The following is a 55,369-nucleotide window of genomic DNA, read 5'->3' as shown; positions in this document are numbered from 1 at the left end:
GCGGTCCGTGCGGCGCGACGTCGATGAGCCAGTCTAGGAAGTCACCCCCCGTGGGCGCAGTGCGCTGGCGCACCGCCCACATGCTGCAAATTGTTTCGGCGCCGGGGACGCGGTCGAGGCTCAGGTCGAGGTGCGCACCGCTTCAATGCGCTCGGCCAGACGCGACAGGTCCTCGATCACCAGCGCGCCGTCCTCGCGCCCGACCAGGCCGGCGCGACCCAGCTCGGCCAGCTCGCGCGTGACCTGCTCGCGGTAGCTGCTGATGCGTCCGGCCAGCTCGCTGTGACTGGGCGCCGGGCGCAGCACGATGCGGTTGTCGGCGCTGCGGTCGTGCACCGCCGCATCGGCCAGCGCCAGCCGCAGCAGCTCGGCACACAGGCGCTGCTGCACATTGAGCGTGCTGAGTTCGTAGACCCGGTCGGTCAGCCGGCGGGCAATGCTGGCGAGGTGGCCGAGCATGCGCTCGGTGATGACCCAATGGCGTTGCAGCAGCCGGCGCAGGTCATCTGGGCTCAGGCGCGCCAGCAGGGTGTCCTGCAGCGCGACGACGGTGGCCGAACGCGGCGCACCGTCGATCGCAGCCATCTCGCCGATGGTTTCGCCGGCGCCCGAGTCGCGGAAGCTGACCTCGCGACCGCTCGGCGACAAGGCCACCACACGGACCCGGCCGGAGACGATGAAGTAGCAGTCGCGGTCGAGGTCGTCGCGCGAGATCACGCCCTGGCGGGCGCGGTAGAGGCGGAAACGGCAGGCGGCGGCGACCTCGGCGAGCACCGGCTCGGGCAGGTCCTTGAGCAGGTGGACGGCGCGCAGGCCGCTCAGTGCGGGGGCGTCGGGTTCGGGCATCTGGCCAGTCTGTCACACCGCTTGGGTATGGCAAGACGGGCCGGGCGGTCCGACCTGATCGAGCTCAGGCCAAGCTCAGACGATGTGGCTCAGCGCCCGGTCCAGATGCTCGACGGTGCGGGCCACGTTGCCCAGCTTGTCCAGGCCGAACAGGCCGATGCGGAAGGTGCGGAAGTCGGTGCCTTCGTCGCACTGCAGCGGCACGCCGGCGGCGATCTGCAGGCCCTGGGCCTTGAGCTTGGCACCGCTCTGGATCTGCGCGTCGTCGGTGTAGCTGACGATCACGCCGGGCGCGCCGTAACCATCGGCGGCGACGCTCGGGAAGCCCTTGGACGCCAGCAGCGCGCGGGCCTGGCGGCCCAGCTCGATCTGCGCGTCCTTGAGCTGCGCGAAGCCGATCGCGCGGGTCTCGACCATGACGTCGCGCAGCGTCGCCAGCGCGTCGGTCGGCATGGTGGCGTGGTAGGCGATGCCGCCGCCTTCATAGGTCTCGGCGATGGCCAGCCACTTGCGCAGGTCGCAGGCGAAGCTGGTGCTGGTGGTCGTCTCGATGGCGGCGCGGGCGCGCTCGCTGAGCATCACCAGACCGCAGCACGGCGGGCCGCTCCAGCCCTTTTGTGGCGCGCTGACCAGCACGTCGACGCCCGTGGCCGCCATGTCGACCCAGACCGTGCCCGAGGCGATGCAGTCCAGCACGAACAGGCCGCCAACCGCATGCGTGGCGTCGGCCACGGCGCGCAGGTAGTCGTCGGGCAGGATCATCCCGGCGGAGGTCTCGACGTGCGGCGCGAACACGACCGCCGGACGTTCGGCCGCGATGCGCGCGACCACCTCATCGATCGGGGCCGGCGCGAACGGCGCCTTCGGGCCGCCGTCACCGGTGCGGCGGGCCTTCAGCACCGTCGACGACTTCGGGATCGCGCCCATGTCCAGGATCTGGGTCCAGCGGTAGCTGAACCAGCCGTTGCGGATCACCAGCACATGCTGGCCGGTGGCGAACTGGCGCGCGACCGCTTCCATCCCGAAGGTGCCGCTGCCCGGCACGATGGCGACAGCGCGGGCCGCATAGACCTCCTTGAGCGTCGCGGTGATGTCGGTCAGCACCTTCTGGAAGCGGGCCGACATGTGGTTGAGCGCCCGGTCGGTGTAGACGACCGAATATTCGAGCAGGCCATCGGGATCGACATCGGGGCGCAGTGCAGGCATCGTGGACTCCAGCGCCGGCCGCAGCCGGACGGCGTGTTCAAGGTGGGAAAGCGGTGAAACAGGGGCGGAATAAGGCGGTCGGCCAGCTTACACCGCAGCCCCTTTCCGACAGCCCGCCGGGTTGTGGGGCGCTCACCGGGTCTTACCCTGATGCGGCGGTCCTGGGTCCGCGCCTTGCTTCTCGCCTGGACCTGCGGTCCTGCCCGGTGCAGTCCCTGCCGCGCGGCGAGCCGTGGGCAACCCACACGAATCCGTGCCCGAACGGATCTCCTGGAGACGCCACCATGGTCCTGCTCGACAACCTTCCCACCGACTCCGTGCTGCGGCGGCACGCCACCACCGAGCGGCTGCGCGCCCTTGGGCTGCCCCCGACGGACGTGGTGCTGCGCCGTCACCACGACCAGCTGGTCGACTCGCTGCAGGCCCGTGCCGCAGCGTCCGAGGCCGCCCGCCGGGCCGCCAGCACGGTGGCCCGGCCGGCGCCAGCGCGGGTGTCCGCACCGGTCGCCGCACCCCGGCCAGCACCGGCCGCCGCACCGGCTGCCACGCCGTCCGGCGGTGGCCTGTTCGGCTGGCTGCGGCGCCTGCTGGGCGCGCGCTGAGGCCGGCCCGCCCGATCGGCGACGACCGTTCACGGAACACTCTGCGCCAGGGCTGGTGCAGAGAGTCACGCCCCGTCACGGCCCGTCACGCCCCGTCGCGGCCGGCGGCCTTCAGCCGGTCCCGAGCAGCGCGCGTGCTGCCTCGATGCGCAGCGGCAGCGGGACCGAGCCGTCGTTCATCACCGCCAGCAGGAAGCTGCGCGGTTCGGTGTGGGCGGTGTGGCCGAGGTGCGCGGTGGCTGCGGCGAGTGCCGTGCCCGCCGTGCTCGACATGCCTGCAGGGCTGGCCTCAGGTGCCGGCGCCGTCATTGCCGATGCCGTCGGGGCCGATGCCGCTTGCAAGGCCTGCGTCAACAGGGTCGTCGCGGTCGCCAGCACACCCGGCTGGATGCTGGCGAGCGCGCCCAGCACGCCGGCCTGGGCCTCGTCACCCGGCGGGATGTCCAGCCATGGCGTGTCGGCAAACAGCGGCGCGAGGTCCGGTGCGACAAAGGCTGACCAGTTGCCGGTCGCCTCGTTGAGCACCGGCACCGGCCGCAGGTGCCGGGCGACGTCGACGGCGCTGGCGGGCTGCGGCCACAGCGTCACCCGCCCCGCCGGCAGGTCGACCAGCCAGCGCCGCCGCAGCGCGTCGACGAAGGCGTGTGCGCTGTCCACCGACAGCGGCTCGGCCAGCGAGAACCAGAGCTGCAGCGCATCCGTGCCCGAGGCCGCGATGCCCGGCGCCGGCAAGCCCAGCTCGGTCTGCACGCCACGCCAGACCTGCCCCAGCCGCTCCCAGTCGGCCGGCCGGCCGAGTTCCAGCACGGCGGCCCGCACGTGGCCATGAGCGTCGATCAGGGCGTCGCCGGATGCTGTCTCGGGACGCTGGTAGAGGCGGCGGAACGCTTGCTGCAGGCGGCTCATGGCGGTGTCTGGACGTGGCGGCGCGTGGGGGAGCGGCGACTTTAGCGGGGTGACGGGCGGACCCGCGTCCTGCCGATTGGTCGGCATCCAGGTCGCGCCCAACTTGTGGGGCGGACAGTCCAGGCGCCGCCCGGACAAGGACACCTGCAAGCACCCCTCAACCGCGCACGGCGCTTTCGCTCGTGTCCATGCGCAGCGGCTGCCACTGCGACAGCCAGCGCGTCCGCCAGGCGATCAGGTCGCCGGCGGGCATGGGGCGGGCGATGCCGTAGCCCTGGGCGAGGTGGCAGCCCATCGCGAGCAGGGCCTTGCCGTGGGCGAGGGTTTCTACGCCTTCGGCGATGACCTCACGGTCAAAGGCGCGGGCCAGGTCGATGACGCCGCGCACGATGGCGTGGTCCTCGGGGTCGTCGAGCAGGTCGCTGACGAAGCTGCGGTCGATCTTGAGCGTGCGGGCCGGCAGCTTGCGCAGGTAGGTCAGCGACGAGTAGCCGGTGCCGAAGTCGTCCAGCGCGAAGTCGATGCCCAGGGCCATGCAGCGCTGCAGGATGTCGGCGGCTTGCTGCATGTCGGCGATGGCGGCGGTCTCCAGGACCTCCAGTTGGAAGTCCCGGGCGTCGACGCAGGGGTGACGCGCCAGTGCGCTGGCCAGGCGCTCAGCGAAGGCCGGCTGGATCAGGTGTCGCGGGCTGATGTTGACGCTGACCGGCAGGTGCAGGCCCTGGGCCTTCCAGGTGACGATCTGGGACAGCGCGCAGTCGATCACCCATTCACCGACCGCCGCCTCCAGGTCGCTGCCTTGCAGCACCGGCAGGAACTCGCCCGGCGCGATCAGGCCGCGTTCCGGGTGCAACCAGCGGATCAGGCCCTCCGCGCCGGTGACGCTGCCGTCGCGCAGATCGACCTTGGGTTGGTAGTACAGCTCGAACTCGCCGACGCGCAGGGCCTCGCGCAGACGGGTCAGCTGGTCACGACGCTGCTGGGCCACGCGGTCGACCTCCGGATCGAACAGCTGATAGCGGTTCTTGCCGGCCTGCTTGGCCAGGTACATGGTCTGGTCGGCGTGGCGCAGCAGCGTGTCGGGGTCGTCGTCATCGTTGGGGAACAGGCTCACGCCGATGCTGGCCGACAGGCTCAGCAGGTGATCCTCCGCCGCCACCGGCTGACGTGCGGCGTGCAGCACGCGGTCGAGGATCTGGGTGGTCTCCTTGATCGAACCCAGCTCGGTGAGCAGCAGCACGAACTCGTCGCCCCCGAGCCGCGACAGCGTGTCTTCGGGCCGCAGCACGGCCTTGATGTGTTCGCCGATGCCGATCAGCAACTGGTCGCCGGTGGCGTGGCCGTGCGCGTCGTTGACGGCCTTGAAGCCGTCCAGGTCGATGAAGCAGATGGCACCGTGCCGGCCACTGCGCGAGGCGCGCAGCACCGCCTGCGCGAGCCGGTCGGTCAGCAGGCGGCGGTTGGGCAGGCCGGTCAGGGCGTCGAAGTGGGCGACCCGGTCGAGTTCGGCCTCGTGCGCCTTGAGCCGGCTGATGTCGGTGAACACGCTGACGTGGTGCTGCACCCGTCCGCCGGCATCACGGACCGTCGTGATCGACTGCAGCACGGGAAAGACGTCGCCACTCTTGCGCCGGTTCCAGATCTCGCCGTTCCAGAAGCCGCGCTGTTGCAGCGCGGACCAGAAGGCCTCGTAGAAGGCCGCGTCGTGGCGGCCGGAGGACAGCAGGCCGGGCGAGCGGCCAATGACCTCGTGCGCCTCGTAGCCGGTGATGCGCGTGAAGGCCGGGTTGACCTGCGTGATCAGCCCGTCGGCGTCCGCGACCATGATCCCCTCATCGCTGTTGTCGAACACCGCCGCCGACTGGCGCTGCGCCAGCTCGGCGTGTTTGCGTTCGGTGATGTCGGTGTGGGTGCCCGACATGGTCAGTGCCGTGCCATCGCTCGCCCGTTCGACCACCCGGCCGCGGGTCAGGATCCAGCGCCAGCCGCCCTGCCGGTGGTGCACGCGCAACTCGACCTCGTGCCGGGGCGTGGCGCCATCAAGGTGTTGCTGGATCGATTCGAGCGCGACCGGCAGGTCGGACGGATGGACCAGCGCATGCCAGTTGTCGGGCGCGACGTTCATCTCGCCAGGCGCGTACCCCAGCATGGTTTCCCAGCGGGCGCTGACCCGGAAGTCGTTGCTCGGCAGGTCCCAGGTCCAGTAGCCCTGGTCCGAGCCTTCGAGCACGCGGGACAGTTCCTGCTGCTTGGCCTGCAGCTGCCGGGTGCGCTCGGCCACGCGCCGTTCGAGCTGCACCTCGTTGTCGGCCAGGGCCTGCCGGCTGACTTCCGTCCTGCGCAGCTGGCGCCGGATGATGCTGTAGCTGCCGCCCAGCAGCAGCAGCAGCGCCAGGGCGGTCAGCGCGCCGACAGCGACGAGGCGCTGGCCGGCGGACACCGCCTGTTCGGTGCGCCGCCTGAGCCGTTCGGTCTCGTCGGCCTCCATGCGATCGAGCACGCGCTGGAATCGGGCCCGGGTCTCGCCCAGTGGCGCGCTGGCGGCATAGGCGGTCGCGGCGGCGAGGCCGTCTTCCTTGCGCAGCTGCTCGACCCGGCGCGAGATCGCGATGCGCTGGTCGATCACCTCCCGCAGGGCCTGCCACTGCGCGAGCTGTGCCGGGTTGTCGACCAGTGCGTCGCGCAGGTGCTGCATGTCCGACTCGCGCGCGGCCATCGCGACGTTGCGGTCCTGCAGGCGGGCCGGCTCACCGCTGATGCGGTAGGCCTGGGTGTGCAGCTCGATCAGGTGGGTGCCGCCCTGCACCCGCGCGAGGTCACGCAGCACGCCCTGGGTGTGCTGCACCCAGACCTGGGCGGCCATCGCCTGCCGCCCCATCTGCCAGGCGATCACGGTCAATCCGATCACCACCAGGGAGGCGGCGAGGAAGGCGGACAGGACCTGAGATTCGAAGCGGGACGTCAAGGGCATGGCTTCGAGGGTGTGGGGATGAACCCGGGTCGACCGATTCTGCCCAAGGTTTGTCGAAGGTCGGTGCAGCCGGTCGATCGATCAACGGGGTTGTTCCGGCCTTGTTGCCCGCCCGCCGGGGTTCTGACTGACCCTGTTTGCAGCCAGGTCTTTTGAGCGTTGCGTCCGGCCCGGCCCGGTGGCCGTAAGGGGTTGCAGGTCGGCAGCGATGCGCACGTCGGCCACCCAACCCCGTTCCTTGTGAACCGCACCGGAGACCCGGCATGACCCGCAGCATCTTGAACGTCCGTCCCCACGCCCTGGCCCTGGCGGCGCTGGCCGCCTTCGCGCTGGCGCCGTCCGCGCAGGCATCCAGCCACCGTGAAGCCCCCTTCCTCACGACCGCGCCCAAGGTCGACGCCACCGACTTCTACCTGTTCAACAGCTACGAGACCGGCCGCAGCGGCTACGTCACGCTGATCGCCAACTACCAGCCGCTGCAGGACGCCTATGGCGGCCCGAACTACTTCTCGCTCGACCCGAACGCGCTTTACGAGATCCACCTCGACAACAGCGGCGACGGGCGCGAGGACCTGACCTTCCAGTTCCGTTTCCGGAACCAGCTCAACAAGGTTGCGCTCGACATCGGCGGCACCCGCGTGCCGATCCCGCTGATCCAGGCCGGTGCGGTGGCTAATGTGCGCGACGCCAGCCTCAACCTGCAGGAGACCTACACCGTCGATCTGGTGCGGGGCGACCGTCGCAAGGGCAGCAAGTCCGCGCTGACGAACGTGGTGGGCACATCGGCGGTCTTCGACAAGCCGGTCGACCACATCGGCGTGAAGACGATCGCCGACTACCCGGCCTATGCCGCCAAGCACGTCCACACCGTCAACATCCCTGGCTGCGCGATGCCGGGCAAGGTCTTTGTCGGCCAGCGCAAGGACCCTTTCGCGGTCAACCTCGGCACGATCTTCGACCTCGTCAACGCCCCGGCCAGCGTGCTGACCAACCCGGCGCTGATCAATGCCGCGCCCAACCCCCTGGCCGACAAGAACGTCACCACGCTGGCGCTGGAGGTGCACAAGTCCTGCCTGCTGGCCGGTTCCGGCAACGACCCGGTGATCGGCGGCTGGACCACCGCCAGCCTGCGCCAGGGGCGTTTGCTCAACGGCACGCCGGGCGCCGGCCACCAGGTCAGCGAGAAAGCCGGCGGCGCCTGGACGCAGGTCTCGCGGCTGGGCAACCCGCTGGTCAACGAGGTCGTCATCGGCCTGCCGGACAAGGACCGCTTCAACGCCTCCAAGCCCAAGGACGACCTGCAGTTCGCGGCCTACGTGACCAACCCCACCCTGCCGCGCCTGCTGGAGATCGCGCTGGACACCCCCGCAGGCGGCCTGGCGCCGTCCAACCTGCCGCGCACCGACCTGCTCAACACCTTCCTGACCGGCATCGCGGGTGTCAACCGGCCGGCCGGCACGGTCACGCCGGCCGAGATGCTGCGGCTGAACACGGCCATCGCGGCGGTGCCGCTGGCGCAGCAGAACCGGCTGGGCGTGGCCGGCGAGGTGATCCGGGTCGGCGGTGCCGGCAACCTGGGCGCAGCCACCGACCTGGCGGGCTTCCCGAATGGCCGGCGGCCCAATGACGACGTCGTCGACATCGCGCTGGTAGCCGTTGCCGGCGGCCTGTGTGTGCTCAACAGCGAGGCCACGCTGGGCGCCATCACGGCCGGCAGCAATGCCAACGTGCTGGGCCTCAACACCTTCGCCATCCCCGGCTCGGCCACCTTGAGTTCGGAATGCCGCATCGGCAAGGTGCCGCTGGGCGCCACCTCGGCGGCGCTGCACGACGCGGTCGACCAGGCTTCGGACGCCAACAAGGCCAGCTATCTGGCCGGCTTCCCCTACCTCGCCACGCCCATCGGCGGCACCCGCAACTGAGCCGGAGCACACGATGAACACGCACATCCTTCGATCTTGCGCTGCCGCCGCGCTGGCCTCGGCCTGCCTGCTGCTGAGCGCCTGCGGCGACTCGTCGACGCTGCCTGACGTGCCGGTGGCCACGGCCGAGACGTCCCCGGCTGTCGCCATCAACCTCGTGCAGGACGTGGCCGCCACGTCCGACGCCCAGAGCGACAGCAGCGAGCCCTTGGCGGTGCCCGACACGCTGGCCGTTGACGACAGCGGCGAGCCGCGCGCCGTCAACTGAGCGCGCCCCGGGCTGGCGGCTCCGAGCGGGGTCGCCAGCCCCTGCCTGAATCGAGACACGTCCGATGAACACGATCTTCCCGTCGATCCAGCGGCTGGCCGGTGCTTGCACGCTGGGCCTCGCGCTGAGTCTGTGGACGACCGCGCCCGCCGCCGCCGCGCCCTTCGTGCCGGCCAGCGATGACGTGGTGGTTGAAACCCTGCGCGGCGGCCTTGCCGGTGCGGCCCGACAGGCCGAGCGCGCCCGGCGCGCCCAGTTGATGCGCGAGCCGCGCAACCTGCTGCTGGCGCTGGCGACGGCGCGCGCCGCGATCGAAGGCTTCCGCCGCAGCGGTGACCCGCGCGAGCTGGGCCAGGCCCAGGCCGCCCTGTCGGCTTGGTGGACCGAGCCGACGCCGCCCGCTGTGGTGCGGCTGCTGCGTGGCACCGTGCGCCAGAGCCTGCATGACTTCAGCGGCGCGCTCGCCGACCTCGACGGCGTTCTGGCCGATCCGGCTGCGACGCCGGCCCTGCAGGCCCAGGCCGAGCTGACCCGCGCCAGCGTGCTGCAGGTGCAAGGCAGGATCGCTGAGGCGGATGCCGGCTGCGCGCGCCTGCAGGCCTCGAACGTCGCCCGACGGGGTGCGGCGGCCGATGGCGCGGGGCTGGCCGCGCAGGTCTGCCGCGCCGAGCTTGCCAGCCTGAGCGGGCGAGCCGCCGAGGGCGAGGCCACGCTGGCCCGTCTGGCCACGCAGGCGCCGCCCGCGCTGGCCGGCTGGCTCGCGCTGGTGCGGGCCGAAGGGGCCGAGCGCCGTGGCCGCACACAGGCCGGCGCGTTTTACCGGCAGGCCCTGTCGGCCCAGCAGGCCGACGGCGGCGAGGCCGATGTCTACACGCTGGCCGCGCTGGCCGACTGGCTGCTCGACCACGGCCAGCCGCGCGAGGTGCTGAGCCTGCTGGCCGGACGCGAGGAGGCCGACGCGCTGCTGCTGCGACTGGCACTGGCCCAGCAGGCGGTGGCCGACCCGCGCACCGCCGGCTCGATCGCCACCTTGCAGGCCCGCTTCGAGGCCGCCGCCGCACGGGGCGACCTGACCCACCGCCGCGAGCAAGCCCGCTTCGAGCTGCACCTGAAGGACCGGGCGGCCGAGGCGCTGCGGCTGGCCCAGCAGAACTGGTCGATCCAGAAGGAGCCCGCCGACGCGCGCCTGCTGGTCGACGCGGCCCGCGCCGCCGGTCGGCCTGAAGCCGCACGGCCAGTGTTGGAGCATGTGCGGGCGACCGGGCTGGTGGATGTGCGCCTGCGGTTGTCGGCTGACCGCACGGCTGACCGCCCAGCCGACCGCTCCTCTCTGCGTCTCTCCGACCCCCGGGCCGCACGCCCGCTTGCTCAGGACCCCCGATGAACACGAGGCAGATCGCCGCCGGCCTGTGTGCGGCATGGGCCCTGTGCCTGGCCGCACCGGCCTTCGCCCACAAGGCCAGCGACGCCTACCTGCGCTGGCAGGTCGACGGCGCCGCCGGCCAGGTCGCCGAGCGCTTGGACATCGCGCTGCGCGACCTCGACCGCGAGCTGGACCTCGACGCCGATGCCGACGGCCGCCTGAGCTGGGGCGAGGTGCGCCGCCGCTGGCCGGACATCCAGGCGCTGGCCGACGCCAACGTGCGTCTGGCGGCCGACGGCCGCGCCTGCCAGGCGGTGTCACACGGGCCGGCGCAACTCGACCAGCACAGCGACGGCCGACATGCCGTGCTGACCCGGCAATGGCGTTGCAGCGGACCGATCCGCCAGCTCCAGGCCCGCTACGCGCTGTTCGAGCGCAGCGACCCGCAGCACCGCGGCGTCGCACAGGTGGGCTGGGGCGAAGGGGCGGCGCTTGGCACCGCGGTGTTCGTGCCCGGTCCGGTGCCACAGAACTTCGACGCGCCCGGCTTGCCGTCGACCGCTCAGGCGGCCACTGGCTGGATCGGCTTCGTGGTGCAGGGCCTGCACCACATCCTGATCGGCACTGACCATGTGCTGTTCCTGCTCGCCTTGCTGCTGCCGGCGGTGCTGGTGTGGCGGCCGGCGCAGGCGGGCTGGACGCCGTCGCAGGACCGGCGCGGCATGACGCTGGATGTGTTCAAGGTCGTCAGCGCCTTCACGGTGGCGCACTCGATCACCCTGGCGCTGGCGGCTTTCGACCTGCTCAACCCGCCGTCGCGCTGGATCGAATCGCTGATCGCAGCCAGCGTCGTGCTGGTCGCCCTGAACAACCTGCGCCCGGTGGTGGCGCTGCACCGCTGGCCGCTGACCTTCGCCTTCGGGCTGGTGCACGGTTTTGGCTTCGCCGCTGTGCTCAAGGACCTCGGCCTGCAGGGCGACGGCTTGCTCGCGCCGCTGCTGGGCTTCAACCTGGGGGTGGAACTGGGCCAGCTGCTGATCGTCGCGCTGGTCCTGCCGCTGGCCTGGCGCTGGCGGGCCCATGCGGCCTACCGCCGGGTCGTGCTGCAGGCAGGCTCGCTGCTGATCGCCGCGCTGGCGCTGGTCTGGCTGGTCGAGCGGGCGTTCGACGTCGCCTTGATCGCACCCTGATCCTCTCAGGGCCCGGCGAACCACCAGAGTCCGACCCCCAACGCCGCCAGCAGCCACAGCACGACGATCACCCCGGCGGCGATGCGGCTGCGCGGCCGGGCCTCGCCCCGTGCCAGCCACGCCTCGGCCTCGCGCCGGCCGTGATCGCGCACATGGGGCGGCAGCAGGCGCACGGTCAGGCCGATCAGGACGGGCAGCAGGATCACGTCATCCAGCCAGCCCAGCACCGGGATGACGTCCGGAATCAGGTCGATCGGGCTGAAGGCATAGGCCACCACCAGCGCGGCCAGCAGCCGGGCGGTCCAGGGCGTGTCGGGATGGGCACGCACGAACCACAGCGTCAGCACGTCGCGCTTGACGCCCCGGGCCCAGGTCCGGGACCCCAGCAGCAACTGGCGGGCTCGACGCAGGATGGGGGGCATGGCGTGAGGCAAACGTGTCGGCTCAGACGGGCCGGGCAGTGTCGCTGCTGGCGATGTACCGGACGATGTCACGGGCATCCACCCCGACCAGCAGGCCGCTCATGCTGACGAGGACGATGGCGAAGACGATGTCGATGAGCTTCATGGCGGGCTTTCCGGTGGGGTGGATCGGTCGGGAAGGGATGCATGGACTGTAGGAATCCGCAAACCCAGGCGAATGCCCTGTGCAAGTCAACTTGACTACTCGAATGTGTAGGCGCCCTACCGAAATGAAAAAAACTCCGCCCCCGAAGGTGAGGTGTCGACTGACTTGAATCGGCGAATCGCCGTCCCATCTGCCCAGCATGAGCGCTGACACCCCCTTCGGCCCCTGGCCCCTGCTGGCGCTGGCCACCGCCAGCCTGGCCGCCATCGCCGCATTGGTCAGCCAGACCTGGCGGCGCGAGCGGCGCCGAGCGCGCCTGCGGGCCACGCCCTTTCCGGCCGCGTGGCGGCGCATCCTGCGGCGGCGGGTGCCGCTGGTTGCCCGGCTGCCGGCGGACCTGCAACTGCGCCTGAAGGGCCACATCCAGGTCTTTCTGGCCGAGAAGCCCTTCCTGGGCTGCGCCGGCCAGCCGATCACCGACGAGGTCCGCGTCACCATCGCCGCCCAGGCCTGCCTGCTGCTGCTGGGCGATGCGCGGGCGCAGGTCTACCCGAAGCTGCATCAGGTGCTGGTCTACCCGGCCGCCTTCGCGGTCGAGCGCGAACAGTCGCCCGACGGCACGCTGGTTCGGCAGCAGCGGGTGACGATGTCGGGCGAGTCCTGGGCCCACGGCCAGGTCGTGCTGTCGTGGCCCGACGTGCTGGCTGGCGCGGCCGATCCGGGCGACGGTCGCAACGTCGCGCTGCACGAGTTCGCCCACCAGATCGACCAGGACAAGGGCCATGCCGACGGCCAGCCGTGGCGACCCGGCAAGCGCCGCCGCCTGGCCTGGGCGCAAGCGATGGCGGCTGGCCTGTCCCGGCTGCGCAGCCAGCCGACCGGGCTGATCGACCCCTACGGCGCCAGCGACCCGGCCGAGTTCTTCGCCTGCGTCACCGAGACCTTCTTCGAGCGCGCGCGTGACCTGGCCGCCGAGGAGCCCGCCGTCTACCGCGAACTGTGCGGCCTGTACGGCGTGGCGCCGGCCGCGTGGTGACCTCGCCGGCAGCGTTCGCCCGCGTGACGGCTGCAACACATGGCCGTCGCCCAGACGCTTGAAAAGCCCCGTCGCCACCGCATGTGCCGGAGATCGATCCCGGTCTGCCATCCGAACAGGAGCCCCCCATGTCCGCACCGTCCACCGAGTCCGTCCGCAGCCGCGCCCAGGCCCTGCTGGTGCTCGCCGGCCTGCTGGAACGGCTCGAACGCAGCTCGGTCCCGGTCGACGCGGCGCAGTACCGCACCGTCGTCATCCGGCTGTCGCAAGCCCTGTCCGAGGACTGGCCGCAAGACCTGATCGACGCGTTGCTCAAGGCCCATCCGTCGACCGCCGAGCTCTACGAGAACCTGCACTACGCCCACGCGGGCCTGTCGCGCGCACCGCTGGATCGTTCGGTCGAATCCGAACAGGCCGCGCGTGCGCTGCTGCAGCAGGTCGCCCGCACCACGCCCTGACGGCGCCCCGCCGACTGGCGGCATGCCCCGCCGTGGGCCGTGGCGGGCACCAGTTCGATGCGCTGGACGGACTCTGCGGCCGGCCCTGACCGAACGCTCCCTGTGAAGACACGCACGGCGGCCTCAGGCACGCCGCTTGCGTAGTCCTGCCCGTGTCCGGCGGTATCGCAGCCCCCGGACGGATCACAGCCTCCGCTAATGACGGCGGAACCAGACCTCGCAACGCGCCCTCGCGGGCCGGCTTGCGGCGGTCGTTCCAGACCCGAATACATCCGTCAACCGCGGAGGGCGCTCGTCGCGCCCCCGTCCGGGTGGGCCGAGGCGCAGTGACCTGCACCGATGTCGGCGTCCGCCCGAACCTCAGCAGGATCACCCATGAAGATCATCGTCGTCGGCCACGGCATGGTGGGCCACAAGTTCCTCGAAAGCCTCGTCGAGGTTGCCGCGCAGGACGTGCAGGTGACGGTGCTGTGCGAGGAGCCGCGCGCCGCCTACGACCGCGTCCACCTGTCCGAGTTCTTCGCCGGCAAGTCGGCCGATGACCTGTCGCTGGTCGAGCCCGGCTTCTTCGAGCGCAGCGGCCACACGCTGCGGCTGGCGACCCGTGCAGCCCACATCGACCGCGCCGCGCACACGGTCACCACGCTGGACGGCGAGGTGCTGGCCTACGACAAGCTGGTGCTGGCAACCGGCTCCTACCCCTTCGTGCCGCCGCTGCCGGGCCGCGAGCGGTCCGACTGCTTCGTCTACCGGACCATCGAGGACCTGGAGGCCATGCAGGCCTGCGGTGCGCGCAGCAAGACCGGCGTCGTCATCGGCGGCGGCCTGCTGGGCCTGGAGTGCGGCAAGGCGCTGCTCGACATGGGCCTGACCACGCACGTGGTCGAGTTCGCGCCGCGCCTGATGGCCGTGCAGGTCGACGAGGGCGGTGGCCGCATGCTGCGCCACAAGATCGAGGCCCTCGGCGTGCAGGTCCACACCCAGAAGAACACCCAGCGCATCGTCGACGGCGAGGCCGCCACGCACCGCATGGAGTTCGCCGACGGCAGCGTGCTGGAGGCCGACATGATCGTGTTCTCCGCCGGCATCCGCCCGCGTGACGAGCTGGCCCGCGCGGCCGGCCTGGACATCGGCCCGCGCGGCGGCGTGGCGATCGACAGCGCCTGCCGCAGCAGCGACCCGGACATCTACGCGATCGGCGAATGCGCGGCCTGGAACGGCCAGGTCTTCGGGCTCGTCGCCCCCGGCTACGAGATGGCCCGCGTCGCCGCCCGCCACCTGGTCGGTCAGGACGACGCCGCCTTCGTGGGCGCCGACATGAGCACCAAGCTCAAGCTGATGGGCGTGGACGTGGCCAGCATCGGCGATGCCCACGGCACCACGCCGGGCGCCCGGGCCTTGCACTACACCGATGAGCGCCGGCAGACCTACAAGAAGATCGTGGTCAGCGAGGACGGCCAGCGCCTGCTGGGCGCCGTGCTGGTCGGCGATGCCGCCGAATACAACACGCTGCTGCAGATGGCGCGGGGTGGCATCACCCTGCCGGCCGAGCCGGAGTTCCTGATCCTGCCCAGCAGCGACGGCAAGGCCAAGCCGGGCCTGGGGGTCGATGCCTTGCCCGACAGCGCGCAGATCTGTTCGTGCAACAACGTCAGCAAGGGCCGCCTGTGCGCGGCGGTCGGCGAGGGCGCCACCACCGTCGCCGCGCTGAAGGCCTGCACCCAGGCCGGCGCGACCTGCGGCGGCTGCGTGCCGCTGGTCACGCAGGTCATGAAGGCGGAGATGTCCAAGCGCGGCATGGCCGTCAACAACCACGTCTGCGAGCACTTCCCGCATTCGCGCCAGGAGCTCTACCACCTGGTGCGTGTGGGCGAGATCCGGACCTTCGACGAGCTGCTGGCCCGCCACGGGCAAGGCCTGGGCTGCGACGTCTGCAAGCCGGTGGCCGCGAGCATCCTGGCCTCGGTCTGGAACGAGTTCGTGCTGAAGAAGGAACTCGCCGGCCTGCAGGACAGCAACGACTACTACCTGGGCAACATCCAGAAGGACGGCAGCTACTCGGTGGTGCCGCGCATGCCCGGTGGCGAGGTCACGCCCGAGGGCCTGATCGCGGTCGGCCAGGTCGCCAGGAAGTACGGCCTCTACACCAAGGTGACCGGCGGCCAGCGGGTCGACCTGTTCGGCGCACGCGTCGAGCAGCTGCCGCTGATCTGGGAAGAGCTGATCGCCGCCGGCTTCGAGAGCGGCCATGCCTACGGCAAGGCGCTGCGCACGGTCAAGAGCTGCGTCGGGTCGACCTGGTGCCGCTATGGCGTGGGCGACAGCGTGGGCCTCGCGGTCGAGCTGGAGAACCGCTACAAGGGCCTGCGCGCGCCGCACAAGATCAAGTTCGGCGTCTCGGGCTGCACCCGCGAATGCGCCGAGGCCCAGGGCAAGGACGTCGGCATCATCGCCACCGAGAAGGGCTGGAACCTCTACGTCTGCGGCAACGGCGGCATGAAGCCGCGCCACGCCGAGCTGCTCGCCAGCGACCTCAGCCGCGACGAGATGGTCCGCCTGATCGACCGCTTCCTGATGTTCTACGTGCGCACCGCCGACCGGCTGCAGCGCACCAGCACCTGGCGCGACAACCTCGAAGGCGGGCTGGACTACCTCAAGGGCGTGATCGTCGACGACCGCCTGGGCCTGGCCGCCGAGCTGGAGGCGCAGATGGCCCACGTCGTCTCGACCTACCAGTGCGAATGGAAGACCGCCGTGACCGACCCGGCCGTGCGCGCGCGCTTCCGCAGCTTCGTCAACAGCGAACGGCCTGACGAACACATCGTGTTCATCGAGGAACGCGGCCAGATCCGCCCGGCCCGGCCGGAAGAACGGCAAGCGCAGGCCGCGTCGGCGTGAGCCATCCCCGCAACCCCAGCAAGGAGTCCGCAGCATGAACCCACCCGTTGAAGACGCCACCGCCGTGGTCCCCACATCGGCCTGGACCGCCGTCTGCCACGTCGACGAGATCCTGCCCGGCACGGGGGTCTGCGCCCGCGTCGACGGCCGCCATGTGGCCGTCTTCCGTCTTGGCGACGACCGCTGCTACGCGATCGACAACGTCGACCCGCGCTCGCAGGCCAGCGTGCTGTCGCGCGGCCTGGTCGGCAACCTGGGCGAGCGCCTCGTCGTCGCCTCGCCGCTCTACAAGAACCACTTCGACCTGTTGTCGGGCGAATGCCTGGAAGCGCCCGAGCAGTCGGTGCGCGCGCACCGCGTTCAGATCCACGAAGGGCGCGTGCTCGTCGCCTTGACCTGAGCCCTGGGCGCGGGCCCGGGTCGTGCATGGGTTTTTACGGAGAATCGGCCTCTGTCCGAGATCCTGGAGTACCCCATGCCTGCAGCGACCGAGCCCTTGTCGGTGTCCGCCCTGGTGTTGCGCGCCAAGCAGCGCGACATCGACACGCTGCACCTGCTGGCCGCCCGCGCCGAGCTGGTCGACCTGACCGGCCAGCTGATCCATGCGCTGCAGCGTGAACGCGGCGCATCCAGCGTCTACCTGGCCTCGCGCGGGCTGCGTTATGCCGACGTGCGCCAGCAGGCGGTGGCCGAGGCCCTGCCGATGCAGGCGCGCCTGCGCGCACTGGCCTCCAAACAGCTGGCGCCCGGGCAGGAGGCCTCCTCGCGGCTGCTGTCGCTGATGGCCTGGGTGCTGCTGGGCCTGGAGTCGCTCGACGAGTTGCGCGCCCAGGTCGAGCAGCACGCCCTGAGCGCGCATGACGCGGTGGTGGCCTACAGCCGCGTCGTCGCCGGCCTGGTTGAGCTGATCGTGCTGGTGGCCGACGCCAGCGCCCACCCGGCCATCGCGCGCCGGCTGGTCGCGCTGGTCCATCTGGTGCAGGGCAACGAGGCGGCCGGCCAGGAACGTGCGGTGGGCGGCGAGCTGTTTGCCGGCGGCGTCTGCCACGAGGCCCCGCAGCAGCGCCTGGTGCACCTGATCGAGGCCCAGGACCGCAACCTGCAGACCTGGTCCGAGTTCACCGACGACACCTTGCGCGCGCGCTGGGAACAGCAGCAGCTCTCGCCCGGCGTGGCGCGGCTGGAACGCTTGCGCCGCACGCTCTGCGCCGCCCGGCCCGGCGCGGCGCTGGACAGCCAGCTCAGCGAGACCTGGTTCTCGGTCTGCAGCGAACGCATCACCGAACTCTGGCATCTGCAGGTCGAGCTGCTGCACGGCTTGCGCGCGGACTGCCAGGCCCAGATCGAGGCGGCCCGTCAGGACCTGCAGGACTCCGAACGGCTGCTGCGCGAGCTGCGCGCCAACCCGCCGGCCCAGCGCCAGGCGGTCGAACGCGAACTGGACCTGTCGGCCAGCGCCGGCCGGGTGGCCGACGGGCCGACCGAGCCAACCCCCGATGAACACGGGCTTCTGGCCCTGGTGCAGGAACAGTCGATGCGGCTGGCGCGGATGGAATCCGAGCTCGAAGCGGCCCGCCGCGCGCTGCACGAACGCAAGATCATCGAGCGCGCCAAGGGCATGCTGATGGCCCGTCTGGGCATGACCGAGGACGTCGCCTTCCGCGCCCTGCAGAAGACCGCGATGGACCAGAACCGCCGCCTGCTGCAGGTCGCAGAGGCCACGCTGTCCTTGCCGGACTTCGTGTTCACGCGCGAAGCGGGCGACAACAAGGGCTGATCGCCCGGCGGTGACGGGGCGAGCGCGACCTCAGCCGCTCACCACGCCCGTCATCTGCACGACCTCGAAGTCATTGCCCGTGACCTGCCCGAGCTGCGCGACCAGCGTACCGGGCCAGCGCTCGTCGGGCGCGCCGCTCAGGTACCAGTTGCTGCCGTTGTCGGCCAGCAGCATCCCGTAGGTCTTCAGCGCGGTCAGGATGGCGCGGGCCTCGGTGCTGAACGTCGACGGGATCACGTAGCTGGCCTTGAGCCGCACCCGCAGGCCCATCGGCGGCAGGCTGGTCGACGTGTTGCTCGACGCCCAGTGTGTGGCCGGCGCGACATAGGCCTTGCGCGTGCGGGCCGCCGTGAAGCGCAGCGCATGGCGGATGCCGCCGGGCCCGCGCGCGGCTTCCTCATACCGCGCCAGCCCCGGAAAGATCGGCAATCCGGCCGCATCCGCGCTGGTCCAGCCCGCCTGCCCGCCCGGCCGCACCGTGTTGCTGTCGAGGTGGAAGACCGCGCCGCAGTCCGCATTCCAGCTGCCATCGCCCTGCTGGAAGGCCCGCGCGAGTTCGTAGAGCCGGTGGTTGTCGCGGTCGATCACCAGCACATGCCGGTCCCCGGTGCTGCCGCTGCCACCCTCGATGGGCGCATAGGCCGGCACCGGGTAGGGGCCGGGATCGCTCTCGCTGCCATAGGCCACGAAGTTCATCCGCACCCGCGTCTGGTTGCCCGCCACGACCACATAGGGAATGCCGATCGGCGCGCCCTGCCAGGTTCCCGCACCGAAGTCCGGCCGCAGGCTGGTCCCCAGCCCGATGCTCGCCAGGATCGCCGCCGAGTTCGCATCAACCGCCGCCGCCGACACATCGGTGTTCCACGCATGGCCCGCCGGAAACGCGACGGCCCCGTTCAAAGCCGCGTTCACGCCCGTGCCCGCACCGCTGAAGTTGCCGAACACCGTGCTGCCATTGCCCGACCCCGCCGTCGGCGCCGGTGCCGGCGCGGGCGCCACACCGGTCGCGCCCGCCGCATCCCCACCACCCCCACAAGCCGCCAGCCACAGCGCCGACAAGCCCGCCAGCCCCAGGCGCCGCCGCTCGGGCGACCCAGGTTCGAAACACGATTCGGCAGGGCGTGGTGCGGGAACGATGGACGGCATCCGCGCAGTCTGGCGGGAAGGCGGGTGACGTGCTGTGTGGGGGGGTGACGAGGTGTGAGGTGAGCGAGCGCTACTGCAGGCTTGCCCGGAATGTGGCTGGATCGAGGTGGAAGTGGCGTTCGACCGGACCACGGACCTCGAAGAAGCGCGGGCCCTGACGGAAGTCGAAGACCCGACACAGCGCGAACCGGTCTGGCTCGGTGCGGGCGAAGTCCAGTTCGTTGGCGGTGACGAAGAAGGGCGTCAACTCGCTGAAGGCGGTGGTCTTGACCTCGATGTAGCGCTCGCTGCCATCGGACTCGAAGGACAGCACGTCGTAGCCGAGGCCGTCACCTTCGCTCACCGACTTGTGTTCGACCCGGTCGGCCAACTGGCCCAGCCCGCTTTTCAGCAAGCGCCAGCGCTCGTGGTCGACGATGAATTTTTCGCCGGCCAGACCGAGCGATCGGTTGCGCGTCTCGCGCTCCAGGTAGTCACGCCGGATCGCACGGCGGTGATAGGTCGTCACCGGCTCGGCCGCACGGAACTGCCGTGCTGGTGCGGCGGCCTTGGCATGGGCGTGGTCGACGGCCTCGACCTCGACCGCCAGCCGCTCGACCGCTTCATCGGCCGCCGCCGCCAGTTGCGGCATCAGGTCCATCTGTTGCGACACAACGCTGATGAGCATCTCGGCCTGCGTGTTCTCGGCCGGTAGGTAGCCGCGCACGTAAGGCAAGCCCAGCTGGCCCATGACGGCGCTGACGTTGCGTCGCTTGAACTCAATCGATGCCTCCGATCGCCCCTCCAGCAAAGGCAGCAAGGCCCGGCGTCGCGCCGCCTTGTTGTAGGTCTGGCCGGCTAGTTCGAGCGTGAGCATTTGCAGGTAGTCGGCCACCAGCAGCTCGACTTCCTCGCGTGACCAGGCTCGCGCCAGGTTGGATGATCTGACCGCAGGCTCGCCGGCCGATGCGTTGCTCAACTCGAAGCCCAGGTCGCGCAGCAACTTCGCGACGGTTGCCACGCCACCCGAGAAGTCCTTGGGTCCCAGCGGCCCTCGATCCGGAAACTGGATGCCGTGGGCGACCCCAACGATGGCCTTCGAGTCGCATGCCAGGCCGCTCACCGGATGCAGAACGAAATAGTCCCTCGCCTCGCCGAATCCGTACGTCCTCAGGAAGGTGCTGCGACCCAGGCGCTGGAACTCATCGAGCGCGACGAGGACGGCGTGGCGGGTCAGGGTCGACAGGGCAGCGGGCATGGCGAAGACGGCGTGCGAGAAACAGGGATAGTTTCCATGCTGCGCCGTTGAAATCGGCGCGGCGGATCACCGGACGGAGCCGCTCCTGCGGACCTTGGCCTTTGGTGGCCCGGTCAAACGCCCTGTGATTGGCTGCTGTTTGGGCAAGGGGACGCCTGAGCGCTCACAGGCGATGACGGGCAGCGGTCCAGCGGTGCAACGCGGCGCCCAGGCCTTGGATGCCGGCCTCGATCGCCTCGACCGTCAAGCTGGCGTAGCCGAGGACCAGTCCTGCAGGGCGGTTCGATCCGTCCGGTGGCGGACTTGCGTACAGCGGCGACAGCGGATAGACGCTCACCCCCGCTTCCAGGGCCGCAGCGATGACGGCGCCTTCCTCGCGGGCCTGCAGGCCGGTCAGCCACAGCACCGCATGCAGTCCGGCCGATGTGCCCACGACCTGGGTGTCCGCTGGCATGTGGCGCGCGACCGCCTCCAGAAGCGCGGACCGTCGCCGCTCGTTCTCGCGCCGCAGGCGTCGGACATGGCGCTCGTAGGTGCCATCGTCCATCAGTGCGGCCAGCACGCGTTGTTCCATGACCGGTGCGTGCCGGTCCGTCAGGCGCTTGGCCTGGCGGAAGACCGGCACCAGCTCGGGCGGCAGCACGAGGTAGCCCAGCCGCATCTGCGGCGACAAGGCCTTGGAGAAGGTGCCGACGTAGATGACCCTGCCGTCCGCATCCAGCGCCTGCAGCGCATCAATCGGACGCTGGCCGTAGCGGAACTCGCCGTCGTAGTCGTCCTCGATGACCCAGGCCTCCTGGCGCTGCGCCCATTGCAACAGCTGCTGTCGACGGCCAAAGGGCAGCACGCCACCCAGCGGGAACTGGTGCGACGGCGTCACGTAGGCCAGACGGACGCGGGCGTCTCGCGGCAGCGCGTCCGTGACCAAGCCATGCTCGTCGACGGGCGCAGGCCAACGTTGCGCGCCGGTGGCTTCGAAGCTGCGACGAGCCATCAGGTAGCCCGGGTCTTCGAAGACGAAGGCGTCCGAGGGGTTCAGCAACAGCCGGGCGCACAAGTCAATGGCCTGCTGTGAGCCGTGGACCACGAGCACCTGTTCGGCGTCGCAGACGACACCGCGCGCCCGCCGCAGGTAGCCCTGGATGGCCCGGCGCAGATCGGCCAGGCCCTCGGGTGCGGCGTAATAGAGGCTATCCGCTGGCCGCTGGAGCGCCAGCAGGTACTGACGTCGCCAGGCCAGGATCGGGAAGTCGCTGGCCGCCAGGGCGCCGTAGCGGAAGTCGACCGGTGCCAGGCCCTCGGCGGGCATCACCGGCATCGGCGCGGCGCTGATGCGCTGGGCGAAATCGGACAGGTGCCGTGTCGCACGGGCCCGCCGTTCGGTGCGGGGCCGGGGCGCATCGACGGGTGCCCGGGTTGACGCCAGGGGCGCTGTGACACGGGCCACGCGCCCCAAGGCGGTGGTGATGAAACCCTCGGCCGCCAGCTGTTCGTAGGCGGCGGTGACCGTCGTCCTCGAGACGCCGAACTCGGCCGCCAGGGCGCGCGTCGAGGGCACCCGCGCGCCAGCCGCGAGCGTGCCGTCGGTCATCTGCGCGCGCAGCAGCAGGTAGATGCGGCGACCGGGCCTTGCAGGCGCTGCGCCGAGGTCGTCAGAGGATGGCAACTGGTCCATCAAGATTCGTCAAAACTGGAACTTCTCATTGTGCCGGTTTGACGCGAAAGTCCGGCCGTCGCGCTTGTCACCTTTGCCGCCGGACGCCCCATGTACATCCCCCAACACTTCGCCGAGAACCGCCCCGAAGTCCTCCAGCGCATCATGCGCGAGCACCCGCTGGGCATGTTGGTCACGTCCGGCACGGCGGGCCTCGACGCCGACCACATCCCCTTCGAATACGAGCCCGGCGTCGGGGGTGGTCAGGGCGTCTTGAGTGCCCATGTCGCGCGTGCCAACCCGTTCTTGCAGCACTGCCCGACGGGCAGCCCGGTGCTGGTGGTCTTCCGCGGGGCGCAGGCCTACATCTCGCCCAACTGGTACCCCAGCAAGCACGAGGCGCATCGCCAGGTGCCGACCTGGAACTACGAAGTGGTCCACGTGCAGGGCATCTTGAATGTCCACGACGACGAGCGCTTCGTGCGTCGCCTGGTCGCCAGGTTGACCCGCACGCACGAGGCCACCGAGCCCAAGCCGTGGAAGATGGGCGACGCGCCGCCGGACTACCTTGACGAGATGCTGCGGCACATCGTCGGCATCGAGGTGGCCGTCACGTCCATCGTCGGCAAGGTCAAGGCCAGCCAGAACAAGGACGCGCGCGACCGCCAAGGCGTCGTCGAGAACCTCGATGTCAGGGGCCATGCCGCGATGGCGAACGTCGTGCGCCAGGCTTGACCCGCCCCCGAAGTCACCACCATGTACACCGCCACCTTCACCTTCGCCAAGAAGGACTTCGACGACGCGTTCCACGCCATCGACGGGGTCATCGCGTCCATCGCAAAAGCGACACCCGGCTACCTGGGCGAGGAAGCGTGGGAGAACCCGTCCAGCGGGCTCATCTGCAACGTCTACTACTGGGACTCGCTGGAAGCGCTGACGGCGCTGATGAACCATCCTTACCACCTGGCCGCGAAGCGCCAGCAAGGTCGCTGGCTGGACGGCTACCAGGTGGTCATCGCCGAAGTCATTGGCAACTATGGCGACCGCGGCATCCCGCATCCGCTGGCCGACCGGCCAGTCCCGATGGTCGGCAGTGCCCGTCCGCAAGCTTGAACGGAAGACCTGCCCCGTCGTTCGCTGCTGTTCTGCTGGCTGCGGGGTTCCCGCGTGGCTGCTGCAGGGCGTGCGGCGAGCCTTGTTCAAAGGCAGCGTCGTCGAGGCGCTGACGCACCAGCAACGCGGCGCAAGCGGTCTTGCATCGACCGCCAGGCCGCTCACTCCGCCTCGAACACCACGCCCTTGGTCAGGATGAAGCACCCGTACGGCCGCGACTCGGTGTTCTGGACGACCGCGAAGCAGCGTTTGGCGGCGTCGTAGAAATCGGCGCGGGGGATCACCCGGTGGGCGATCTCGCGGCCTTCGGCGGCAAGGCAGACCGCCAGCACGTCGGCATGGACCGACAGGACCTTGCCGGGCTCGTCGACCGGGTCCATCCAGGCTAGCGGCTGGTCCACGAAGGTGTCCAGCGGCAGCAGTTCCAGCAGGCCGGCCACCGTGCGCGGCGCATCCATGCCGCCCAGCGTCACGAGCTTGCCGCTGCGGGTCTGCTGCGCGATGGCGTGGGCCGGGAAGTTGCGGTCCACCACCGCGAGCTGGTCGCCATGTCCCATGGCCGCGAGGATCCACAGCAGGTCGGCGTCGATGAAGTCGGGGATGCGCTTGAGCATGGTGGGGCTCCGGGGTCTGAACGGTTGCTGGTTCGGGGGACGGCCTACGGCTGCCGCAGGGCGCCAGATTAGTTGCTCTGGCGCGCCAGCGCCGACAAGCACTTGGCGAGTGCCGCACCGCAGCTTCGGTCGAAGGTGTCCACGAGTCGTTGCGGCTGGCCTACGTGCGCGCCAAGTCTGATCGCGAGTCCCGCTCAGGAGGCGAGGGCCCTCATCTCAGCATACAGATCAGCCTTGCCTTCGAAGCCGATGCCCGGCAGGTCGGGCAGGGTGACGTGGCCGTTCTCGACCCGCACGCCGTCGGGGAAGCCGCCATAGGGCTGGAACAGATCGGGGTAGCTTTCATTGCCGCCCAGGCCCAAACCGGCGGCGATCGCCAGGCTCATCTGGTGGCCGCCGTGGGGAATGCATCGCGATGGGCTCCAGCCATGGGCCTGGATCATCTCCAGCGTGCGCAGGTATTCGACCAGGCCGTAGCTCAGGGCGCAGTCGAACTGCAGCCAGTCGCGGTCAGGCCGCATGCCGCCGTGGCGGATGAGGTTGCGCGCGTCCTGCATCGAGAACAGGTTCTCGCCCGTGGCCATTGCGCCGTCGTAGTGGGGCGAGAGTTCGGCTTGAAGCTGATAGTCGAGCGGGTCCCCGGCTTCCTCGTACCAGAACAGGTTGTAGTCCTTCAGCGCCTTGGCGTACTCAATCGCGGTCTTCAAATCGAAGCGGCCGTTGGCATCCACCGCCAGGCGCTGGCCGGGCTGCAGCAGCTTCAGCACGGCCTCGATGCGCTTGCAGTCTTCGCTGAGCGAGGCCCCGCCGATCTTCTTCTTTACCACGCTGTAGCCGCGGTCAAGGTAACTCTGCATTTCGCGTGTCAGGCCTTCCAGGCCCTGGCCCGGCCAGTAGTAGCCACCGGCGGCGTAGACAAACACCTTGGGGTTGGCTGGCTTGCCCTGGCCGTAGCGTTCGGCCAGCAGGCGAGACAGTGGCTTGCGCTCGATCTTCGCCACAGCGTCCCACACCGCCATGTCGATGGTGCCCACGGCCACGGAACGTTCACCGTGTCCACCGGGCTTTTCGTTCGTCATCATCGTGGCCCAGATCTTGTGCGGATCGAGGTTGTCGCGCTGCGTGTCGCGCAGGCTGTCTGGCTCGGCTTCCAGCACCCGGGGAATGAAGCGCTCGCGCATCAGCGCGCCCTGGCCATAGCGGCCGTTGGAGTTGAAGCCGTAGCCGATGACCGGCTTGCCATCGACGATCACATCGGTGACCACCGCCACCAGGCTCAGCGTCATCTTGCTGAAGTCAATGTAGGCGTTGCGGATGTTCGAACTGATGGGCCGCGTGCTTTCGCGGATCTCGACGATTTTCATGATGCGTGGTGAAGAAATTAGCGCGGCAATGAACTGCCGCCGCACAGGGCGATGTCCTGCCCGGTGATGGCTGCAGCTTCGGGGGAAAGCAGGTAGGTCACCAGCGCGGCCACTTCCTGCGGCTGGATGAGCCGGCCGATGGGTGGCAGCTTCGGCGCGGTGGCGGCGCGTGCCGGGTCACGCAGCATGGCGGTGTCGGTGGCGGCGGGCGAGACGATGTTCACCGTCACGCCCAGCGCCACCACCTCGGCTGCCCAACTGCGCGCCAGCGCCACCAGGGCCGCCTTGCTGGCCGCATACAGGCTGCGCCCAGGCATGCCCTGCGCCACCCGGCTGCCGATGAGCACCAGGCGGCCGGTGCCGGCCTGGGCCATGCGCGGCAGAAGGGCATCGGCCAGGCGCGTGGCGGCCTGCGCATGCAGTTGCCACATCAGGGTGGCGTCTTCAGCCGTCAGGCTGCCCAGGCTGCCGGTGCGCAGCACGCCAGCGGCGTGAACCACCGCCTGCGGCGTGGGCAGGCTGGCGCAAAGGGCGTCGATGGCCGGTGCATCGGTGAGGTCGATCACCTCATGCGTGTAGGAGGCGTGGGCGAGCGCGGGGCCCTGGGCGTCCAGGCCGAGCACCTTCCAGCCGCCGGCCAGCAGGCGCTCGGCCACGGCGTAGCCGATGCCCGAGCTGCTGCCGGTGACCAGCGCTCGCCGTGCGCCTTCGGGCCCGTCACTGGGCACGAATGTTCCCTTCGGTGATGATCTTCTGGCTCTTGGCCATGTCCTCGCTCTGGAACTTCACGATGTCGGCCACGCTGCCGCCGTTGACGATCAGGCCCTGGTCGACGAGCTTCTGCTTCATGTCGCTGGCCAGGGCCTTGTTGGCTTCGGCATTCAGCTTGGCCACCACGTCGGGCGCGGTGCCGGCCGGAGCCCACAAGCCATACCAGCTGTAGAACTCGTAGCCGGCCACGGTGTCGCCCACGGTGGGCACTTCGGGCAGGTTGGGCACGCGGTTCTTGGAGGTCAGCGCAATGATGCGCAGCTTGCCAGTCTTGTGGAAGTTCATCGCGCCCAGCAGGGGGTCGATGAAGCCCTGGATCTGGCCGCCCACCAGGTCCTGCATGGCCGGTGCCGTTCCCTTGTAGGGCACGATGGTGATGTCCAAGCCGCCGGCCCGCTTGAGCAGTTCGGTGGAAAGGTGACCGGCCGAGCCGGTGGAGCCGATGGCGAAGTTCAACTTGCCCGGGTTGGCCTTGGCGTAAGCGATGAGCCCGGCCACGTCCTTCACCGGCAGGTCGTTGTTCACGCTCAGGGCCAGCGGGGCTTGCGCCACCAGCACCACGGGGCTGAAGTCCTTCTGCACGTCATACGGCGCCTTGGCCACCATGGGGCCGGTGGTGAAGGTGCTGGCGTTGAAGAGCAGGGTGTAGCCGTCGTTCGGCGCCTTGGCCACGGCGTCGGCACCGATGAAGCCGTTTCCGCCCGGGCGGTTCTCCACGACGAAGGTCTGGCCGGTGGATTCGCTCATCTTCTGCGCCAAGCTTCGTCCGATGAAGTCGAGCGTGCCGCCGGGCGGGAAGGGAATGATCACCTTCACCGGCTTGTTGGGGTAAGCCTGGGCCGAGGCACTGCCAATGCAGGCGAACAGGGCGGCCGCGGCGGCGGCGCGCAGGAAGTTTGAACGGTTCATGGTTGTCGTCTCCTTCGGGGTGTTATGGGTGCGGGTGGGGGTTTAACGCTTCAGCAGCCCGGCCTGCGTCACGGCGGCGCGCAGGGTGGCCATCTCGGCCTCGGTGGGGGCCTCGGTGGGCGGGCGTACGGTGGGGGAGTCGATGACACCGGCCAGCCACATGCCGGCTTTCATGCGGGCATGCGCTTCGCCAGTGGGCTCGCCGCCGCCGTACACGGCATCCTTCAGCGGGGTAATCACAGCCTGAATGGCCATGGCGCGCTTCAGGTCGCCAGCCTTCACGGCTTCCCACAGGTCGGCAATCAGGTTCGGGATGAAGGTGGCGAAGCCCACCAGGGCCCCATCCACGCCCTGCACCATGCTGGCCAGCAGGTATTCATCGTGGCAGGTGAGGATGGCCTTGGCCGGGTTGGCAGCACGCACGGCGGCAATGTCGGCGGCGTACTTGTTCATGTCGCGCTGGCCCACCTTGAAGGCGGCCACGGCGGGGTGGCGGGCCAGGTCGGCCATCACCGCGGTGCTGTAGCTGGCGCGCGTCCAGGCCGGGTACACGTGGGCTATGAGGTCCAGCCCGCTCTCGGCAATGGCGTCGAAGTAGTGGCGCACATGGTCTGGCCGGTAACCGAAGCGCAGCCAGTGGTGCGGCGGCATCACGTCCAGGCCGCTGGCGCCGGCTTCCTTGGCCATGCGGGCGTGAACCTTCGCGTCCTCTATGCCCTCGCAGACGATGGAGCTGATCACGGGGATCCGGCCCCTCAATTCGTCTGCCACGATGCGAGTGACCTCGGCGCGTTCGTGCGGCTGCAGCGAGAACACCTCGCCGGTGTGGCCGTTGGTCATCACCGCCACGATGCCGCGCTGCTCGGCCAGCCAGCCGGCGAGACGGCGCAACGCGGGTTCGTCGATCCGATGGTTCTCGGTGAACGGGCAGGCGATGGCGGGAATGATGCCGCGGTAGTTGGCGATGGTGGGCATGGCGCGTCGTAGGGGTTGGTCGGTGGAGTGCTGTGAGCTTAGAGATTCCAAAATCAAAGACAATCTGCCGCCACTGAGATTTACTGATGCCAAATCGTGGATAAACATCCCGACCTGGGCGACCTTCGCCTGTTTTGCTGTGTTGCTCGTCGCGCCAGCTTCGCCGCCGGCGCGCGCGAGGCTGGCGTGGCGCCCACGCTGATGAGCAAGCGCATCGCACAACTGGAGGCCACGCTCGGCGTCACGCTGCTCAAGCGCACCACGCGCCGGGTCGACTTGACCGACGAGGGACGCAAGGTTCTGGCTTGGTCCCAGCGCATCCTCGACGACGTGGACGACATGCGCGAGGACGTGGCGCGCATCGCGGTCGAGCCCGAGGGTCCGATCCGCATCTGCAGCAGCCCGCGCCTGGGCCGCGAGGTGGTGGCACCGGCACTTTCGGCACTGAAGTCACGCCACCCGGCGATCGACGTGTGGCTTGAACTTCTGGACCGGCGGGTCGACCTGATCGGCGAATCCTTCCACCTCGATGTGCGGGTCGGCTCGGTGGCCGAGCCGCACCTGATCGGTCACCTGGTAGCACCCAACCAGCGCATCCTGTGTGCGGCGCCGGCCTACTTGGCACGGCGCGGGACGCCTCAGGTACTGGGCGACGTGGCAGAGCACCAGTGCGTGTTGCTGCGCGACCGCGAAGACCCGTTCGGCGCCTGGCGGCTGACAGGGCCAGAAGGTCCTGCAAGCGTCAAGCCTGCCAGTACCCTGGCCTCGAACGACATCGACGTTGTCCTGCGCTGGGCCTGCGACGGCCACGGCATCGTCATGAGCTCGCAGTGGCTGCTGGCGCCCAGCCTGGCCCGCGGGGCGCTGGTGCAGGTGTTGCCGCAGTGGGCGCAAGAGGCACCGCTGTATGCGGTGTCGACCGTGCGCTCGGCGCAGTCGGCCAAGGTTCGGCTGTGCGTGGAAGCGTTGCGGCTCCAGATGGCGCAATAGATCGCTCTGTGCAAGCCGAGGTCGACGTCGAAGTTTGCACCGGGGACTTAGAGCTTGGCGCCCGGATATTCCAATGAACCAATGGGCGCTCAGGCGGAGCCCACTGCTTCTGGGCTCACAGACCGCCGCGAACGTCTGCTTTCCGACCTTGAGGTTCAGGCGGTGGATGTCCGCTCCGGGTCGGTAGCACGCCGAGGCCAAGGCCGTTGGCTTGCCGCAATGCTGTCGTCGCTCGCGGCGCAGCTTCACAAGCAGGCAAGCTGAGGTGACGTCGGTGGGGTCACGCCCCACCTGGTTGCAGCCGCGCCCTTGGACTCCACCGGCATGCGTGGCGAGGCCGGTCGCAGGAACTGCCGCCCGCTGGTCGAAATCTTGTGGCGCGAGTCGCCACTACTTTGGCGACCTACGGCTGCCCACCCCTCACGCGTCGATGTTCGCCGCCCTCAACGCATTGCTCTCGATGAACTCGCGGCGGGGTTCGACCTCGTCGCCCATCAGCATGGTGAAGACGCGGTCGGCCTCGATGGCGTCTTCGACCTGGACGCGCAACAGGCGGCGCACGGTCGGGTCCATCGTGGTTTCCCAGAGCTGGGAGGGGTTCATCTCGCCCAGGCCCTTGTAGCGCTGGCGGCCGACGCTGGATTCGGCCTGCTGCATCAGCCAGGCCATGGCGACGCGGAAGTCGCCGGCCTTGGCGGTCTTCTGGCGTTCGCCTTCGCCGCGCTTGACAGTGGCGTCCTCGGCCAGCAGGCCCTTGAAGGTGAGGCCGGCGCGGCTCAGGGCGTCGTAGTCGCCGCCGTGCACGAAGTCCTGCGTGATCACGCTGCTCTTGATGTTGCCGTGGTGGCGACGGCTGATGCGCAGGTGGTGCTTGTCGGTGCGGGCGTCGTATTCGGCAGCGACCTCGGCCTGATGCAGCGCGCCTTGCAGGGCGATGGCGCTGGTCTCGGCCTTGGCGGCGTCGTCGAGGTCGAGCACGAGGCCGTCGCTGATGGCGCGCAGGGCTTCGATGTCCATCCAGTTGCTCAGGCGGGCGATGACGTTGCTGGCCTGCACGTACTGGCGCGCCAGGTCTTCGAGCGCCGGGCCGTCGATCGGCGCGCGGCCGGCGCCGGGTTCGATCACGGCGCCGTCGAGGGCGACGCGCATCAGGTAGGCGTCCAGCTCGGTGCCGTCCTTGAGGTACTGCTCCTGCTTGCCGTGCTTGACCTTGTAGAGCGGCGGCTGGGCGATGTAGATGTTGCCGCGCTCGACCAGGTCGGGCATCTGGCGGAAGAAGAAGGTCAGCAGCAGGGTGCGGATGTGGGCGCCGTCGACGTCCGCGTCGGTCATGATGATGATGCGGTGGTAGCGCAGCTTGTCGGGGTTGAAGTCGTCCCCGCCCATGCCCTTGCCGATGCCGGTGCCGAGCGCGGTGATCAGCGTGAGGATCTCGTTGCTGGTCAGCAGCTTCTCGTAGCGGGCCTTCTCGACGTTGAGGATCTTGCCGCGCAGCGGCAGGATGGCCTGGAACTTCCGGTCGCGACCTTGCTTGGCGGAGCCGCCGGCGGAGTCGCCCTCCACCAGGTAGATCTCGCACATCGCCGGGTCCTTCTCCTGGCAGTCGGCCAGCTTGCCCGGCAGGCCCATGCCGTCGAGCACGCCCTTGCGGCGCGTCATCTCGCGGGCCTTGCGCGCGGCGTCGCGGGCGCGGGCGGCGTCGACGATCTTGCCGCAGATGGTCTTGGCGTCGATCGGGTTCTCGAGCAGCCAGTCGGTCAGCAGGCGGCTGACGATGTCCTCGACCGGCGCGCGGACCTCGCTGGAGACGAGCTTGTCCTTGGTCTGGCTGCTGAACTTGGGCTCGGGCACCTTGACGCTGACGACGCAGGCGAGGCCCTCGCGCATGTCGTCGCCGGTGATCTCGACCTTGGCCTTCTTGGCGATGTCGTTGTCGTCGATGTACTTGTTGATGACCCGGGTCATCGCCGCACGCAGGCCCGTCAGGTGGGTGCCGCCGTCACGCTGCGGGATGTTGTTGGTGAAGCAGAGCACGTTCTCGTTGTAGCTCTCGTTCCACTGCATCGCGACCTCGACACCGACGTTGGTGTTGTTGTCGCTGAGCTTGTCGCCACGGGCGTGGAAGATGTTCGCGTGCAGGACCTTCTTGCCCTTGTTGACGAACTCGACGAAGCCCTTGACGCCGCCGGCGTAGGCGAAGTTGTCTTCCTTCTGGTTGCGTTCGTCGACCAGCCGGATCTTGACGCCGTTGTTCAGGAAGCTCAGCTCGCGCAGGCGCTTGGCCAGCACGTCGTAGTGGAAGTCGACGCTGCTGAAGATGGTCGGATCGGGCAGGAAGTGGACCTCGGTGCCGCGCTTGTCGGTCGGCCCGAGGACCTTCATCGGGCTGATGTCGTGGCCGTCACGCTGCTCGATCAGGCGGTCTTGCGGGATGCCCTGGCGGAACTCCATGAAGTGGGCCTGACCATCGCGGCGCACCGTCAGGCGCAGCCAGGTCGACAGACCGTTGACGCAGGACACGCCCACGCCGTGCAGGCCGCCCGAGACCTTGTAGCTGTTCTGGTTGAACTTGCCGCCGGCGTGCAGCTCGGTCAGCGCGATCTCGGCGGCCGAGCGCTTGGGCTCGTGCTTGTCGTCCATCTTGACGCCGGTGGGGATGCCGCGGCCGTTGTCGATGACGCTGATGGCGTTGTCGCTGTGGATGGTGACGATGATGTCGTCGCAGTGGCCGGCCAGGGCCTCGTCGATGGAGTTGTCGACCACCTCGAAGACGAGGTGGTGCAGGCCGGTCCCGTCGGACGTGTCGCCGATGTACATGCCCGGACGCTTGCGCACGGCCTCCAGGCCTTCGAGGATCTGGATGCTGTCCGAGCCGTAGGCGGCCGATGCTTCCGAACCGGTCGACACCTGCTCGCCTTCGGCGGAGGGCAGCTCGCGGCGGGTCACGCCATCGGCGCCCGGCTGGTTCGCCTGGGGGTCTTGCGGGGTCTTGTTCGGGTCGGTCATGGGGCTGGCTCGGTGGCATCGGCCGCTGGGGTCGACGCTGTACAGAAATGCTCAAGCGGGCCGGGGCCCGCTTGAAGGTGGAATGGCCGGGACGGCGCGCGGGGCGCGTCAGATCCTCATCGGCATCACGACATATTTGAAGCCGCTGCGCTCGGGCACGGTCACCAGGGCCGAGCTGCTGGCGTCCTGCAGCGAGAGGGTGACCATCTCCTCGGAGACGTTGGACAGCACGTCCATCAGATAGGTCACGTTGAAGCCGATCTCGATGGCGTCGCCGCCGTAGTCGATCTCGAGTTCTTCCTTGGCCTCTTCCTGCTCGGCGTTGGAGCTGGCGATGCGAAGGTTGCCGGGCTCGAAGTTGACCCGCACGCCCTTGAACTTCTCGCTCGTCAGGATGGCCGCGCGCTGCAGGCTGGCCAGCAGCGGGGCGCGACCCAGCGTGACGTGGTTCTTGTGGTTGCGCGGGATGACGCGGTTGTAGTCGGGGAACTTGCCCTCGACCAGCTTGGTCACGAACTCCATGCCGCCAAAGGAGAACTTGGCCTGGTTGTCGGCGAAGCGCATCTCGATGCGGGCTTCCTCGGCACCTTCGGGCGCGTTCTTGTCGTCCTTCTCGGACTTCAGCAGGCGCTGCAGTTCGAGCACGGTCTTGCGCGGCAGGATGACCTCCTGCTTGGGGATCTCGGTCTCTAGCGTGGCCTGGGCCAGCGCCAGTCGGTGGCCGTCGGTGGCGACCAGTGTGAGCGTCTTGCCCTCGGCGACGAACAGGATGCCGTTGAGGTAGTAGCGGATGTCGTGCACCGCCATCGCGAAGTGGACCTGGTCGATCAAGCCCTTGAGCGTCTTCTGCGGCACGCTGAAGGCAGGGCCGAATTCGGCCGCCTCCTGGACCAGCGGAAAGTCATCGGCTGGCAGCGTCTGCAGCGTGAAGCGGCTCTTGCCGCCCTGCAGCGTCAGCTTGTTCTGGGCCGCGCTCAGCGTCACGATCTGGTCGGACGGCAAGGTGCGCAGGATGTCGATCAGCTTGCGCGCACCGACGGTGGTGGCGAAGGCGTTGTCGTCACCGCCGAGGTCGGCGCTGGTGCGGACCTGGATTTCCAGGTCGCTGGTGGTGAGCTCGGTGCGGCCGCCCGACTTGCGGATCAGCACGTTGGCCAGGATCGGCAGCGTGTGGCGTCGCTCGACGATGCCGGAGACCGCTTGCAGGGCTCCCAATACCTGTTCCTGTGCTGCTTTCAGGACGATCATGTGCTGTCTCACCCGTGTCGTGATGGTGCGGAAGAGGTCCGCTGGTCGTGGCGTTTCGCGCGCGCGAAGCCGCCATTTTCGCCTGAATTCAGGGCGCTTCCGGCCTCCCCCACGAACCGGCCTGTATGCCGGTTCGCTTCGGCAGGCACGGCCCGGTCCTCAGGACCTGCCCGTGTCCGGCCTCAGCCCTTCAGGGTCTGCTCCAGCACGTGCAGTTGCTGGTTCAGCTCGGTGTTCTTCTGGCGCTCGCCCCCGATCTTGCGCACGGCGTGCAGCACCGTCGTGTGGTCACGACCGCCGAAGAGCTCGCCGATCTCGGGCAGGCTCTTCTGGGTCATTTCCTTGGCCAGGTACATCGCGATCTGGCGCGGCCGGGCGATCGAGACCGGGCGCTTCTTGCTGTACATGTCCGCGACCTTGATCTTGTAGAAGTCGGCCACGGTCTTCTGGATGTTCTCGACCGAGATCTGGCGGTTCTGGATCGACAGCAGGTCCTTGAGCGCCTCGCGTGCCAGCGTGATGCTGATGTCCTTGTGCGAGAACTTCGCGTAGGCCAGCACCTTGCGCAGCGCGCCTTCGAGCTCACGCACGTTGGCGCGCACGTTCTTGGCGATGAAGAAGGCGACGTCCTCGGGCATCGGGCTGCCTTCGGCGATGGCCTTCTTCATCAGGATGGCCACGCGCATCTCCAGCTCGGGCGGCTCGATGGCCACCGTCAGGCCGGCGTCGAAGCGGCTGGTCAGGCGCTCGTCGATGTCCACCAGCCCCTTGGGGTAGGTGTCGCTGGTCATGATGATGTGGGCGCGCTTGGCCAGCAGGGCCTCGAAGGCGTTGAAGAACTCCTCCTGCGTGCGGTCCTTGCCGGCGAAGAACTGGACGTCGTCGATCAGCAGCAGGTCCAGCGAGTGGTACTTGGCCTTGAGTTCATCGAAGGTCTTGCGCTGGTAGTTGCGCACCACGTCGCTGATGAACTGCTCGGCGTGCAGGTAGAGCACACGAGCGTCCGGGTTGTCGCGAATCAGGGCATTTCCCACCGCGTGGATCAGGTGGGTCTTGCCCAGGCCGACGCCGCCGTAGATGAACAAGGGGTTGTACATCTGGCCGGGCGCGCCGACGACATGCAGCGCGGCGGTGCGGGCCATCTGGTTGGCGCGGCCGGGCACGAGGGTGTCGAAGGTCAAGGCCGGGTTCAGGCGGCCGCGCTGGGCGACCGGGGCGCCGGGCAGTGTTCCGGTCGGGTTCGCGGGGCGCTCGCCACGCACCCCGATGACGGCCGGCGCCGCCGGGCGCAGGGCCTCGCGGGCGGTGGACGACTCGGGCGGGACGTCCTGGGCGGACGTCGCGTCGTCCGGGAGGCCGGGCAGGCCGCGCACCGGCACGGCGGCCACGGCGGCCGTGGAGGGCGCGCGCAGGTGCATCGCGCCGGCGCCGCTGCTGGACGAGGCCGTTGCCGGGCGGCCGCTGGCGTCGCGCTGGAGCACCGACAGTTCCAGGCGCACCGGCATGCCGGCCAGCTCGCTCAGCGTGGTTTCGATGCGGGCGCTGTACTGGGAGCGGATCCAGTCCAGCTTGAAACGGTTGGGGACGCGCAGGCCGACCAGCACGCGGTCACCGCCATCCGACACGTCGGCAGGCGGCAGCGGCTTGATCCAGGTGTTGAATTGCTGCTCCGGCATCTCGGCGGCCAGTCGCTCGCAACCTCGCTCCCACAGGTCTTTGTGCATCTTCTAGGAATGTGGATAACTCTCTTCGGGGGGCGCGATTGTAGACACAAGAGCGGCCCTGAAGGCGTGGTTATCCACAGTTTCCTGGCGAGGGTCAAGCCGGCGTTTTCGAGCCTCGATCTGGGGTGCGCATTGACGGTCCTTGGTGGATTTGTTGTAATGCCGGGTTTCCCGAGTCGGGGGTCTTGTCGTGGCCGAATGTGAGGAAGCCCTTGTGTGGGCATCCGGGCGTTGCGGGTTCCAGCGACAAACGATCCCGGTGTGGCGACCGCGGCGGGTCCGTTGGTTCCACCGGTGGTTCCACGGCGCCACGGCTCACCAGTCGCCCGGATCTCGCATCCGGTGCGCCGCTGCCGAACAACACTGTCCAAGCCTGACTGAGCGCCGTGTGCGCCGATGCGGGCACAACCGAGGATCCCATCATGAAGCGCACCTATCAGCCCTCGAAGGTCCGTCGTGCCCGTACGCACGGTTTCCTGGTCCGCATGAAGACCGCCGGTGGCCGCAAGGTCATTGCCAACCGCCGTTCCAAGGGCCGCAAGCGCCTGGGTCTCTGATCCCGTCGACGGCGCGACGCCGATCCGGCCACGGCCGCCGCGCCTGACGTCGCGTCATGCTCAGCAGCCTTGATGGTGCCGAACGCTTCCAGGCGGTGCTGGGCACGCGACCCTGTTCGCGCAGTGCACATTTCATGCTGCACTACCGAGCGGTGGACAAGTTGTCAACAGGCCGGATGGTTACGCAGGATCGGTCTGTGGATGAATCCGAAGACACCTCTCCGGCACAGCCTGTCGCGCCGCCCGAGTTCGGGGTCCACCTGGGTCTGGTTGTGCCCAAACGGCACGCGAAGCGGGCCGTCACGCGCAACCTGGTCCGCCGCGAGGCACGGGCCCAGATGGCGCGCAGCGTGACCATCCTGCCGCCAGGCGATTGGGTGTTGCGTCTGCGTGCGCCCTTTGATCGCACCCTCTACAGCAGCGCCGCTTCTGCCGCGCTGCTGTCGGTCGTGCGTGAAGAGATGTCGCGGCTGATCGCCGACGGCGTCCGCGTCGCCAGCAAGGTGGCTGGAGCGTCGCGGTGAGTGGCGTTCGGACCTCGCCGATGCAGCGCCTGCTGATCGTCATCGTGCGCGGCTACCGTTACCTGCTCAGCCCCTGGCTGGGCTCGGCCTGCCGGTTTGAGCCGACCTGTTCGGTCTACGCGCTCGACGCCCTGACCCGCCACGGTGCGGCGACCGGTGCGCGCCTGACGCTCGGCCGACTTGCGCGCTGTCACCCGTGGTGCGCCGGTGGCTGCGATCCGGTGCCGGAACGTCCGAGTCCGCTCTTTTCCTCGCTGCCGGGACTGTCCCGGCTGACTTCCGGTCCGCAGGCTGCCGTATCAGTGGCCGACGGATCCTCGCCAGTACGAAAGAACTCGCCATGACCGAACTGCGGCGTGCGCTGCTGTGGGGCATCTTCTCGGTGTCCCTCGTGATGTTGTGGGACGGCTGGAACCGGCACAACGGCCAGCCGTCGATGTTCGCGCCGCCGGCGGTGACGGCTCCTGCCGCGCCGGGTGCGGCCCAAGCGGGTGCCTCGTCGGTGCCGGCGCCGACCGCAGCGGCCAGCGCCGTCGCGCCGGGTGCCGTGCCAGCCACAGCCGCCGTGCCTCAAGCGGGCGAGCGACTGGTCGTCACGACCGACCTCGTCAAGGCCACCTTCGACACCCGCGGCGGCTCGCTGGTGCGGGTCGAACTGCTGGCGCACAAGGAAGGCGACGGTCATGTCGTGCTGCTGGACCAGTCGGCCCAGCGACTCTATGTGGCCGAGACTGGCCTGGTTGCCGCCGGCATGGCGGGCGCCGTGCCCGACCACACGACGGTGATGAAGCCGACCACAGAGGCGCGTGCGCTTGCCGACGGGCAGGACAAGCTGGTTCTGGGCTTCGAGGCCACCACGGCCGCTGGCATCAAGCTGGTCAAGACCTACACCTTCCAGCGCGGCAGCTACGCGGTGGACGTCAAGCACGAGGTCAGCAACGGTGGGTCTGCCGCCGTTCAGCCGCAGCTCTACCTGCAGCTGGTGCGCGATGGCAACCCGCTGCCCGACGCGTCGAGCTTCTACAGCACCTTCACGGGGCCGGCGATCTACTCCGAGGCCGGCAAGTACCAGAAGGTCGAGTTCAGCGACATCGAGAAGCGCAAGACTGGCGACAAGCCCGGCCACGAGGTCTCGGCCGACAACGGCTGGGTCGCGATGGTGCAGCACTACTTCGCCTCGGCCTGGCTGCCGACCGGCAACACGCCGCGCGAGTTCTACACCCGCAAGGTGTCGGACAACCTCTACGCCGTCGGCACGCTGATGACGCTTGGTGAACTCGCCCCGGCGGCCAGCCGCACGGTCGAGGCCCGCCTATTCGTCGGCCCGCAGCAGGAAAAGGTGCTGGAGGCGCTCGCGCCTGGCCTGGACCTGGTCAAGGACTATGGTTGGCTGACCATCCTGTCCAAGCCGCTGTTCTGGCTGCTCGATCGTCTGCATGGGCTGCTGGCCAACTGGGGCTGGTCGATCGTCGCGCTGGTCGTGCTGTTGAAGATCGCCTTCTACTGGCTCAATGCCAGCGCCTATCGCTCGATGGGCAAGATGAAGGCCATCAACCCGAAGATCATGGAGATGCGCGAGCGTCTCAAGGACAAGCCTCAGCAGATGCAGCAGGAGATGATGCGCATCTACCGCGAGGAGAAGGTCAACCCGATCGGCGGCTGCCTGCCGATCTTTGTGCAGATGCCCTTCTTCATCGCCTTGTACTGGGTGCTGCTGTCGAGCGTCGAGATGCGCGGTGCGCCGTGGCTGGGCTGGGTGACGGACCTGAGCGTCAAGGATCCCTACTTCATCCTGCCGCTGCTGATGACCGCCACCACGGTGCTGCAGACCTGGCTGAACCCGACGCCGCCGGACCCGGTCCAGGCCAAGCTGATGTGGATCATGCCGCTGGCCTTCAGCGTGATGTTCTTCTTCTTCCCGGCTGGCCTGGTGCTCTACTGGTTCGTCAACAACCTGTTGTCCATCGCGCAGCAATGGATGATCAACCGCTCGCTGGGCCTCAACAAGTGAGGCTGATCGGCTGATCTGGCGGGTGATTCGGGCGGTCTTCGGGCCGCCCGAATTGTTTCCACCGGTACGGGCGTGACGGCCGTGCAATGCTGCCGAGACATGCGCCACATCCCGTCACCAACCGCCACGTTTACGGGGTTGAGCGGCCAGGGCACCGATCGCACCATAGCAACGCGGGGCCGACCCGAGGTCGTCGCTGCAGGCTTCTGAAACCACGTGCATCAACGGGATGCCCGATGAACACGAGCCTGCAGCGACGCCCTTGGCTCAGGAGGCCTTCAGCCAGTCGGCCAGCCTCCCCCCGCTCGAACATCTCCACCTGACGGGCCGCATCAGCGCTGCGCCCTGCAGCGGCGGGCGACAATTCCGCCCATGCTTGCCCGTCTCGACCAGCCCATCGTCGCCATCGCCACCGCCGCCGGACGCGGTGCGGTCGGCATCGTGCGCGTCTCCGGTCGCGGCCTTGACCGCCTGATGCAAGCCTTGACCGGACGTGTCGGCACGCCCCGCGTCGCCCACTACGGGCCCTTCCTGAATGCCGATGGCAGCGCCATTGACCACGGCCTGGCCCTGCGTTTCCCGGCCCCGCACAGCTACACCGGTGAGGACGTGCTGGAGTTGCAGGCGCATGGCGGCCCGGTGGTCCTGCAACTGCTGCTGGCGCGTTGCCTGGAGGCCGCCGCCGAGCCCGATCCGCAAGCCAGCGGCCAGCAGCGTTTGCCCGGTCTGCGATTGGCGATGCCGGGCGAGTTCACCGAGCGGGCCTTTCACAACGACAAGCTCGACCTGGCCCAGGCCGAGGCCGTCGCCGACCTGATCGACGCCAGCACCGAGGCCGCCGCGCGCGGTGCCGCCCGGTCGCTGTCGGGTGCCTTGTCGCAGCCGGTTGGCCAGTTGCGCGAGGGCCTGATCGAGCTGCGCGCGCTGGTCGAGGCGACGCTCGATTTCCCGGAAGAGGAGATCGACTTCCTGCAGAAGGCCGATGCCATCGGTCGTCTGGACCGCTTGGCCGCACGGCTCGATGGCCTGCTGGCCACGGCGCGGCAAGGCGCCTTGCTGCGCGAAGGTCTGCAGGTCGTCATCGCCGGCCAACCGAACGCGGGCAAGAGTTCGCTGCTCAACGCGCTGGCCGGGGCCGAGCTGGCCATCGTCACCGCCATTCCGGGGACCACCCGCGACAAGGTCAGCCAGACCGTGCAGATCGAAGGCGTGCCGGTCCATGTCACCGACACCGCCGGGCTGCGCGAGGACGCGCAGGCCAGCGACGAGGTCGAGCGCATCGGCATCGCGCGCAGCTGGCAGGCCATCGCCGACGCCGATGCGGTGCTGCTCCTGCACGACCTGACCCGGCTGGACCAGGCCGACTACCGCCACACCGAGGCACAGATCGCCGCCCGCCTGCCGGCCGGGGCGCGGCTGCTGCACGTCTTCAACAAGGCCGATGCGATCGACCTTCCCGGCCTTGCCGATGCACGTCAGGACGCGCGCATCGCCGAGGTGGTGGCCACCATCGGCGCCAGCGCCGACGGCCTGGCACCGATCCGCCTGAGCGCCAAGACCGGCACCGGCCTGGACGCGCTGCGCCGTGCGCTGCTGCAACTGGCCGGCTGGCAGGCCGTGCCCGAAGGGGTCTTCATCGCCCGTGAACGGCACCTGCGGGCGATGCGCGCCGCTGCCGGCCATCTGGCCGCCGCGCGCGACTGGGCCGCCCAGGGCGACCATGCGCTCGACCTGCTGGCCGAGGAACTGCGCCTGTCGCATGACGTGCTCGGCGAGGTCATCGGCGCGTACAGCAGCGACGAGCTGCTGGGCGACATCTTCGGGCGCTTCTGCATCGGGAAGTGACACGACCCGGCACCCCCATGCGGGTGCCCGTCATCACGCCATGCGCGTCGGCGCCGATTCCGTCGCGTCTGGTCACGCTTGAGGGCTGGCACCCGGCGCGGGCCTGTTGGAACATCTGGCGAAATCGTTTTTGTGCGCGGTGCGGTGGCGCAATGACCCGCGATGGAGCCCACGATGGACCTTGAAGACCTGATCCAGGTGGTCAGATCACTGAAGACCGATGACGCGTTCCGGGTTCGACTGGATGGCTTCCAGTGGCGAACGCTGGGCTCCTATCTGGCCGCCTACGAGATGCGGGCCGGCGACATGCTGATTCGGCAAGGCGATGCCGATCGCACGGCGTATTTCATCGCCGCCGGCTCGCTGCAGGTCTTCCGCAGCGGGCCGAACGCCGGGCAGGCCCGCATCGCCTTGCTGCGACCGGGCGCGCTGGTGGGCGAGACGGGCCTGTTCAGCGACCAGCCGCATTCGGCCAACATCGAGGCGATGACGCCGACCCAGGTCTGGGCCATGCACCTGCCGCGCTTCGAGGAACTCTCCGCCCGCGCGCCGGGCATCGCCATCGAGTTCCTGCGCGCGGCCGGTGCGGTGATGGTGGCGCGGCTGCGCGCCAACATGGTCCATCAGATCGCGGTGGCCTGAGGCCACCGCCCGCCGCAAGGCCGTGACGGGTGTGCTGTCATCCGCCGCCTTGCGGCAAGACAGCGGCGGCTGCGGCAACCTCGGGTCCTTGTCATGGCCCGAAGGAGCCCCCGATGAAGCCCACCGATGCCGTCATCGATGAACAACAGATCCGCGCCCGCCTCGCGGCCGAACTGCCGCACTGGACGCTGGAGGACGGCCTGCTGCGACGCCGCTACCGCACGGGCGGCTGGAAGGCCACGCTGATGGTGGTCAACGTGATCGGCCACCTGGCCGAGGCCGGCTGGCACCACCCGGATCTGACGGTGACCTATGCGGTCGTGGGCGTGAAGCTGACAACCCATTCGGCCGGTGGCATCACCGAGAAGGACTTCGCGCTGGCGCGCAAGATCGAGGACGTGGTCACCTGGCGACCGCAGCATGAGCCCGGCAACCCGCTCGAAGGCACGCCGCTGGATGATCCGCGGCTTCGCTACATCAAGTTCGATGACGAAGCGTGAGCGCCTGACGCCTCAGCCGTGCAGGAGCTTGCCTTCGGCCAGCGCGAGCGCTTCGGGCAGGCCGCGCAGCACCAGCACGTCGCCGCCGCGCAGAGGGGTCTCGGCCGTGGCCTGTTCGACCTGACCGCTGGCACGCCGGATCGACATCACCGCCACGCCGATGGCGTCCAGCGCCAGATCGTCGAGCGTCTGGCCGATGGTCGGCGCGGCGGCCGGCACGCTGACGCTGCTCAGGCGTGCCTGTTCCAGCTCATGAACCGTGTCGTCGTCCACGCCGTGGAAGTAGCCGCGCAGCAGGCTGTAGCGCGCATCGCGGGCTTCCTGGGTGATGCGCAACACCCGCCGCATCGGCACGCCGACCAGCGCCAACGCGTGGTTGGCCAGCATCAGCGAGCCCTCGATGGCTTCGGGCACGACCTCGGTGGCGCCGGCCGCGCGCAGCTTCTCGAGGTCGGTGTCGTCGATGGTCCGCACGACCACCGGCACCTGCGGCGCGTGCTCGTGCACGTGGTGCAGCACCTTCAGCGACGAGGGCGTGTCGTGGTAGCTGATGACCACTGCGCTGGCCCGCGCCAGGCCGGCGGCCATCAGGCTCTGCAGCCGCGCGGCGTCGCCGAAGACGACGCTCTGGCCGGCTGCGGCGGCCTGCCGGACCCGGTCGGGATCGAGGTCCAGCGCCATGTAGGGGATGCGTTCCTTGTCGAGCAGACGGGCCAGGTTCTGGCCGGCCCGGCCGTAGCCGCAGATGATCACGTGGGCCTCGGTGCGGATCGCCTTCTTGGCGATGCTCGTCAGCGCGACCGACTGCAGCAGCCAGTCGCTGGCGGCCAGGCGCACGACGATGCGGTCGCTGTGCATGATCAGGAAGGGCGTGGCGAGCATCGACAGCACCATCGAGGCCAGCACCGGACTGAGCCAGCGGTCGGCGATCAACGCGTGTTCGGTGCCCAGGCTGAGCAGCACGAAACCGAACTCGCCAGCCTGCGCGAGGTACAGGCCGGTGCGGATGGCCACGCCCGCCGGTGCGCCGGTGATGCGGGCCAGGCCGGCGACCAGCAGGCCCTTGGCCAGCACCGGCGCCGTGCTCAGCATCAGCACCAGATGCCAGCGTTCGAGCACTGGCTGCAGATCCAGCTTCATGCCGATGGTGATGAAGAACAGGCCCAGCAGCACATCGTGGAAAGGCCGGATGTCGGTCTCGACCTGGTGCTTGTATTCGGTCTCGGCGATCAGCATGCCGGCCACGAAGGAGCCCAGCGCCAGCGACAGGCCGGCGTGCTCGGTCAGCCAGGCCAGGCCCAGCGTGATCAGCAGCAGGTTGAGGATGAACAGTTCCTCGCTCTTGCGCTTGGCCACCCGAGTGAGCCACCAGCGCATCAGGCGCTGGCCGCCCCAGAACAGCACCGCCAGCAGCACAGCGGCCTTCAGCACGGCAACGCCCAGCGTGCGGACGATGTTGTCGCCGCCTTGGGCCAGGGCCGGGATCAGCACCAGCAAGGGCACCACCGCAATGTCCTGGAACAGCAGCACGCCCATGACGCGCCGGCCGTGGTCGCTCTCCAGTTCGAGCCGCTCGGCCATCATCTTGGCGACGATCGCCGTGCTGGACATCGCCAACGCGGCGCCCAGGGCCATCGCGCCGGTCCAGTGCAGTTCCCAGGGGCGGGCGAACCAGGCGAAGACCGCCGTGAGGAAGATGTTGCCGAGCACCGCGCCGGCGATGGTCAGCACGACCTGGCCCATGCCCAGGCCGAACACCAGCCGCCACATGCTGCGCAGCTTGGGCAGGTTGAACTCCAGCCCGATCACGAACATCAGGAACACCACGCCGAACTCGGCCAGGTAGCGGATGCCGGCCGAGTCCTTGGCCAGTGCCAGGGCATGCGGTCCGATCAGCACGCCCACGATCAGGTAGCCCAGCATGGCCGGCAACTTGAGCAGCCGGCAGATCACCACGCCGGTGACGGCGGCCAGCAGGTAGAGCAGCGCAAGGTCGAGCGAGGTGGCCATCGGGGCGGGGTCGGACAGGCGCGCGAGGGGTGCCGCCTAGAATCGACCGATCGTAAGACATGAGGCCGGCAAGACCGGCGCACACGCCTGTGAACAGCCCCGCCTTCGACCCCGCACGCGCCATCGACATGGCCCGTCAGACCCTCCAGATCGAGGCCGACGCCCTGGTTGCGCTGCAGGCCCAGCAGGGCGAGTCCTTCGCTGAGGCGGTGCGTCGCACGCTGGCCTGCGGCGGACGTGTCGTGGTGATGGGCATGGGCAAGAGCGGCCATGTCGGTCGCAAGATCGCCGCGACGCTGGCCTCGACCGGCACGCCGGCCCTGTTCGTGCACCCGGCCGAAGCCAGCCACGGCGACCTCGGCATGGTCCAGCCCGGTGATGTCGTGCTGGCGATCTCCAACTCCGGCGAGAGCGATGAACTCGCCGCCATCCTGCCGGCGCTCAAGCGTGTGGGCATCACGTTGATCGCGATGACCGGTCGGGCCGAATCGACGCTGGCCGCGCATGCCGACCTGGTGCTGTCCAACCGGGTCGAGCAGGAGGCCTGCCCGCTCAACCTCGCACCAACCGCCAGCACCACCGCGCAGCTCGCGCTGGGCGATGCGTTCGCCGTCGCGCTGCTCGATGCCCGCGGCTTCAGGGCAGAGGACTTCGCCCGGTCGCACCCGGGTGGCGCACTGGGCCGCAAGCTGCTGACCCATGTGCGCGACATCATGCGCAAGGGCGATGCGGTGCCGCGCGTCGGGCCCGAGACGCCCTTCCTGGAGGTGATGCGCGAGATGAGCGGCAAGGGTCTGGGTGCCACCGCCATCGTCGATGCCGACGGCCGGGCGATCGGCATCTTCACCGACGGCGACCTGCGCCGCGCGATCGAGTCCGGCCTGGACCTGCGCGGCCTCGATGCCCGTTCGGTGATGCGCCCGAATCCGCGCAGCGTGCCGCAGGACGCCCTGGCCGTCGAGGCCGCCACGCGCATGGAAGACGCACGCGTCAACGCCCTGCTCGTCAGCGATGCCGACGGTCGGCTGGTCGGTGCGGTCAACACGCACGACCTGATGCGCGCCAAGGTGATCTGAGCATGTGCGCTGCGACGGTGGCTCATCCCGTGATCCCGCCGGGTCGGCCGGTCCGGCCGACGCTGGGCTTCGATGCGGCCTTGCTGCTGCAAGCCCAAGGCGTACGGCTGGCGATCTTCGACGTCGACGGCTGTCTGACCGACGGGCGCATCCTGATCGGCGCGGATGGCGAGGCCGAAAAGGCCTTCAACACACTGGACGGCCACGGCATCAAGTTGCTCGCGCGGGGTGGCATCACGCCGGTCGTGCTGACCGGCCGCGATTCGCCGGGCGTGCGCCGACGCTGCGCCGATCTGGGCGTGACCGAAGCCTTGTTCGGCGTGCATGACAAGTTGGCCGCCGCCGCCGCGTTGCTGGCTCGACTCGGCGTGGACTGGTCCGAGCTGGCCGTGATCGGCGACGACTGGCCTGACCTGCCGCTGATGACCCGCTGCGCCTTCGCCTGTGCGCCTGCTCAGGCACACGCCGAGGTCCGGGCCGTGGCCCACCACGTTACCGCCGTGCCGGGCGGCCAGGGTGCAGCGCGCGAGTTCTGCGACCTGCTGCTGATGGCCGCCGGGCGCTACGCCGGCTTGCTGCACGGTCATCTGACCACGCTGGACGGTGCGTCGGCCTGAGGCCGCTCGCACCGTCCCGATCTCGCATGGACGACGACTCCGGCCCGCTGCCGCTGCCCTTGCCACTGCCGCCGCTGATCGCGGCGATCGCGCCCGAACGCCAGTTGCCCTGGACCGTGCGGCTGCGCCACAAGCTGCCGCAGTACCTGCCGGTGTTGTTGCTGGGCGCCATCGCGGCGGCGACCGGCTGGCTCGTGCGCCAGACGCCGTCGGGCGACACCCTGCCCAGCGTCGCGATCTCGGCCAGTGAGCCCGACTACGAGATGCGCGGCTTTTCGGTCCAGCACTACACCCGCACCGGACCGGCACAGGGTGTCATCGAAGGCGATCGGGTGCGCCATTTCCCGGCCACCGACCAACTGGTGATCGACGGTGTGCGCGTGCGCTGGACCGACCCCGTCGGGCACCGGGTGCTGGCCGTGGCGCCACGTGCGGTGGCCGAGGGTGATGGCAGCCGGGTCCGACTCGAGGGCGGGGCACGGGTCGAGCGTGATCCGATCGCCGGTGAGCCCGGTGCGCTGGTCTTCACGGGCGAGGTGATGGACATCGACATCCGAACGGGTCGCATCCGCAGCGATCGACCGGTGCGCCTGAGTCTGGGAGGCAGCCGCTTCGATGCCGACAGCCTCGACTACGACCATGCCGGCCGGCTCATGGTGCTGAATGGTCGCGTGCGAGGCCTGATTGAACCGGTGGATGTCGCCACCCGCAGCCGTGGCGAACGCTGATCGCGTCGCGCCGCTGGTCGTCATCACCGGCGCCTCCAGTGGCATCGGGCTGGCGCTGGCCGACGCCTATGCCCAGCGGGGTTGGCGCCTGGCACTGATCGCCCGGCGGGTTGACGTGCTGCACGAGTGGGTGTCCGGCCATGCGCCACAAGCGGGCCGGGTGCTTTGCCTGTGTGCTGACGTGCGCCGGGTCGATGAGATCGTTGCGGCTGGTCATCGGGTGATGGCCGAGATGGGTGTTCCGGATGTCGTCATCGCCAATGCCGGCATCAGCGTCGGGGTCGACACGGCCGAAGCCAGCGATCTGGCGGTGCTGCAAGAGATCTACGCCACCAACGTCATCGGCATGGCGGCCACCTTTCAGCCTTATCTGGCGCCGATGCAGCAGGCCCGGCGTGGCGCGCTGGTGGGCATCGGGAGCGTCGGTGGCATCCGAGGCTTGCCGGGCCACGGTGGCTATTGCGCCAGCAAGGCCGCCGTCATCAGCTACTGCGAGAGCCTGCGCGTCGAGCAGCGGGCGCACGGCTTGCGGGTTGTCACGCTGCTGCCGGGCTTCGTCGCCACGCCGCTGACCCAGTCCAACCCCTATCCCATGCCTTTCCTGATGCGGCCGGATGCGTTCGCGGCCCAAGCGCTGAAGGCGATCGACCAGGGCGTGAGCCGACGGGTGATCCCCTGGCCGATGGGTCTGGTTGCGACGCTGTTGCGATGGCTGCCCGACGCCCTGTTCGACCGGCTGATGGCTGGACGCCCACGCAAACCCCGTCGCGCGCCCGCTGAGGAGTGAGCCCGCACGCCCACGGCCCGGTAGACGGCGTCTCGCGGGGAAAGCACAGACGTGAAAAAGCCGACCCGCAGGTCGGCTTTTCAATCTGGCGTGCAGTGATCTGAGGGGTTTCTCAGGCTGATCGAGGTAGCTGGCTACCGATCAGCCGGGTCCGGCCCAGGATCGCCGCAGCTTCCGGACCGGTTCAGTAGCCGTAGCCACCACCACCACCGTAGCCGCCGCCACCACCACCACCGCCGCCGTAGCCGCGGCCACCGCCGCCACCGCTGCGGCCACCACCGCCGCCGCCGCCGCCGTAGGGGCTGCGGAAACCACCGCCGCCACCGCCACCGCCGCCGCCGCCACCACTGTAGCCGCCACCGCCACCGCCGCCGCCGCCGCTGCGGCCACCACCGCCGCCGCCGCCACCGTAGGGGCTGCGGAAGCCGCCCGGCTTCTCTTCACGGGGGCGAGCCTCGTTCACGACGACCGCGCGGCCACTGATGGCCTGGCCGTTGAGACCGTTGATGGCTGCCTGGGCTTCGGCGTCCGAACCCATCTCCACAAAGCCGAAGCCCTTGGAGCGGCCGGTTTCGCGGTCCATCATCACCTTGGCGGACTGGACCGCACCGAACTGGGAGAACGCGTCGTTCAGATCTTCGTCGCGCACGCTGTAGGCGAGGTTGCCCACATAGAGTTTGTTGCCCATGGAAGAGCGCCTTTCAACAATCGAGTACCGGTCGAGCCGGGGAGCCAGTGGCGGAGCTACAGCCAGCACTCATTCCAGGGAACAGAGAAGGCGCACGCATCCAGACACGAAGAGCCATTATGCGCGACAGTCAAGAGCTTGAAAGGGGCGCGTGTCAACAAGTGTTGTGTCCAGGCCAGCGCGTGGCGCAATTCACGCCACGTCGACCCCGCGAGAATCGGGCCCCCATGGACCTCCTCAAGCCGCTGATCGCCTTGCTGGCGATCGTCAACCCGATCGGCGTCGTGCCGTTCTTCATCCACTTCACGCAAGGGCTGGATGCGGCACAGCGCCGCCACACCATCCGTGTGTCCAGCTTCACCGCCTTCTGTGTCATCTCGATCAGTGCCCTGGCCGGCCTGCAGGTGATCGAATTCTTCGGCATCTCGCTGGCCTCGTTCCAGGTCGGCGGCGGCACCTTGCTGCTGATCAGCGCGCTGCAAATGCTCAACGCTCAGCCGGCCGAGAGCCGACGCGGTGACGTCAGCGAGGGCGAGCAGAAGGTCGATGCCGGCGCCAGCATCGCCGTCGTGCCCCTGACCATCCCCCTGCTGACCGGGCCGGCGACCATCTCCACCATGGTCATCTATGCCGACCAAACCCGGCACTGGACCCAACTGGCGGCCCTGGTCGGCTATGGCGTGGTGGTCGGTCTAGCGACCTTCGCCAGCTTCTCCGCCGCTGGGCGCATCGCCCGCTGGCTGGGCACGACAGGCATCAACGTCATGACGCGCCTGATGGGGTTGATCCTGGCGGCGCTGGCCGTTGAGATCATGGCCGAGGGACTGACCAAGCTGTTCCCCGTGCTGGCGACCGGCGTGGCGCGCTGAATGGCATCCCAGACCTTCCTCTCCAACAAGAACCAGAACCCGGATCCGACCTCGACCCATGCCCACTTTCGATCACATCATCATCGGCGCCGGCACGGCCGGCAGCCTGCTGGCCAACCGTCTGTCCGCCGATCGGCAATGCCGCGTGCTGCTGCTTGAAGCCGGCGGACACGACGACTACCACTGGATCCACATTCCCGTCGGCTACCTGCATTGCATCGGCAACCCGCGCACCGACTGGCTCTACCGCACCGAACCGGAGGCCGGACTCAACGGCCGCTCGTTGCGTTACCCGAGAGGCAAGGTGCTGGGGGGCAGTTCCAGCATCAACGGCATGATCTACATGCGTGGCCAGGCGCGCGACTACGAGCAGTGGGCGGATCTGACCGGCGACGACGCCTGGCGCTGGGAGCATTGCCTGTCCGCCTTCAAGGCCCACGAGAACCACTGGCGACTCGACGAGGGCGCCACCGAGCCGCCCGATGCCGCCTTCGCCCGAGCCCACGGCCACGGTGGCGAGTGGCGGGTCGAGAAACAGCGCCTGAGCTGGGAGATCCTCGACGCGTTTGCGCAGGCCGCTGTCCAGGCGGGCATTCCGGCCACGAAGGACTTCAACCAGGGCGACAACACGGGGGTCGGCTACTTCGAGGTCAACCAACGCAAGGGCCTGCGCTGGAACACCGCCAAGGCCTTCCTGCGGCCGACCTGCTTTGGTCGGACCAACTTCGAGATGTGGACCGGCGTGCACGTCCAGCGCCTGCTGCTTGAGCGCCAGGCCGACGGCGCGATGCGCTGCACCGGTGTCGAAGTCCGCACGCCGCACGGCGTCGAGACCGTGCACGCCAGCGGCGAGGTGCTGTTGAGTGCCGGCAGCATCGGCAGCGTGCAGGTCCTGCAGTTGTCGGGGATCGGTGATGGTGCGCGACTGCATGGGCTGGGGGTGACGCCACAGCACGAATTGCCGGGCGTCGGCCAGAACCTGCAGGACCACCTGCAGATCCGCTCGGTCTACGGCGTGCAGGGCACGCGCACGCTCAACACCCTCTCGCGCAGTTGGTGGGGCAAGGCCAGGATTGGCCTGGAGTACGCATTGCGGCGCAGCGGTCCGATGAGCATGGCGCCCTCGCAGCTGGGTGCCTTCGCGCGCTCAGACCCGGATCGCGCCCACGCCAACCTCGAGTACCACGTCCAGCCGCTGTCGCTGGATGCCTTTGGCGAGCCCTTGCATCCCTTCGATGCGTTCACGGCCAGCGTCTGCAACCTCAACCCCAGTTCGCGTGGCGAGGTCCACATCCGCAGCCCGCGCATCGAGGATGCCCCGGCCATCGCGCCCAATTACCTGTCGACCGAGGAAGATCGGCGCGTCGCCGCGCAGTCGCTGCGCTTGACCCGGCGCATCGTCGGCCAGTCTGCGCTGGCGCCGTTCCGGCCGCAGGAAGTCAAGCCTGGGCCCGGCCCGGACAGCGACGAGGACCTGGCGCGCCTGGCCGGAGACATCGGCACGACGATCTTTCACCCGGTCGGCACCTGCCGCATGGGGACGGCCGACGATGCCGGTGCGGTGGTCGACAGCCGGCTGCGCGTGCGCGGCATTCGCGGCCTGCGCGTGGTGGATGCCAGCGTCATGCCCACCATCACGAGCGGCAACACCAATTCCCCGACGCTGATGCTGGCCGAGCGAGCGGCAGCCTGGATCCGGGCCGATGCGGGTGCGGGCACGGCCTGACACCTAGACGGTGCGCCGCGCCCGACAGCGGTGCGGGTTCTTCCTGATGCTGACGTGCGCGGCGGATCGATACAGTCCAGCGACTCGCAAGCGGGGCCCCAGCGGCACCTTGCCGGAGCGAGGTGCTGAGGAGACAAGACTCGCAAGATCGGACGGAATCCGCAGAACAACATCAGCGCGGAAACGTCCAGGAAAAGCAGCCGGCACAGGCTGTTCCAGGGCTCGATCCCGATGGGTGCAGGCGATGCCGCCTCATCACACAAGAGACAATTCGAAGGCGCCGGTCATGCCGGCGCCTTTTTCTTTGTCTGGACGTGACCGGGGGCCGGCGCGGGCACATGAAGCGCGGTCGACCGGCTCACGAGGGACACACGGGCATGACGGAATGGATCTGGGTGACGCTGGCGTCCGCACTGGCGGGCTTCGTCGACGCCATCGTCGGCGGTGGCGGGCTGGTGCTGGTACCGGCCCTGTTCGCGGCCTATCCGGGCGTGGCGCCGGCCACGCTGTTTGGCACCAACAAGAGCGCCTCTGTCTGGGGCACCGCCTGGGCAGCGCGGCTGTATGCGCGGCGTGTCACGCTGAACTGGTCTTCGCTGGGGCCGGCCATGGTGGCGGCCTTTGCGGGGGCGGCCTTTGGCGCCTGGCTGGTCACGCAGGTCAGTGCGGGCAGCCTGCGCAAGGCGCTGCCCTTCATCCTCGCGGCGGTGCTGGTCTACACCCTGAGCCGCAAGGACCTCGGGCGTGAGCACGCACCGCACCGCAGCGTCTCGGCCGAGCGCGGCATTGCCATCCTGATCGGCGGGGTGATCGGCTTCTACGACGGCTTCTTCGGCCCGGGCACAGGCAGCTTCTTCGTCTTCCTGCTGGTTCGTTCGCTGGGCTACGACTTCCTGCATGCCTCGGCCAGCGCCAAGCTGCTGAACGTGGCGACCAACGTCGCCGCACTGGCCTGGTTCGTGGCTGCCGGGCATGTGATGCCGCAGGTGGCCGCGACCATGGCGGTGGCCAATGTGGCGGGCAGCTACGTCGGCACGCACCTGGCCCTGAAGCGCGGCGCGGGCTTCGTGCGCGGCGTCTTCATCGTCGTCGTCAGCCTGCTGATCCTTCGCACTGGCTGGGACGCCTGGCGGCTCTGAACCGCCGTTGGTGTCTCAGAAGGTGAAGGTCTCGCCGCGTGCCAGCGGCGTGATCGTGCGGCCCAGGCCCATGGCGGCGAGCTGGCCAGTCACTGCCGCCATCTCGCCTGGCTTGACGTGGGTGATCGCCACGCGGGTGTGCTCTTCAAGCTGGCCCAGCTCGTCGGCCAGCATGCTGGGCGACAGATGCTTGCTGACCTCGGCCAGCGCGCGCTCGTCGTCGCTGAAGGCCGTCTCGATCACCAACTGGGCAATGCGACGACCCCGCAGCGTGCGCCACAGCGCGGGGTTTGGACCGGTGTCACCGGTGTAGATCCACCAGCCGCTGGGCGTGGCCACGCCGAAGCCGCAGGCCGGCACGGTGTGGGCGGCGGGCAGCACCTCGATGGGCAGGTCGGCGAGCGTCAGGCACTGGCCGATCTCGATCGGATGCAGCTCCAGGATGGGTTGCTGCGGCCGTGGCAGGCGGGTGAAGTCTGGCCAGATCACGTTGTTGAAGACATGCCGGCGCAGCGCTTCGAGCGTCTCGGGCAGGGCATGCACGCGGATCGGCTTGCACTGCTCGCCGGACATGCGCCGATGCATCACGCTGTCGGCGATCAGGGCGATGCCGAGCACGTGGTCGAGGTGCGAATGCGAGATCAGGATGTGATCGATGCGAGCCATCTCGTCGAGCGTGAGGTCGCCCACGCCGGTGCCCGCGTCGATCAGGATGCTGTCATTGAGCAGAAAGGAGGTGGTTCGGCAGTCCTGGGCAATCGAGCCCGAACAGCCGAGGACGCGCAAGTTCATTCGAATTCCAGGTCAGGCCCACCGCGCAACCGTCGGAGGGACGGCAGCACCAAGGGCGATCAAGGCACGAATGCTGCCCTCCGGCGCGGCCCCGGGCAAGCGCCCGGTTGCGTACAAACGCACTGGGCCCGCATGCGGTCGACCGCGAAATGTGTCGGACGTGAACAAGGGCACGCGGGTCGGTGCCGGAAGGGCGTCGGATGAGCCGCTGGCTTGGTCAGCGGCCGTTGCGCCCAGGCCCGGTCAGGGCTGGACGAACTGCATCTGCGTGCCGGCCAGCTCGATGACGTCGCCGTCCTTCAGGTGCACCGGGTCACCCTGCACGGCCGAGCCGTTGACGGTCGGTCGGGTGCCGCCTTCCACGTGCGCAAACACGTAGCCGCCCGGTCGCTTCGTGATGGATGCGACCTGCACGCCAGGTTTGCCAACGGTGGTCACGACCTTGGTCAGCGCGACCTCGCGTCCAGCCGCAGCGCCGGACAGCACCTTGATGGAAGCCTGCGTGACCGTCGAGATCCCCAGGCTGCCGAAGTTCGATGGCGGGGGCAGATGGCCGGGCGACGTCGGCATCTGCGGCCTCGCACCACCGATGCCCGGCGGCATCTGCCCAGGCTTGAGGATCATCGTCTTCTCGTAATCGGCGCTGTCCTCGACCAAATACTTGATCTTGTATTTGCCGATCTCGACTGTGTCGTTGTGCTGCAGCAGCTGCTTCTTGACGGCACGACCGTTGATGTAGGTGCCGTTGGTGCTGTTCTGATCCTCGATGTAGACGTCCTGACCGACCATCTGGAGGACCGCGTGCTCGCCGCTGACGGCGAGGTTGTCGATCACGATGTCGTTGTAGGGCCGACGACCCAGCGTCGTCTTGTCCTTGGTGAGTTGGACTTCCTTGATGACGACACCGTCCAACGAAACGACAAGCTTAGGCATGCACGACCTCTGAGCTGGGGGGTCTTTCTGGTTCCGGAGCCCTCACCGCCGGAAAGGCCACCACGCGCGTCCTGCTGAAGCAGCAGCTCGCACAGCCACCAGTATCACAGCGATGTTATCGCGTCCGCCTGCTTCATTGGCTGCTTCAACAAGGGCTTGTGCGGCATCTGCCACCTGCTCGTGGCCCCTGAGGACCTCGGCGATGCGGGCATCGTCGAGCATGTCCGACAGGCCGTCCGAACACATCAGGATCCAGTCGTCGGCCGCCAACGCATGATGGTGGACTTCAAGCAGCACGATGTCCTCGACGCCGACGGCTCGGGTGACGAGGTTCTTGTTGAGGCTCAAAGCGGCCTGTTCGGGCGACAGCAGGCCGGCGTCGATCTGTTCCTGCAGAAGGGAGTGGTCGCGCGTGAGCTGGACCAGCTGGCCTTCCCGCCAACGGTAAGCGCGCGAGTCGCCGATGTGGCCCAGCAGCAGCTGGGTGCCGCGCAGCACGGCCACCACCAGCGTGGTGCCCATCCCGGCGTACTGCGGATTGGCGTTGGCGGCGTTGAAGATGGCGCGGTTGGCGTTGTCGACGCAGACGTCCATCGCGCGGCGCACGTCGTGGTCGCTGACCTCGCCTGACGCCTCGACCAGCCAGCGCCCCAGTTCGGAGCTGATGAAGGCGGTGGCCATGCCGCTGGCTACCTCGCCGGCGTTGTAGCCGCCCATGCCGTCAGCCAGCACGGCCAGTGCGGCATCCTCGGCGATGGCCACCGAGTCTTCGTTATTGGTACGAACCCGGCCGCGATCGGTCACGGCCTGGAACTCGTAGCTGAGGTGCGCGGGGCTGGATCTGTCCATGTTCACGCAAACAATTGTGCCCGCATCGCCCTCAACCCGGGAGGGCATCCGCATCGTCGGAAGCGCCTTCGCCACGATCGGCTTGCAGGCGTTGCTGGCCGCCACTAACTGGCGACAGCGTGGCCTCGGCGGCTGCGTCGCTGCCCGCCCGCGGGCGCATCCTGGACGCCACCAGGCGCAGGTCGCCGGCAAGGCTGTGACCGTCGGCATATCGCAACTCCGGGCGTTTCTCCAGCAGGATGGAGACGACGTCGGCCAGCGCGTCCGGCAAGCCGGGCCGAAGTTCGCGGGCATCGGGCGCAGCTTGCTGGGCAACCGCCGCCATCAGTTCGCTCATGCTGGCGCCGCTGAAGGGCAGACGTGCGGTCAGCAACTGGAACAGCACGACGCCGAGCGAGTACAGGTCGCAGCGTCCATCGACCGCCCGACCGGCCAGCTGTTCGGGTGACATGTAGGAGGGCGAGCCCAGCACCAGACCGGTACGCGTGCGGCTCGCGTCGAGGAGCCGGGCCACGCCGAAGTCGGTCACCTTCACCTGGTCCTTGGCCGGATCGATCATCACGTTGGCCGGCTTGATGTCGCGGTGCACCACGCCGTGGTCATGTGCATGGGCCAGGGCATCGGCCACGCGGGCGCCGATGGCCAGCACTTGGCTGACCGGCAGAAGGGCAGCCGGTCGGGTGTGGGTGGTCAGGTCCCTGCCGGTCAACAGCTCCATCACGAGGTAGGCGAGCGTGCCGTTGTCTCCGCAGTCGAGCACGTCGACGATGTCGGGATGCCGCAGTCGCCGTGCCGCCTGGGCCTCGCGCTGGAAACGGGTTCGAGCCTCGTCGAGGGCGTAACCCTGGAACTCGCTGCCGAGCGACAAGGTCTTGATCGCCACGGGTCGCCCGTCGCGGCTGTCATGGGCCCGGTGGACGCGGCCCATGGTGCCGCGCCCGAGCTCCTGTTCCAGTTCGTAGGGGCCGATGCGCTCCTGCATTGGAGGTCAGCGGGAGTGCGACACCGGGTGGTCGTCAGCGCCCATCAGGCGGCTGGCGCAGCCGCCTTGCGCGAGACCATCCAGCGTCCCGCGCCGAGCACCAGCAACGCACCAAAGGCGCCGGCCGCGTAGCGCAGCAGGTCGGAGACCTCGACCCCATCGGTCAGCCAGCGACCGATCGCGGGATCGGTGACCGCCATCGTGCCGGCGATCCAGCCCAGCAACATGGCGCCGAGCGTGATGATCATCGGGAAGCGGTCCATCAGCTTGATCACCAGCTGGCTGCCCCAAACGATGATCGGGATGCTCACCAGCAGGCCGAAGATGACCAGCGGCATCTGGTGCCCTTCGCCAGCGGTCTCGGCCGCACCGGCAATCGCGATGACGTTGTCCAGGCTCATCACGAAGTCGGCCACGATCACGGTCTTGACCGCCGCCCACAGCTTGTCGCTGGCCTGGATGCCTTCGTGGCCGTCGTCATCTTCGGGCACCAGGAGCTTGATGCCGATCCACAGCAGCAGCAAGGCGCCAACGATCTTCAGGAAGGGCAGCTTGAGCAGGGTCAGCGCGAAGAAGATCAGCACCACGCGCAGCAGGATCGCGCCCGCCGTGCCCCAAAGGATGCCTGCCCGGCGCTGCGCGTCTGGCAACTTGCGGCAGGCCAGCGCGATCACGACCGCGTTGTCGCCGCCCAGCAGGATGTCGATCAGGATGATCTGGCCGACGGCGAGCCAGAACTCGGGGGTGAGGAACGTTTCCATGGGGGTCTGATGTCGGTGGGTGTCGGGCGGTGGCCAGCCGTTCGGCAAGGACGGCGGCACAGCGGGCTTGAAGTGTATGGGCCCGCTTCGCCCGGCTTCATGCGTAGCACCACGCACGACCACTGGTTCGGGGCGCTCCCCAGATCGATCGCTTGGGTCGGGGGATATGACCGGATCGGGCCCGATGCGGCCCGCGTCAAGGGGAAATCCAGGGTGTTTTCAGAGGGAAACCGTCCTGTCACGCCTTCTCAACGGCCCATTCGAGGCAGTACCATCCGCCGGCGCGATGCGAGTCGGAGTAAGCGTGCTCATGCGGCACGTGCCCGCCGCCGGCACATCACATACCTTGATGGAGAGAATACACATGGCAACTGCGAAGAAGGCGGCCGCGAAGAAGGCCCCGGCGAAGAAGGCCGTGGCGGCCAAGGCTCCGGCCACCACGCCGGCTGCGGCACCCGCCAAGAAGGCCGCTACCAAGACGGTCGCCGCCAAGCGCACGCCCAACGCGGCGTTCATGAAGGCGATGACGCCGTCGGCCGCGTTGGCCGCGGTCATCGGCGCCACCCCGGCAC

General features: G+C 69.0%; 52 protein-coding genes (1 of these 52 running past the window's edge). 28 read left to right on the top strand and 24 right to left on the bottom strand.

Going from position 1 to position 55,369, the window contains the following annotated elements:
- Positions 1–120 precede the first annotated feature (120 nt).
- Entirely contained in the window at positions 121–846 is a 726-nt protein-coding gene (locus tag EV685_RS14985) for a Crp/Fnr family transcriptional regulator (protein ID WP_130482827.1), read from the bottom strand.
- 75 nt (positions 847–921) lie between these two features.
- Positions 922–2,052 (bottom strand): aminotransferase class V-fold PLP-dependent enzyme, encoded by a 1,131-nt coding sequence (locus tag EV685_RS14980; RefSeq protein ID WP_130482826.1) that lies wholly within the window; start codon positions 2,050–2,052, stop codon positions 922–924.
- Between the two features lie 284 nt (positions 2,053–2,336).
- Between EV685_RS14980 and EV685_RS14975 the strand changes: the two genes are divergently transcribed.
- A complete protein-coding gene (locus EV685_RS14975) occupies positions 2,337–2,654 on the top strand; it encodes a hypothetical protein (protein WP_130482825.1) in 318 nt (105 codons plus the stop codon).
- A 111-nt stretch (positions 2,655–2,765) separates the two neighbouring features.
- Here the strand turns inward: EV685_RS14975 and EV685_RS14970 are convergent, their stop codons facing one another.
- Positions 2,766–3,560, bottom strand: coding sequence for a hypothetical protein (locus tag EV685_RS14970; protein ID WP_130482824.1), 795 nt, complete (start codon positions 3,558–3,560; stop codon positions 2,766–2,768).
- Positions 3,561–3,717: 157 nt separating this feature from the next.
- Positions 3,718–6,531 (bottom strand): EAL domain-containing protein, encoded by a 2,814-nt coding sequence (locus EV685_RS14965; RefSeq protein ID WP_130482823.1) that lies wholly within the window; start codon positions 6,529–6,531, stop codon positions 3,718–3,720.
- 263 nt (positions 6,532–6,794) lie between these two features.
- On the opposite strand from EV685_RS14965, the gene EV685_RS14960 reads away from it, so the two are divergent.
- From EV685_RS14960 to EV685_RS14945, 4 genes are all read left to right on the top strand, one after another.
- Complete coding sequence (locus tag EV685_RS14960; RefSeq protein ID WP_130482822.1) at positions 6,795–8,453, top strand: DUF4331 domain-containing protein; 1,659 nt, start codon at positions 6,795–6,797, stop codon at positions 8,451–8,453.
- Positions 8,454–8,466: 13 nt separating this feature from the next.
- Positions 8,467–8,721, top strand: a complete 255-nt coding sequence (locus tag EV685_RS14955; protein WP_130482821.1) for a hypothetical protein — start codon at positions 8,467–8,469, stop codon at positions 8,719–8,721.
- A 64-nt stretch (positions 8,722–8,785) separates the two neighbouring features.
- On the top strand, positions 8,786–10,105 hold the full coding sequence (locus EV685_RS14950) for a hypothetical protein (RefSeq protein WP_130482820.1): 1,320 nt from the start codon (positions 8,786–8,788) through the stop codon (positions 10,103–10,105).
- Positions 10,102–11,274: a HupE/UreJ family protein gene (locus EV685_RS14945; RefSeq protein WP_130482819.1), complete on the top strand. Its 1,173-nt coding sequence runs from the start codon at positions 10,102–10,104 to the stop codon at positions 11,272–11,274. The genes EV685_RS14950 and EV685_RS14945 overlap by 4 nt, the downstream gene beginning before the upstream one ends.
- A 5-nt stretch (positions 11,275–11,279) precedes the next feature.
- On the opposite strand, the gene EV685_RS14940 is transcribed toward EV685_RS14945, so the two are convergent.
- Together EV685_RS14940 and EV685_RS21215 are read right to left on the bottom strand one after the other, a co-directional pair.
- Entirely contained in the window at positions 11,280–11,696 is a 417-nt protein-coding gene (locus EV685_RS14940; RefSeq protein WP_130482818.1) for a YkvA family protein, read from the bottom strand.
- A 22-nt stretch (positions 11,697–11,718) separates the two neighbouring features.
- Positions 11,719–11,841 (bottom strand): hypothetical protein, encoded by a 123-nt coding sequence (locus tag EV685_RS21215; protein WP_275938355.1) that lies wholly within the window; start codon positions 11,839–11,841, stop codon positions 11,719–11,721.
- A 199-nt stretch (positions 11,842–12,040) separates the two neighbouring features.
- On the opposite strand from EV685_RS21215, the gene EV685_RS14935 reads away from it, so the two are divergent.
- From EV685_RS14935 to EV685_RS14915, 5 genes are all read left to right on the top strand, one after another.
- On the top strand, positions 12,041–12,877 hold the full coding sequence (locus EV685_RS14935; protein WP_130482817.1) for a M90 family metallopeptidase: 837 nt from the start codon (positions 12,041–12,043) through the stop codon (positions 12,875–12,877).
- A gap of 128 nt (positions 12,878–13,005) precedes the next feature.
- Positions 13,006–13,335 (top strand): hypothetical protein, encoded by a 330-nt coding sequence (locus EV685_RS14930; RefSeq protein ID WP_242615603.1) that lies wholly within the window; start codon positions 13,006–13,008, stop codon positions 13,333–13,335.
- 375 nt (positions 13,336–13,710) lie between these two features.
- Positions 13,711–16,233, top strand: a complete 2,523-nt coding sequence (nirB, locus tag EV685_RS14925) for a nitrite reductase large subunit NirB (RefSeq protein ID WP_130482816.1) — start codon at positions 13,711–13,713, stop codon at positions 16,231–16,233.
- A gap of 34 nt (positions 16,234–16,267) precedes the next feature.
- Complete coding sequence (gene nirD, locus EV685_RS14920; protein WP_130482815.1) at positions 16,268–16,633, top strand: nitrite reductase small subunit NirD; 366 nt, start codon at positions 16,268–16,270, stop codon at positions 16,631–16,633.
- 75 nt (positions 16,634–16,708) lie between these two features.
- On the top strand, positions 16,709–18,010 hold the full coding sequence (locus tag EV685_RS14915) for a nitrate- and nitrite sensing domain-containing protein (RefSeq protein WP_130482814.1): 1,302 nt from the start codon (positions 16,709–16,711) through the stop codon (positions 18,008–18,010).
- Positions 18,011–18,040: 30 nt separating this feature from the next.
- On the opposite strand, the gene EV685_RS21045 is transcribed toward EV685_RS14915, so the two are convergent.
- The 3 genes from EV685_RS21045 to pdxR form a co-directional block, all read right to left on the bottom strand.
- On the bottom strand, positions 18,041–19,156 hold the full coding sequence (locus EV685_RS21045; protein ID WP_130482813.1) for a hypothetical protein: 1,116 nt from the start codon (positions 19,154–19,156) through the stop codon (positions 18,041–18,043).
- 70 nt (positions 19,157–19,226) lie between these two features.
- Positions 19,227–20,393, bottom strand: coding sequence for a protein NO VEIN domain-containing protein (locus EV685_RS14905; RefSeq protein WP_242615602.1), 1,167 nt, complete (start codon positions 20,391–20,393; stop codon positions 19,227–19,229).
- Positions 20,394–20,556: 163 nt separating this feature from the next.
- The gene (gene pdxR, locus EV685_RS14900) at positions 20,557–22,068 is read right to left on the bottom strand and encodes a MocR-like pyridoxine biosynthesis transcription factor PdxR (RefSeq protein WP_130482812.1); all 1,512 of its coding nucleotides are present in this window, start codon (positions 22,066–22,068) and stop codon (positions 20,557–20,559) included.
- 90 nt (positions 22,069–22,158) lie between these two features.
- Between pdxR and EV685_RS14895 the strand changes: the two genes are divergently transcribed.
- Positions 22,159–22,782: an FMN-binding negative transcriptional regulator gene (locus tag EV685_RS14895; RefSeq protein ID WP_130482811.1), complete on the top strand. Its 624-nt coding sequence runs from the start codon at positions 22,159–22,161 to the stop codon at positions 22,780–22,782.
- 21 nt (positions 22,783–22,803) lie between these two features.
- On the top strand, positions 22,804–23,160 hold the full coding sequence (locus EV685_RS14890; RefSeq protein ID WP_130482810.1) for an antibiotic biosynthesis monooxygenase family protein: 357 nt from the start codon (positions 22,804–22,806) through the stop codon (positions 23,158–23,160).
- Between the two features lie 161 nt (positions 23,161–23,321).
- Here EV685_RS14890 and EV685_RS14885 read toward each other — a convergent pair whose 3' ends face one another.
- The 5 genes from EV685_RS14885 to EV685_RS14865 form a co-directional block, all read right to left on the bottom strand.
- On the bottom strand, positions 23,322–23,774 hold the full coding sequence (locus tag EV685_RS14885; protein ID WP_130482809.1) for an RbsD/FucU family protein: 453 nt from the start codon (positions 23,772–23,774) through the stop codon (positions 23,322–23,324).
- Positions 23,775–23,968: 194 nt separating this feature from the next.
- Positions 23,969–25,138 (bottom strand): mandelate racemase/muconate lactonizing enzyme family protein, encoded by a 1,170-nt coding sequence (locus tag EV685_RS14880; protein ID WP_130482808.1) that lies wholly within the window; start codon positions 25,136–25,138, stop codon positions 23,969–23,971.
- A gap of 17 nt (positions 25,139–25,155) precedes the next feature.
- Positions 25,156–25,866 (bottom strand): SDR family NAD(P)-dependent oxidoreductase, encoded by a 711-nt coding sequence (locus EV685_RS14875; RefSeq protein ID WP_130482807.1) that lies wholly within the window; start codon positions 25,864–25,866, stop codon positions 25,156–25,158.
- Positions 25,856–26,818 (bottom strand): Bug family tripartite tricarboxylate transporter substrate binding protein, encoded by a 963-nt coding sequence (locus EV685_RS14870; RefSeq protein ID WP_130482806.1) that lies wholly within the window; start codon positions 26,816–26,818, stop codon positions 25,856–25,858. The genes EV685_RS14875 and EV685_RS14870 overlap by 11 nt, the downstream gene beginning before the upstream one ends.
- 42 nt (positions 26,819–26,860) lie before the next feature.
- Positions 26,861–27,793, bottom strand: a complete 933-nt coding sequence (locus tag EV685_RS14865) for a dihydrodipicolinate synthase family protein (protein WP_130482805.1) — start codon at positions 27,791–27,793, stop codon at positions 26,861–26,863.
- A gap of 96 nt (positions 27,794–27,889) precedes the next feature.
- Here EV685_RS14865 and EV685_RS14860 point away from each other — a divergent pair, with 96 nt between their 5' ends.
- On the top strand, positions 27,890–28,783 hold the full coding sequence (locus tag EV685_RS14860; RefSeq protein WP_130482804.1) for a LysR family transcriptional regulator: 894 nt from the start codon (positions 27,890–27,892) through the stop codon (positions 28,781–28,783).
- A 420-nt stretch (positions 28,784–29,203) separates the two neighbouring features.
- On the opposite strand, the gene gyrB is transcribed toward EV685_RS14860, so the two are convergent.
- From gyrB to dnaA, 3 genes are all read right to left on the bottom strand, one after another.
- Positions 29,204–31,789, bottom strand: coding sequence for a DNA topoisomerase (ATP-hydrolyzing) subunit B (gyrB, locus tag EV685_RS14855; protein ID WP_130482803.1), 2,586 nt, complete (start codon positions 31,787–31,789; stop codon positions 29,204–29,206).
- Between the two features lie 108 nt (positions 31,790–31,897).
- Positions 31,898–33,037 (bottom strand): DNA polymerase III subunit beta, encoded by a 1,140-nt coding sequence (gene dnaN / locus EV685_RS14850; protein ID WP_130482802.1) that lies wholly within the window; start codon positions 33,035–33,037, stop codon positions 31,898–31,900.
- 182 nt (positions 33,038–33,219) lie between these two features.
- On the bottom strand, positions 33,220–34,761 hold the full coding sequence (gene dnaA, locus EV685_RS14845) for a chromosomal replication initiator protein DnaA (RefSeq protein ID WP_130482801.1): 1,542 nt from the start codon (positions 34,759–34,761) through the stop codon (positions 33,220–33,222).
- 422 nt (positions 34,762–35,183) lie between these two features.
- Here dnaA and rpmH point away from each other — a divergent pair, with 422 nt between their 5' ends.
- The 7 genes from rpmH (at position 35,184) to EV685_RS14810 (ending at position 40,840) form a co-directional block, all read left to right on the top strand.
- Complete coding sequence (gene rpmH, locus EV685_RS14840; protein ID WP_130482800.1) at positions 35,184–35,318, top strand: 50S ribosomal protein L34; 135 nt, start codon at positions 35,184–35,186, stop codon at positions 35,316–35,318.
- A 56-nt stretch (positions 35,319–35,374) separates the two neighbouring features.
- Positions 35,375–35,842 carry a ribonuclease P protein component gene (locus tag EV685_RS14835; RefSeq protein ID WP_130482799.1) on the top strand — a complete coding sequence of 156 codons (468 nt, stop codon included), beginning with the start codon at positions 35,375–35,377 and terminating at the stop codon, positions 35,840–35,842.
- A 20-nt stretch (positions 35,843–35,862) separates the two neighbouring features.
- Positions 35,863–36,186, top strand: coding sequence for a membrane protein insertion efficiency factor YidD (yidD, locus tag EV685_RS14830; protein ID WP_130482798.1), 324 nt, complete (start codon positions 35,863–35,865; stop codon positions 36,184–36,186).
- Positions 36,183–37,853, top strand: coding sequence for a membrane protein insertase YidC (yidC, locus tag EV685_RS14825; protein WP_130482797.1), 1,671 nt, complete (start codon positions 36,183–36,185; stop codon positions 37,851–37,853). The genes yidD and yidC overlap by 4 nt, the downstream gene beginning before the upstream one ends.
- A 372-nt stretch (positions 37,854–38,225) precedes the next feature.
- Positions 38,226–39,698, top strand: coding sequence for a tRNA uridine-5-carboxymethylaminomethyl(34) synthesis GTPase MnmE (gene mnmE, locus EV685_RS14820; RefSeq protein ID WP_130482796.1), 1,473 nt, complete (start codon positions 38,226–38,228; stop codon positions 39,696–39,698).
- Positions 39,699–39,872: 174 nt separating this feature from the next.
- Positions 39,873–40,340 carry a cyclic nucleotide-binding domain-containing protein gene (locus EV685_RS14815; protein WP_130482795.1) on the top strand — a complete coding sequence of 156 codons (468 nt, stop codon included), beginning with the start codon at positions 39,873–39,875 and terminating at the stop codon, positions 40,338–40,340.
- Between the two features lie 113 nt (positions 40,341–40,453).
- The gene (locus EV685_RS14810) at positions 40,454–40,840 is read left to right on the top strand and encodes a 4a-hydroxytetrahydrobiopterin dehydratase (RefSeq protein WP_130482794.1); all 387 of its coding nucleotides are present in this window, start codon (positions 40,454–40,456) and stop codon (positions 40,838–40,840) included.
- Positions 40,841–40,852: 12 nt separating this feature from the next.
- Here EV685_RS14810 and EV685_RS14805 read toward each other — a convergent pair whose 3' ends face one another.
- Positions 40,853–42,850 (bottom strand): monovalent cation:proton antiporter family protein, encoded by a 1,998-nt coding sequence (locus tag EV685_RS14805; RefSeq protein WP_130482793.1) that lies wholly within the window; start codon positions 42,848–42,850, stop codon positions 40,853–40,855.
- 59 nt (positions 42,851–42,909) lie between these two features.
- On the opposite strand from EV685_RS14805, the gene EV685_RS14800 reads away from it, so the two are divergent.
- From EV685_RS14800 to EV685_RS14785, 4 genes are read left to right on the top strand one after another with little or no spacing between them, the layout of a single operon-like run.
- Positions 42,910–43,926 carry a KpsF/GutQ family sugar-phosphate isomerase gene (locus EV685_RS14800; protein WP_130482792.1) on the top strand — a complete coding sequence of 339 codons (1,017 nt, stop codon included), beginning with the start codon at positions 42,910–42,912 and terminating at the stop codon, positions 43,924–43,926.
- Positions 43,927–43,928: 2 nt separating this feature from the next.
- Entirely contained in the window at positions 43,929–44,543 is a 615-nt protein-coding gene (locus EV685_RS14795) for a KdsC family phosphatase (RefSeq protein WP_130482791.1), read from the top strand.
- Between the two features lie 26 nt (positions 44,544–44,569).
- Positions 44,570–45,271, top strand: a complete 702-nt coding sequence (gene lptC, locus EV685_RS14790; RefSeq protein ID WP_130482790.1) for an LPS export ABC transporter periplasmic protein LptC — start codon at positions 44,570–44,572, stop codon at positions 45,269–45,271.
- On the top strand, positions 45,240–46,058 hold the full coding sequence (locus EV685_RS14785) for an SDR family oxidoreductase (protein ID WP_130482789.1): 819 nt from the start codon (positions 45,240–45,242) through the stop codon (positions 46,056–46,058). The genes lptC and EV685_RS14785 overlap by 32 nt, the downstream gene beginning before the upstream one ends.
- A 184-nt stretch (positions 46,059–46,242) precedes the next feature.
- Here EV685_RS14785 and EV685_RS14780 read toward each other — a convergent pair whose 3' ends face one another.
- Positions 46,243–46,746: an RNA recognition motif domain-containing protein gene (locus EV685_RS14780; RefSeq protein WP_130482788.1), complete on the bottom strand. Its 504-nt coding sequence runs from the start codon at positions 46,744–46,746 to the stop codon at positions 46,243–46,245.
- Between the two features lie 227 nt (positions 46,747–46,973).
- Between EV685_RS14780 and EV685_RS14775 the strand changes: the two genes are divergently transcribed.
- The 3 genes from EV685_RS14775 to EV685_RS14765 all read left to right on the top strand — a co-directional run bounded on the left by EV685_RS14775 (position 46,974) and on the right by EV685_RS14765 (position 50,480).
- The gene (locus EV685_RS14775) at positions 46,974–47,615 is read left to right on the top strand and encodes a MarC family protein (protein WP_130482787.1); all 642 of its coding nucleotides are present in this window, start codon (positions 46,974–46,976) and stop codon (positions 47,613–47,615) included.
- Between the two features lie 58 nt (positions 47,616–47,673).
- On the top strand, positions 47,674–49,341 hold the full coding sequence (locus EV685_RS14770; protein ID WP_130482786.1) for a GMC family oxidoreductase: 1,668 nt from the start codon (positions 47,674–47,676) through the stop codon (positions 49,339–49,341).
- A gap of 377 nt (positions 49,342–49,718) precedes the next feature.
- Positions 49,719–50,480 (top strand): sulfite exporter TauE/SafE family protein, encoded by a 762-nt coding sequence (locus EV685_RS14765; RefSeq protein ID WP_130482785.1) that lies wholly within the window; start codon positions 49,719–49,721, stop codon positions 50,478–50,480.
- 15 nt (positions 50,481–50,495) lie between these two features.
- Here EV685_RS14765 and EV685_RS14760 read toward each other — a convergent pair whose 3' ends face one another.
- From EV685_RS14760 to EV685_RS14740, 5 genes are all read right to left on the bottom strand, one after another.
- Positions 50,496–51,272: an MBL fold metallo-hydrolase gene (locus EV685_RS14760; RefSeq protein WP_130482784.1), complete on the bottom strand. Its 777-nt coding sequence runs from the start codon at positions 51,270–51,272 to the stop codon at positions 50,496–50,498.
- A gap of 243 nt (positions 51,273–51,515) precedes the next feature.
- On the bottom strand, positions 51,516–52,205 hold the full coding sequence (locus EV685_RS14755; protein ID WP_130482783.1) for an FHA domain-containing protein: 690 nt from the start codon (positions 52,203–52,205) through the stop codon (positions 51,516–51,518).
- 42 nt (positions 52,206–52,247) lie between these two features.
- Positions 52,248–53,054, bottom strand: a complete 807-nt coding sequence (locus tag EV685_RS14750; protein ID WP_130482911.1) for a Stp1/IreP family PP2C-type Ser/Thr phosphatase — start codon at positions 53,052–53,054, stop codon at positions 52,248–52,250.
- A gap of 31 nt (positions 53,055–53,085) precedes the next feature.
- Positions 53,086–54,036: a serine/threonine-protein kinase gene (locus tag EV685_RS14745; protein ID WP_130482782.1), complete on the bottom strand. Its 951-nt coding sequence runs from the start codon at positions 54,034–54,036 to the stop codon at positions 53,086–53,088.
- A 44-nt stretch (positions 54,037–54,080) separates the two neighbouring features.
- Entirely contained in the window at positions 54,081–54,797 is a 717-nt protein-coding gene (locus EV685_RS14740; RefSeq protein WP_130482781.1) for a TerC family protein, read from the bottom strand.
- 364 nt (positions 54,798–55,161) lie between these two features.
- Here EV685_RS14740 and EV685_RS14735 point away from each other — a divergent pair, with 364 nt between their 5' ends.
- On the top strand, positions 55,162–55,369 hold the 5' portion of the coding sequence (locus EV685_RS14735; protein WP_130482910.1) for an SWIB/MDM2 domain-containing protein. 170 nt of this gene lie beyond the right edge of the window; the window shows 208 of its 378 coding nt (coding positions 1–208); the start codon lies at positions 55,162–55,164; its stop codon lies off the right edge, out of view.

It is taken from the genome of Sphaerotilus mobilis, from assembly GCF_004216565.1.
Lineage (GTDB): Bacteria > Pseudomonadota > Gammaproteobacteria > Burkholderiales > Burkholderiaceae_C > Sphaerotilus > Sphaerotilus mobilis.
Note: the sequence above shows the minus strand (reverse complement) of the source record. Positions and strands in the feature narration are given on the sequence as shown.

Excerpts from the sequence above, each read along its gene's own strand:
- EV685_RS14985 (WP_130482827.1), bottom strand. The coding sequence starts at position 846 with ATGCCCGAACCCGACGCCCCCGCACTGAGCGGCCTGCGCGCCGTCCAC.
- EV685_RS14980 (WP_130482826.1), bottom strand. The coding sequence starts at position 2,052 with ATGCCTGCACTGCGCCCCGATGTCGATCCCGATGGCCTGCTCGAATAT.
- EV685_RS14975 (WP_130482825.1), top strand. The coding sequence starts at position 2,337 with ATGGTCCTGCTCGACAACCTTCCCACCGACTCCGTGCTGCGGCGGCAC.
- EV685_RS14970 (WP_130482824.1), bottom strand. The coding sequence starts at position 3,560 with ATGAGCCGCCTGCAGCAAGCGTTCCGCCGCCTCTACCAGCGTCCCGAG.
- EV685_RS14965 (WP_130482823.1), bottom strand. The coding sequence starts at position 6,531 with ATGCCCTTGACGTCCCGCTTCGAATCTCAGGTCCTGTCCGCCTTCCTC.
- EV685_RS14960 (WP_130482822.1), top strand. The coding sequence starts at position 6,795 with ATGACCCGCAGCATCTTGAACGTCCGTCCCCACGCCCTGGCCCTGGCG.
- EV685_RS14955 (WP_130482821.1), top strand. The coding sequence starts at position 8,467 with ATGAACACGCACATCCTTCGATCTTGCGCTGCCGCCGCGCTGGCCTCG.
- EV685_RS14950 (WP_130482820.1), top strand. The coding sequence starts at position 8,786 with ATGAACACGATCTTCCCGTCGATCCAGCGGCTGGCCGGTGCTTGCACG.
- EV685_RS14945 (WP_130482819.1), top strand. The coding sequence starts at position 10,102 with ATGAACACGAGGCAGATCGCCGCCGGCCTGTGTGCGGCATGGGCCCTG.
- EV685_RS14940 (WP_130482818.1), bottom strand. The coding sequence starts at position 11,696 with ATGCCCCCCATCCTGCGTCGAGCCCGCCAGTTGCTGCTGGGGTCCCGG.
- EV685_RS21215 (WP_275938355.1), bottom strand. The coding sequence starts at position 11,841 with ATGAAGCTCATCGACATCGTCTTCGCCATCGTCCTCGTCAGCATGAGC.
- EV685_RS14935 (WP_130482817.1), top strand. The coding sequence starts at position 12,041 with ATGAGCGCTGACACCCCCTTCGGCCCCTGGCCCCTGCTGGCGCTGGCC.
- EV685_RS14930 (WP_242615603.1), top strand. The coding sequence starts at position 13,006 with ATGTCCGCACCGTCCACCGAGTCCGTCCGCAGCCGCGCCCAGGCCCTG.
- nirB (WP_130482816.1), top strand. The coding sequence starts at position 13,711 with ATGAAGATCATCGTCGTCGGCCACGGCATGGTGGGCCACAAGTTCCTC.
- nirD (WP_130482815.1), top strand. The coding sequence starts at position 16,268 with ATGAACCCACCCGTTGAAGACGCCACCGCCGTGGTCCCCACATCGGCC.
- EV685_RS14915 (WP_130482814.1), top strand. The coding sequence starts at position 16,709 with ATGCCTGCAGCGACCGAGCCCTTGTCGGTGTCCGCCCTGGTGTTGCGC.
- EV685_RS21045 (WP_130482813.1), bottom strand. The coding sequence starts at position 19,156 with ATGCCGTCCATCGTTCCCGCACCACGCCCTGCCGAATCGTGTTTCGAA.
- EV685_RS14905 (WP_242615602.1), bottom strand. The coding sequence starts at position 20,393 with ATGCCCGCTGCCCTGTCGACCCTGACCCGCCACGCCGTCCTCGTCGCG.
- pdxR (WP_130482812.1), bottom strand. The coding sequence starts at position 22,068 with ATGGACCAGTTGCCATCCTCTGACGACCTCGGCGCAGCGCCTGCAAGG.
- EV685_RS14895 (WP_130482811.1), top strand. The coding sequence starts at position 22,159 with ATGTACATCCCCCAACACTTCGCCGAGAACCGCCCCGAAGTCCTCCAG.
- EV685_RS14890 (WP_130482810.1), top strand. The coding sequence starts at position 22,804 with ATGTACACCGCCACCTTCACCTTCGCCAAGAAGGACTTCGACGACGCG.
- EV685_RS14885 (WP_130482809.1), bottom strand. The coding sequence starts at position 23,774 with ATGCTCAAGCGCATCCCCGACTTCATCGACGCCGACCTGCTGTGGATC.
- EV685_RS14880 (WP_130482808.1), bottom strand. The coding sequence starts at position 25,138 with ATGAAAATCGTCGAGATCCGCGAAAGCACGCGGCCCATCAGTTCGAAC.
- EV685_RS14870 (WP_130482806.1), bottom strand. The coding sequence starts at position 26,818 with ATGAACCGTTCAAACTTCCTGCGCGCCGCCGCCGCGGCCGCCCTGTTC.
- EV685_RS14865 (WP_130482805.1), bottom strand. The coding sequence starts at position 27,793 with ATGCCCACCATCGCCAACTACCGCGGCATCATTCCCGCCATCGCCTGC.
- gyrB (WP_130482803.1), bottom strand. The coding sequence starts at position 31,789 with ATGACCGACCCGAACAAGACCCCGCAAGACCCCCAGGCGAACCAGCCG.
- dnaN (WP_130482802.1), bottom strand. The coding sequence starts at position 33,037 with ATGATCGTCCTGAAAGCAGCACAGGAACAGGTATTGGGAGCCCTGCAA.
- dnaA (WP_130482801.1), bottom strand. The coding sequence starts at position 34,761 with ATGCACAAAGACCTGTGGGAGCGAGGTTGCGAGCGACTGGCCGCCGAG.
- rpmH (WP_130482800.1), top strand. The coding sequence starts at position 35,184 with ATGAAGCGCACCTATCAGCCCTCGAAGGTCCGTCGTGCCCGTACGCAC.
- EV685_RS14835 (WP_130482799.1), top strand. The coding sequence starts at position 35,375 with ATGCTCAGCAGCCTTGATGGTGCCGAACGCTTCCAGGCGGTGCTGGGC.
- yidD (WP_130482798.1), top strand. The coding sequence starts at position 35,863 with ATGCAGCGCCTGCTGATCGTCATCGTGCGCGGCTACCGTTACCTGCTC.
- yidC (WP_130482797.1), top strand. The coding sequence starts at position 36,183 with ATGACCGAACTGCGGCGTGCGCTGCTGTGGGGCATCTTCTCGGTGTCC.
- mnmE (WP_130482796.1), top strand. The coding sequence starts at position 38,226 with ATGCTTGCCCGTCTCGACCAGCCCATCGTCGCCATCGCCACCGCCGCC.
- EV685_RS14815 (WP_130482795.1), top strand. The coding sequence starts at position 39,873 with ATGGACCTTGAAGACCTGATCCAGGTGGTCAGATCACTGAAGACCGAT.
- EV685_RS14810 (WP_130482794.1), top strand. The coding sequence starts at position 40,454 with ATGAAGCCCACCGATGCCGTCATCGATGAACAACAGATCCGCGCCCGC.
- EV685_RS14805 (WP_130482793.1), bottom strand. The coding sequence starts at position 42,850 with ATGGCCACCTCGCTCGACCTTGCGCTGCTCTACCTGCTGGCCGCCGTC.
- EV685_RS14800 (WP_130482792.1), top strand. The coding sequence starts at position 42,910 with ATGAGGCCGGCAAGACCGGCGCACACGCCTGTGAACAGCCCCGCCTTC.
- EV685_RS14795 (WP_130482791.1), top strand. The coding sequence starts at position 43,929 with ATGTGCGCTGCGACGGTGGCTCATCCCGTGATCCCGCCGGGTCGGCCG.
- lptC (WP_130482790.1), top strand. The coding sequence starts at position 44,570 with ATGGACGACGACTCCGGCCCGCTGCCGCTGCCCTTGCCACTGCCGCCG.
- EV685_RS14785 (WP_130482789.1), top strand. The coding sequence starts at position 45,240 with ATGTCGCCACCCGCAGCCGTGGCGAACGCTGATCGCGTCGCGCCGCTG.
- EV685_RS14780 (WP_130482788.1), bottom strand. The coding sequence starts at position 46,746 with ATGGGCAACAAACTCTATGTGGGCAACCTCGCCTACAGCGTGCGCGAC.
- EV685_RS14775 (WP_130482787.1), top strand. The coding sequence starts at position 46,974 with ATGGACCTCCTCAAGCCGCTGATCGCCTTGCTGGCGATCGTCAACCCG.
- EV685_RS14770 (WP_130482786.1), top strand. The coding sequence starts at position 47,674 with ATGCCCACTTTCGATCACATCATCATCGGCGCCGGCACGGCCGGCAGC.
- EV685_RS14765 (WP_130482785.1), top strand. The coding sequence starts at position 49,719 with ATGACGGAATGGATCTGGGTGACGCTGGCGTCCGCACTGGCGGGCTTC.
- EV685_RS14760 (WP_130482784.1), bottom strand. The coding sequence starts at position 51,272 with ATGAACTTGCGCGTCCTCGGCTGTTCGGGCTCGATTGCCCAGGACTGC.
- EV685_RS14755 (WP_130482783.1), bottom strand. The coding sequence starts at position 52,205 with ATGCCTAAGCTTGTCGTTTCGTTGGACGGTGTCGTCATCAAGGAAGTC.
- EV685_RS14750 (WP_130482911.1), bottom strand. The coding sequence starts at position 53,054 with ATGGACAGATCCAGCCCCGCGCACCTCAGCTACGAGTTCCAGGCCGTG.
- EV685_RS14745 (WP_130482782.1), bottom strand. The coding sequence starts at position 54,036 with ATGCAGGAGCGCATCGGCCCCTACGAACTGGAACAGGAGCTCGGGCGC.
- EV685_RS14740 (WP_130482781.1), bottom strand. The coding sequence starts at position 54,797 with ATGGAAACGTTCCTCACCCCCGAGTTCTGGCTCGCCGTCGGCCAGATC.